We start from the raw sequence: 54,200 nt of genomic DNA on the forward strand, positions 1-54,200 counted from the left end.
TGCACGACGCCGTCTTCGAAAGCACCGACCGGCTGCGGATCAGGTTGTGGAACGGGCTGCTGCAGCGGCCGGCAGCGTGGCGGCGGCTGGCACGCGGCGGCGGCGCCCTGGAGCGGCTGGTCGGAGACGTGGACGAACTGCGGGACATCGCCCCTCGGGCGGTCTTCGCCCCGCTGGTCGGCCTGCTGGTGGCCGCCGCGTCCTGCGTGGCCACCGCGCTGCTGATGCCCGCGGCCCTTGGCTGGCAGCTGCTGCTCTCCGGGATCTGCATAGTGGGAGCCCCCGCGGTGACGCGCTGGGCGGACCGCCACGCCCAGGCAACCACCGTGTGGCTCAAGGGCAGGTCGCTGAACGCGTTCACGCGGCTGCTGGCGGCCGCACCGGACCTGGCCGCAAACACGGCTGCCGGGCCGCTGCTGCTGCGTGCCCGCCGCCTTGACCGGGAAGCGACCGCCGCCGTGCAGCGCAGCGCCTGGGCGCAGGGCCTGGGACACGCGCTGACGGTGCTGGCCTGTTCCCTCTCAGCCGTCGTGATGCTCGGCTCGGCGGGAGGCACGGTGCCGGGGGTGGTGGCCGTCGTCGTCCTGATGCAGTTGGCGCTGGCCGAACCTTTCATGGCGGTGAACACCGCGGTGCAGCAATGGGGCGCCTGGCGCGCCGCCGGGGCACGCGTCATTCCGGAGCTGGGCAGCGGCGGCGCGGCCCCGGCCCGCCAAGCACGGCGGGAAGCTCCGGTCGAGGCGCTGGAACTGCGCAACGCGTCCTACCGGTACCCGGGCGCGGACCACGACGCCTTCACCGGCGTGGACCTGCGGGTGGAGCGCGGTCAATGGCTGGCGGTCACCGGCCCGTCGGGAAGCGGGAAGTCCACGCTGCTCGGCGTACTGCTGGGGTTCCTGCCACTGGCCTCCGGCCGCTACCTGGTCAACGGGAGGTCCGGCGGGGCTCCGCGGTCGGCCATCGCGTGGATGCCCCAGGAAGCGCACCTGTTCAACTCGACGCTCCGCGCCAATCTGCTGCTGGCCCGGCCTGCCACCGACCCGCCGGCCGAAGAGCAGATGCGCTCGGCGCTCGCCGCCGTGGGGTTGGGCGGATTCCTGGCCGGACTGCCGCAGGGGCTGGGCACCCGGATCGGCCCGGGCGGGCACTTCCTCTCCGGCGGCCAGCGGCAGCGGCTCGCCGTGGCCCGGGCGCTGCTGGCCGACTCCGATGTGGTGCTGCTCGACGAACCTGCCGCGCACCTGGACCGCGAGGCCGGGGACGCGTTGCTGGCCGACCTGCGCCGCGGGCTCGCCGGCAAGGCAGTCGTCATGGTGACGCACGACGAACGGCAAGCCGCATGGTGCGGGCTTCGGCTGCAGCTGCCTACCGGCACATATGCCGCTGCCCTAAGCTGAGGCAATGACCAATTCCGACCTGCCGGTCGTTCCCGGCGGAGCCCTGCGCTGGCGTCCCATGTCCGCCTCGGACATCGAGGGTTGGCACCGGTTGATCCAGCGGATGGCCGCGGTGGACAAACCGGTCTGGACCGAGACGACGGCGGATCTGGCGGAGGCGTTCGACGACCCTGCCAACGACCCCGCTGAGTGCACCGCCCTCGGGCTGGATGCCGGCGGGACGGTGCGTGCCGTGGGCCGGGTCTACGCGAACGCCGGCTCACCGGTCGCCCACACCTGGGGCGGGGTGGATCCGGACTGGCGCCGCCGCGGCATCGGCAGGGCGCTCTACGAGTGGCAGGCCGACCGCCAGCGGCGCCGGTTCCGCGCGGCCGGCATCAGGGGCGGCGTCCTGCGGAGCAGCACCGAGGAACAAGATCCGGTGCACAACGCGCTGATGGAAGCGGTGGGCGCCAGGGTGGTCCGCTACTTCACCGAAATGACCCGGCCGCTGGTGGAGATTCCGGACGCGCCGCTGCCGCAGGGCTTCGTCTTTGTGGACCTGGATCCGGGCGACAGCGACGCCGTGCGGCTCGCCCACAACGAGGCGTTCGCGGACCACTGGGGCAGCGAGCCGAGGGACGAGCGCCGGTGGAAGAACCTGGTGCAGCACCCTGAGACCAGGCCGGAGTGGAGCATGTCGGTGGTGGAGGCCGCCTCTGGCGAGACGGTGGCGTACCAGGTGGCCAGCTTTGATCCTCAGTACAAGCTGCAGTCAGGGTATGACGAAGGGTTCACGAACCTCCTCGGCGTCCGCAGGCAATGGCGCGGCCGCGGGCTTGCCCAGTCGCTGCTGGCCGAAGCGATGCGCCGGTTCCGGGCCGGCGGGATGGCACACGCCGGGCTGGGCGTTGACACCGAGAACCCCAGCGGGGCGCTGGCCCTCTACACCCGGATGGGCTACGTGCCCACCAAGCGCTACCTGGACTATGAACTGCCCCTGACCTGAGCGGGCAAGGCAGCCCCGACGTCGTGCACCTACGACATCGTGCACCGCGGCCGGGCGGCGGCTACGCCCCGACGTCGTGCAGGTGATGCGTGACGTCGTGCAGGAAGTAGCTGCCGAGCGTGACGACGGTGAAAGCCGAACCGTTGCTGCGCCTGCCGCGCCGGTCCCACTCTGCCGGGGTCACCGCATTGAAGCCGGCGGCGACCTCCGCGGCTGCTGCCGCCAGCTCCTCGGCGACGGCGCGCGGGTCCTGGCCGGCGTAACGTCCCTCAACGGCCGCGGCGTTCTGGTCCCAGTCGGCAAACTCCGGGTTGTCCTGGCCGAGCATCAGCTGCAACCGGGCATCGAACACGCGGCAGACATCCCGGACGTGGGCGGCGTACTCGAGCACCGACCACGTCGAGTCGTCGGGGCGGACGTGGGCGCCGGGCTCCGCCAGGGCCGCCTGCCAGCGGGGCACCGTGGCCAGCACCTCAGGGCCGATCCGGTCCGGCGTGACGCCGGCCGGGTCGAAGCCGCATTCGGGGCAGGGCCGCCCGGTGACCCACGTCCAGTCCTTGGTATCGGGGATGATCGCCATGCAGCCAGCTTAGGAGTCTTGTGACCCCTGCTGCGATAGGGCGGGGCCGACGGCGTCCACCGGCTGGGACAACGGTATGCCGGAACCGTCGCGGCGGCCGTGTTCGGTGGGCAGCGCCCGGGAGGCGCCGTTGGACGAGCTGGCCTTCGCCGGCCCGTGCCCGGCCCACGCCAGCGAGAGCATGTCCTCGCCCTTCAGGAAGCGGTGCGCGCGCACGCCGCCGGTGGCGCGGCCCTTGGCCGGGTACTCCGTGAACGGGGTGACCTTAACCGAGCCGGGGGAGGTGCCCGGCAGGGCTTCCTGCGAGGAGGCGACGGTGACGACGACGGCGTCCGCATCCCCCGCGGCGACCGCACCAAAGAACGTCACGGTGTCTTCCGCGCCCAGCTTGATGCCCGTGACGCCGCCGGCAGTGCGGCCCTGGGCGCGCACCGTCGAGGCCGGGTAGTGAAGCAGTTGCGCCTGGCGGGTGATGAAGACCAGTTCATCGTCGTCGGCCGGGACGCTCAGGCCCACGATGTAGTCCTTGGGCTTGAGCGCGATGATCTCCCAGTCCTCCCGGTTGAGCGGGTAGTCCGGGGTCACGCGCTTGACGATGCCCTGCGCCGTGCCGAGGGCGAGGACCTTGTCCAGCGGCGCCAAGGCCACCAGCGATTCGCCCTTCGCCAGGGTCACGAACTCCTTGACCGGGACGCCCCCGGCCAGGTTGGGCGACCCGGCAGCGGCGGCGAGCACCGGCATGTCCAGGACCGGGAGCCGCAGCATCCGGCCCAGCGAGGTCACCGCTCCGATCTCGGCCCGTGCCGTGGTCCTGACGACGGACGCCAGGACGTCGTGCCGGATCCGCTGGCCGTCCGACAGGGGCTCCTGGTCCACCGTGCGGGCGAGCTGGCCGGAGGCCGAGAGCAGGACCCAGCACGGGTCGTCCGCGATCTGCAGCGGCAGGGCGGCCTTGGCGTTCTTGCCGGGGGCGGGAGCCGGCAGGGCGGTGCCGCGGAGCGGGGCGGCGGCCTCCGATTCGAGCAGCACGGTCCGCCGCGGCGTGGCGTAGAGCGCGGAAACCTCGCCCAGCTCGTCGGACACCAGCTGGCGCAGCATGGCCTCGTTGGCCAGGATTTCCTCCAGTGCGGCGATCTCGCGGCGCAGCTCGTCCTGTTCCTTCTCGAGCTCAATCCGCGAGTATTTGGTCAGCTGGCGCAGCCGCAGTTCGAGGATGTGGTTGGCCTGGATTTCGGACAGGTCGTAGATGGCCATCAGCCGTTCGCGGGCGGCGGCCACCTCGTCCGAGGAACGGATGATCTGGATGACCTCGTCGATGTCCACGATGGCGATCAGCAGGCCCTCGACCAGATGCAGCCGGTCCTTCTTCTTGCCCAACCGGAACGCGGTGCGCCGCCGGACGACGCCGATGCGGTGGCTGATGTAGACCTGCAGCAGTTCCATCAGGCCCAGCGTGCGCGGCTGCCCGTCGACCAGCGTCACGTTGTTGATGCCGAAGGAATCCTCCATCGGCGAATAGCGGTACAGCTGCGCCAGCACGGCGTTCGGATTGAAGCCGTTCTTCAGCTCGATGACCAGGCGCAGGCCGTGCTGCCGGTCGGTCAGGTCCACGATGTCGCTGATGCCCTGCAGCTTCTTGGACGTCACCGCGTCCTTGATCTTCTCGATCACCTTCTCCGGGCCCACGCCGTAGGGCAGCTCGGTGACCACCAGTCCGGTGCGGCGGGCGGTGAGCTTCTCCACCTCCACCTTGGCGCGGGTCTTGAAGGAGCCGCGGCCGGTGGCGTACGCGTCGCGGATTCCGTCCAGGCCCACGATCTTGCCGCCGGACGGCAGGTCCGGTCCGGGGACGAACCGCATGATGTCCTCGAGCGTGGCGTCCGGGTTGGCGATCAGGTGCTGGGCCGCGGCGATCACCTCGCCGAGGTTGTGCGGCGCCATGTTCGTGGCCATGCCCACCGCGATGCCGGAAGACCCGTTGACCAGCAGGTTGGGGAAAGCGGCCGGGAGTACCGCCGGCTGCATCAGCTGGTTGTCGTAGTTGGGCACGAAGTCCACAACGTCTTCGTCCAGGTGGTCGGTCAGCGCCAGGGCCGGTGGTGCGAGGCGGGCCTCGGTGTAGCGCGGAGCCGCGGGACCGTCGTCGAGCGATCCGAAGTTGCCGTGGCCGTCAATCAGCGGCATGCGCAGCGAGAAGGACTGCGCCATCCGCACCATCGCGTCGTAGATGGCGGCGTCGCCGTGCGGGTGCAGCTTGCCCATCACCTCGCCGACCACGCGGGCGGACTTCACGTGCCCCTTGTCCGGCCGCAGCCCCATCTGGGACATCATGTAGAGGATGCGGCGCTGCACCGGCTTCAACCCGTCGCGGGCATCGGGCAGTGCGCGCGAGTAGATGACCGAATAGGCGTATTCGAGGAAGGAGCCTTCCATCTCGGAGGTCACGTCGATATCGACGATGTTCTCCGTGTAGTCCTCTTCGGGGGCGGGAGTCTGGCGGCGGGGCATGGGTAGAGCTTCGGTCCTTAGCTAAAAGTTGCGGATACAGTGAGTTTATGGCGCAAGAGGCTGATTCCCCGGATTATCCGGATTATTGGGAGGCGGATGTCGTGCTGCGCGACGGCGGGACGGCGCACCTGCGCCCCATCGTCCCGGCCGATGCCGAGGCCCTGCAGGCCTTCCACGTGGGGCAATCGGAGAGCTCCATCTACCTTCGCTTCTTCACCTTCAAGTCCAAGCTCAGCCCGCGCGAACTGGCCCGCTTCACCAAGGTCGACTACGTCAGCCGGGTTGCCTTCGTCATCACCATCGGCGATGAAATCATCGGGATCGGCCGCTACGACCGGCTGGACGATCCCGCCGAAGCCGAGGTCGCCTTCAATATCGCCGATGCCCATCAGGGCCGGGGGCTGGGTTCCATCCTGCTGGAGCATCTGGCGGCGGCCGCCCGGGAAAACGGCATCAGCAAGTTCTCCGCCGAGGTGTTGCCGGAGAACCGGAAAATGATCACCGTCTTCAACGACGCGGGGTACGAGGTGCGGCGCCATTTCGACGACGGGGTGGTCGCCCTCGAGTTCGACATCGACCCGACCGAGCGCTCCCGCGCCGTCATGGCCTCCCGGGAACACCGGGCCGAGGCCAAGAGCGTGGCCGCCCTGCTGGCCCCCGGATCCGTGGCCGTGATCGGCGCCAGCCGGGATTGGGGCAGCGTGGGCTACTCGCTGCTGGAGAACATCATCGAAGCCGGCTTTACCGGTCCCGTCTACGCCATCAACCCGCAGGCCTTCGAACTGAACGGCATGATCTCCCATGCCGCCATCGCCGACGTCCCGGACCCCGTGGAACTCGCCGTCGTCGCCGTCCCTTACGGGGAAGTGCCCAAGGTGGCCCGCGAATGCGCCGCCGCCGGCGTCAAGGGCATCCTGGTGGCCAGCGACGGTTTCTCCCAGGCCGGGACCGAAGGCTTGCAGCGGCAGCGCGAGCTGGTGCGCCAGGCCCGCGCCCACGGGATGCGGGTGATCGGCCCGGGCTCCCTCGGGCTCCTGAACACCGACCCGGCGGTGTCGCTGAACGCCTCCATGGCGCCCGCCATGCCCCCGCGCGGAGCGCTCGGGCTGTTCAGCCAGTCTGCGGCCATCGGCGTCCTGCTCTACACCGCCGCCAGCCGGCGTGGGCTGGGCCTGTCCTCCACGGTGTCGGCGGGGAACCGGGCCGACGTCTCCGGCAACGATGTCATGCAGTACTGGGAAGACGACCCGGCCACCCTGGCGGTGGGGCTCTACTTGGAATCCATCGGCAACCCCCGGAAATTTTCCCGCATCGCGCGCCGGCTCTCGCGCAGCAAGCCGGTGATCGTCGCCAAGTCCGATGTGATGGGACTGCAGCTGCCGCCCGGCCATGCGGTGCGCACCACCCAGGCGCCGCCGGGCGCCCTCGACGCCATGTTCCGCCAATCCGGGGTGATCCGCGTGGAGACCAATGAAGAGCTGATGGACGTGGCGCAGGTCCTGGTCAGCCAGCCGCTTCCGGCCGGCGCCAACCTGGCCGTGTTCAGCAACTCCCTGGCGCTGGGCAACGTGGTGGCCGACGCCGCCAGGGCCCACCAGCTGGACGTGGTCCGGCGGGAGGTGGCGATGGACCTGGATACCGGGCAGTCCACCGCGCTCCCGATGCTTCGCCGGCAGGTGCGGCAGGCACTGTCCGCACCCGAGGTGCACGCCGCCGTCGTCACCCTCCTTCCCGCCACCGGTATCCCGACCTCCCGGCTGGCGGAAGTGCTGCGGGACTGCGCCGAAGAGGCCGGCAAGCCGGTGGTCGCCTCCTTCACCGGCGTGCTCGACCTGGCCGAACGGACCGACGGCCTGCTGGCCGCCGGAGGCCCGGATTCCGGCGGCGGCCTGCAGCGCGGCCTGCCCGCTTTTGCCAGCCCCGCCAGCGCCGTGAACGCGCTGGCGGCCGCGGTCCGCTACGCCGAATGGAAGGCCCGCGACCAGGGCGAGTTCCCCGAGGCGGCGGGAACGGATCCCGCCGAGGCGCAACGGCAGATCGACGCCCTGCTCGGCGGGGTCACCGGGACCGAACTGTTGACGCCGACCCCTGCGCAGACCGCCCGGCTGCTGGGCTGCTACGGCATCACGGTTCAGGAGTCCGCCGGCTTCACGCACGACGACGAGGCCGTGGCCGCCGCCGAACGGCTCGGCTGGCCCGTGGCCCTCAAAACCACCGACGCGCGGCTGCGGCAACGGCTGGACCTCGGCGGGGTCCGGCTGAACATCACGGACGAGGCGACCCTGCGCGCCAACATCGCCCACATGCGGGCCAGCCTGGCCCCGTTCGGCGACATCCCGTTGGAAGTCCAGTCTATGGTGCCCGCCGGCCAGGCCTGCACCATCCGCTCCATCGAGGATCCGCTCCTGGGCCCGGTCGTCTCCTTCGGGCTGGCCGGCGACGCCGTCAACCTGCTGGGGGACTGGTCCCACCGGATCCCCCCGCTGAGCACCGTGGATGTGGCGGACCTGGTCCGCGGGCCCCGCGCCGCGGAGAAGCTCTTCGGCTACCAGGGCCTGCCGGCCGTGGACGTTCCGGCGCTCGAAGACCTGATCGCCCGCGTGGCGCAACTCAAGGACGAACATCCCGAAGTGGCCCTGCTGGAGCTCAACCCGGTCCAGCTCTCCGACCGCGGCCTGGCCGTGCTGAACGCCGAACTCCGGCTCGGAAACCATGCGCACCGCACGGACAGCGCGCGGCGCGCCATGCGGGACTGAACCTGCCGGGTTGGCCATCCGGCGGCAGCGTAGGGGATTATGGAACCATGAGCCCCCTATCGACGGCCGAACGCCGCAGTCTCGACGACGCCCTCAACCGGGCCGGCTTTTACCCGCTGCTGGTTTCCGACGTGGTCCACGACGCCCTGGACGAGCGCGAGCCGCTGTCCCACCTGGTGCACCTGGAGACACACTTCGACCGCAACGAGGTGCACCGGCACATCACCGTGCTGGTGCTCACCGAGGACATGCTGGTCATCACGCACGTGGACGACCAGCAGCTGGACGACGAGGGCGAGCAGATGGTGGCGCAGATTTCCACCGAGTCAGTCCCGGTCAGCCAGATCCGCTCCGTGGTGCTCAGCTACGTCTACGCCCAGCCGCAGAACTACACCTCCGCCGACCAGGCCCGCGAACTGACTCTGGCCATCGCCTGGTCCGGCGGCCAGCGGCTGGACATGGGCCCGGCCGGTTGCGGCGATCCGCAGTGCGACGCCGACCACGGCTACACGGGCAATATCGTCCAGGAAGACATCGTGCTGCGGGTCAGCGCGGAGGCCGACGGGCTGCAGGCGGTCCAGAACGCCAAGGACTTTGCCCGCGCGCTGCGCAAGGTCAGCACCAGCCACCCGGAGCCCGCCGCCGCGCCGGGCCCGGTGCAGCAGCGCCCGCGCATCGGCAACCGCCTGGTCCGCGGCCACCACGGCCGCTGATCTGCGGGATCGACGCTGCGTGACGCCGATACAGGAACCGCTTCCGGCTGCCCCCGGCTACGGCCGCAACTCGCTCGCGGAGGTCATGACCAGTGCCGCGGCCGCGCTGGGCGCCGAGGGCTTCGATAATGAGCTGCAGTTGCCGCCGGCGCGGCGTGTGTGCGTGGTCATGGTGGACGGACTGGGCAAGGCGCTGCTGAAGCAGCGCGGCGGACATGCCCCCTTCCTGCGCCAGGCGATGGACAACTCGAGGACCCTCGGCAGCGCCCTTCCCTCGACGACGGCGGCGTCCCTTGCCAGCCTGGGGACCGGGCTGGCGCCCGGCCTGCACGGCATGGTCGGCTATGACGTCCTGGACCCGGGGCAGGACAAGGTGGTCAACCAACTCGGAGGCTGGGACCCCGGGGTGGACCCGCAGGTGTGGCAGCCGCATGCCACGGTGTTCGAACGGGTAGCCGGGCAGCTGCCGGTGACCACCGTCAGCCTGCCCCGGTTCGCGGAGTCGGGCATGACCCGGGCGGCGCTGCGCGGCGGCAGGTTCGTGCCCGGCGCCACCGGCCATGCCCGGACCCAGGCCACTGCGGAAGCCTTGGCGGCCACGGACCGGGCGTTGGTGTACCTCTATTTCAACGAACTGGACAAGGCGGGCCACCGGTTCGGCGCGGCCTCGGCCCAGTGGGGGCATGCACTGGAGGAACTTGACTCGGACATGCGCCGCCTGGCCCGGCAGCTTCCGGCCGATACGCTGCTGCTGCTGACCGCGGACCACGGCATGCTGGACGTGGCCGAGGAGTTCCGTTTCGACTACTCGGCGGACCCGGCCCTGGTGGCCGGGGTGCGGCACACCGGCGGCGAACCGCGGCTGGTCCACCTCTATTTCGAACCGGACGCCACGGCCGGGCAGCGCGAGCAGGTGGCCCGTGCCTGGCTGCAGCGGTATGGGAAGCAGGCCTGGGTGTTCACCCGGGAAGAGGCGGTCAGCCGCGGGTTCTTCGGTCGGGTGGACCCGCGGGTGTTGCCGCGCATCGGAGACCTGATGGTGGCTGCCCGGGAACCCGTGGCGTTCTACGACACCCGGCGCGTGCCGGAGACCGCGATGTCCGTGGTCGGTCAGCACGGCTCGCTGACGAAGGCGGAGCGGGAAGTGCCCCTGCTGACCCTGGCGGCTCCGGGCAAACGGCGCTAGTCCGCGCCCGCAGGCAGCGAGAGGTTGACGGGCCAGGCAGCCTGGCAGGCCGGACGCCCAGCCCGGGTCTTGGCTGCCGCCGGCGGCAGGTCAGTCGTGCTTGGTGCCGAAGACGATCTCGTCCCAACTGGGCACGCTGGAGCGCTTCGGCTTGATGGAGCGCTTGGGCGGTTCCGGGGCCGGATCCTCCCGCACCGTGTCTTTGGCCCCGGGTTCGGGATCGGCGGCGGTCTCCGCGCCGGCCTGCGCCGTCCGGGCCTTTTCCGCGGCCGCTCCGCTGCTGTTTTCCACGGTTTTCAGCGCTGCGGTGGAAGGACTGACAAACTCAATCCGGTCGTACGACGGGGCGCCCGTTTCCTGCGCGCCGCCGCCGGTCGCCGGCTCTGCGTCGGCCTCTTCCCCGGTGAGCTCGCCGTCCTGGTCGCGCACGCCGCTGCCGGTTGCCGCGGCCGGCTCGTCCCGCAGGAAACCGGGCGCGCCGGAGAGCGTGATTTCGTGCGTGTGGGTGCTGATCCCGTGCCCCAATTCCAGTGAAGAGACCGCGCCGTCGTCGTAGGCCGGGGCCAGCGTCAGCGGGAAGCCGGCGCGCGGCCGCGCGCCGGGATCGTCGCCGGAATCATCCGCGTCCTCGAACGAGTCGCGCGGGTGGGCCGCCGGAATCGGACCGTGGGTGAGCATCAAGGCCAGCGCGTCGTCGGCATCTTCGTCGACGCCCAGCCGCTGCCCCCGCCGGGAGCGCAGCACGTCCAGCAGCTCTTCCGACTCGGCGGACTGCCCGTCGTCCTGCCCGTCGTCCTGCCCGCCGTCCTCGTGCCCTGCCGGCTCGAGGTCCGGGTCCGCGCCGGTGTCGGCTTCGAAGTCGAAGACATGGTCGGTGACGGCCTTCAGCCGGCGCCCGGGGACCGGGCCGTCCACGGTTTCGAGCTCGCTCAGCTGCTGCGCCCACCGGTTGGCGTTCTGGATGGTGCGGCGGGCCGCATGGAAGACCCAGCGGGCGGGCGGTTCTTCCCCGATGGAGTCGGTGGCGGGAGCCGCCGGCGCGGTGAAGGACGCCACAACTTCCCACGTGCCGTCGCTGCGCCGCCAGGAATCCCAGTTCATCGACTCCGGGTCGATGCCGAAGGCGTGGATCCGGTGGTCCACCATTTCTCCCAGGGTGGCGGGCTCGTCGCCGAAGGCCGACCGGTAGCCGTCGTGGCCGGGCAGCGGGCCGGCGACTTCCACCTTGCGGGCCTGCTCGACGATGTAGTGGCGCTCGGCGAGGACCGGGCTTTCATAGCGCCGGATCCGCTGCAGGTCGAGGCCGGATTCGGCTGCGACCTCCTCGGCCGTGGCGCCCGCTCGGATGCGCGCCTGGATTTCGCGGGGGGACATACCGGCGTCCGACGGTTCGCCGGCACCGGGAGCGCGCGTTGTTGTCGGTCGGAAGACCGCTGTGCGCAGGGCTTCGTCTATGGCCAGACGGTAGTCGTCCCCACCTGCGCTCAACAGCAGATGTTCGCCATCCTCATGGACACCCACCAGCCGTAGATCCTGCATGAAAACCCTCCACCAGACGACACTTTATGCCTGAAACTCTGCCACCCATACCGGGCTTTTCCTATTGTTTTCGCGGGTGTGGCGCGGAGTTTGTGGCCAAGGTCGCCCCGGCCGGGCGCCGCGTCCGAAGGCGGCCGTGAACGCCCTGCGGCCCCCGGGTTTGGCAGGCGCACCGAAATCGGCAAGAATCTTCGCGTCACGGGCACAAAATCGACGGCGAACGCGTTGAGCCTGTGCACAGATCGTCAGGCACGGGCACGTGTCCCGGAACCGGGGGCCTGACGTGAAACTGGACCGGACCACCGGAGTGGGAGCAAAACAACAATGGCCACTGACTACGACGCCCCGCGGAAGCCTGACGAAGAGACCCACGAGGAGTCCATTGAAGAGCTGAAGTCGCACCGGCGGACCGACACGCAGTCGGCCGTCGTCGACGAGGACGAGGCCGAGGCCGCCGAGGGGTTCGAGTTGCCCGGCGCCGACCTCTCCGGCGAGGAACTGCTGGTCCGCGTACTCCCGGCCCAGCAGGACGAGTTCACCTGTGCTTCCTGCTTCCTGGTCCGCCACCGGTCGCAGGTGGCCAAGGAGAAAGACGGGCTGCTCTACTGCCGGGACTGCGAGGGGTAGCCGCCGGCAACCACGGGACCGGCCCCGCCGGGGGCCCGCCCCCCGGGGCCGCTAGGACGCGTCCGCGGCGGGGCGGTTCAGGGCCGCGGCGAGCTGCTGCGGCCGGCGCGTGGAGGCGATCCAGTAAGGGGTCAGATCCGTCTCGTCGGTGATTTCGATGGTGACCACCGGATCGATCCAGCCGCGCATGCACATGTACGCGGTGCCGTTCAGCTTGGGGCCGCGCTGCTCGGTGGCGGCCTCGCCGGTGAACGCTTCCACCCGCCCCACGTAGCGCCGCTCGATCTGGGCGCGGCCCACCTGCAGCATGGTGTCGGTGACCAGGATCCGCGGCGTGGAAGCGATCAGCAGGACGGCCAGCAGGATGGCCGCGACGACGGCGCCGATGATGCCCGCGGTCATGCTGATCGGTGCCAGCATGACGATGACCGCCGCGGCGGTGCCGGCGGCGATGAGCCAAACCCAGAAATTGGGCCACAGCCGCTCATCGAAGTGGGTCACGGAGGAAGGACCGCCGGCGGGACCGGAGCCGCCTGCAGGGGTCGCGGGTTGTGTCATGGACTCAGCTTTTCACCTTTTGACAGGCATTTCACCTTGCTCCCGGCGGGCCCCCGGATGCCCGCCCGCCCGCGGGCGCCACGGTTGAAAACGCGCTAGAGTGATGTGCGGAATATCTCAGCGGGCCCGGCCCTTGGCGGCCGCAGTCTTCCCGCCGCCACATCCGCAATCGCAAGGACAAACGATCACGAGTGCAGCAGACAACTGAAACGCTGACGGTCCAGCTGAAAATGCTCGACGACGGACTGGAACCGCCCGCCTACGCCCACCCGGGGGACGCCGGGGCCGACCTGCGGAGCCGAATCGATTTCCGGATCGCCCCGGGGGAGCGTGTCCTGGTGCCGACGGGCGTGGCGCTGGCGCTGCCGCACGGGTATGTTGCCCTGGTCCACCCACGCTCCGGGCTGGCCGCCAAGCACGGACTGACCATCGTCAACGCCCCCGGCACCGTGGACGCCGGTTACCGGGGCGAGATAGCGGTCACCTTGCTGAATACCGATGCCAGTGAAACGCTCACATTCAAGCGGGGGGACCGGATCGCGCAGCTGGTCATCCAGAAGGTGGAGACGGCCGCGTTCGAACGCGTCGCCGAGCTCCCGGATTCGACGCGGGGGGCCGGCGGATTCGGATCCACCGGAGGGTTCGGCGCCGGTTAGTTCCGCACGCGCGGTGCGGCGGGCACGCACCTGCGCGCCTGCCCGCCGCAGGCGGCATCCCCTCGGCGCAGACATTGAGCAACCCGGTGCAGGACCGGAGGAAGAGGAATCTCACGTTATGGCATTTGGGCGTTCCAAGAAGAGGAACCAGAACGACGGCGAAGGGCCGGAAGCCGCCGCGGCCGCACCTGGCGAGGATGCCACGCGGCCGGCGCCGGACAGCGGTCCCCGCCGGAACGGCCCCTACGACGACTCCGAGCAGGACACCGGTAACGGCTACCTGGATTTGGGCGCGCTGAAGGTCCGTCCCCGGGAGGGCCTGCAGCTGCGGCTGGAGGTCGAGGAAAAGTCCAAGCGGGTCGTTGCGGTGACCCTGGACCTGGCCGGTTCCAACTTGCAGCTCCAGGCATTTGCCGCGCCGAAATCCGAGGGGCTGTGGAAGGAAATCCGCACCCAGATCGCGAGTTCCGTGGGGTCACAGGGCGGCACGGTCCAAGAGATCGACGGACCGATGGGCACCGAGGTGGTGGCCAAGCTGCCGGCACAGACCGCCGACGGGAAGCAGGGCTTCCGGGTGGCCCGCTTCCTCGGCGTCGACGGGCCGCGCTGGTTCCTGCGCGGCGTGATCGGGGGACCCGCCGCGCTGGACCGGGCCAAGGCCGCGGACCTCGAGGAACTCTTCCGTTCCACCGTGGTGGTCCGGGGCTCGCAGCCGCTGCCGCCCAAGGACCTGCTGCAGCTCAAGATGCCCAAGGGCGTCCCGGGCCCGCCGCAACCCGAGGCGCCGCGCAACCCCGGACTGACCGCGCCCGAGCGGGGCCCGGAGATCACCGAGATTGGCTGACCGCTCCCGCGTCCATCGCGGCCCTGCGGACAGCCCCATCGCCCGGCTGCCAGAGCGCGGCCACGTCGCCGGAACCGGGTTGGTTGAGGCGATCACCATCGCGCCGCCGGGGCAGCCGCCGCGGTTTGCCGCCGTCGTCACCGACGCGGGCCAGCAGGAGCCGGGCAAGTCCCGTGACGGCGGGCACCCGCGGGTCCGGCTGGTCTGGCTGGGGCAGCGCCGCGTGCCCGGCATCGCGGCGGGCATCCGGTTGGCCTTCGAGGGAATGCTGTTCAGGGTGGAAGGAACCGCCACCATCTACAATCCGCGCTACGAGATCCTCAGCCCGTTGGAGAATTAACCCATGACAGATCAGCAGCCGGACTCCGGTCCGCACAGCGTGCCGCCGGCCGGGGACGGGCAGCCCTCCGGCGCGCGTCCGGAACCCGCGGGAGAACCGGGCAACAGGCGCCCGGACGCGGCCGAGGCGCTTGCCGGCGCCTACGCGGCGAGCGCCGCGGTCCACCGCACCGACGACGGACAGATCGACGTGCTGAAGACCGTGGGCGGCGTCCGCGGGCTGGCCGAGAGCATCCTGCCGGGCGTGATCTTCCTGGTGGTGTTCACCATCGGCCGGGAGCTCGGCCCGGCGCTGATCGGAGCGCTGGCGGCCGCCGCCGTCTTCACCGTGCTGCGCCTGGTGCAGCGGGGCACCGTGACGCAGGCCTTCTCCGGCCTCGTGGGGGTCGCCATCTGCGCCTTCGTCGCCAACAGCACGGGCCGGGCCGAGGACTTCTATGTCTGGGGCTTCATCACGAATGCCGCCTACATTCTGGTCATGCTGGTTTCGGTGGCCGTCAAGTGGCCGGTGCTGGGCCTGATCTTCGGGCTGATCCGCAGCGAGGGAACGGCATGGCGGCAGCAGCCGCAACGGCTGAAGGCGTACACCATGGCCACCTGGATCGTGATGGCGGTGCTCCTGCTGCGGCTTGTGGTGCAGCTTCCCCTCTACCTGATGGGCGAGGACGGCCTGGTGGCGCTGGGCACCACCCGCTTGCTCATGGGCGTGCCGCTGTACGCGCTGGGGCTGTGGCTGGCGTGGCTGGTCTCTCGCCCGGCGTCCGTCGAGGCCGCCCGGGCCGAGTGAGCCGGCCCGCCGCCGCCGCGGCCGGCCGGGCCGAGTGAGCTGGCCCGCCGCCGCCGCTGCCGGCCGGGCCGCGTGACCTAGTCGGCCGCCGCCGCGGCGGCGGGCCGGCCGGTCAGGACCGCACGCAGTTCGTCCTCGGCGGCGATGGTCGTGATGAAGAAGAGCTCGTCGCTGCCTTCCACCACGTCGTCAGGGCTCGGCGTGATCGGCGCGTCGTCGCGCAGGATGGCCACCACCGTGGCATCCTGCGGCCAGGCGATGGAGCCGAGCCGCTGACCGATCAGCGCCGAGTCCGCGGGAACCGTGAACTCGACCATGGACGCGACGCCGCTCTGCAAGGTCAGCAGCCGGACCAGGTCCCCGATCTCCACGGCTTCCTCCACCAGGGCGGTCATCAGGCGCGGGGTGTTCACGGCAACATCCACGCCCCAGGAGTCGTCGAACATCCAGTCGTTCTTGGGGTTGTTCACGCGTCCCACCGTGCGGCCGACGCCGAACTCGCTCTTGGCCAGCAGCGAGACCACCAGGTTGACCTTGTCGTCGCCGGTGGCCGAGACCACCACGTCGGCTTCTTCCAGCCGGGCTTCACGCAGGGTGGTGATCTCGCAGGCGTCGCCGATCAGCCAGCGCGCGCCCTTCAGCCCGCTGCGGCCGATCACCTCGGGCTTCGGATCGATCAGCAGGATGTCGTGGTTGTTCGAGAGCAACTCCCGAGCAATCGACGATCCGACGCTGCCGGCGCCGGCAATGACCACCCTCATTCGGACTCCTCCACGGGGGGCTTGGACAGGATCCTGTCGATTTCGAAGGTCGAATCCACCGCCATCATGGCGTGGACGATGTCGCCCTTTTGGTAGCGGGTGCCGCGGGCGGGCAGGATTCCCTCGCCGAAACGGGTCAGGTAGGCCACCCGGGCGCCGGAGGCGGCTTCAATCTCGGCCAGTTCCCGGCCCACCCAGCCGTCGTCCAGTTGCACCTCACCCAGGATCAGGCGGCCGGAGGCCTCACGGAAGTCGCCCTTGATGCCCTGTTCGGGCAGGATCCGCCGCAGCACCTGATCGGCGCTCCAGCGCACCGCGGCCACCGTGGGGATGCCGAGCCGCTGGTAGATCTCGGCGCGGCCGGGATCGTAGATGCGGGCCACCACATGCGGCACGTGGAAGGTTTCGCGGGCCACCCGGGTGGCGAGGATGTTGGAGTTATCGCCGCTGGAAACGGCAGCGAAGGCATAGGCGTTCTCGATGTCTGCGTGCCGCAGGGTGTCGCGGTCGAATCCGACGCCGGTGACCTTGCGGCCGGTGAACCCCGAGCGCAGCCGGCGGAATGCCCGGTCGTCCTGGTCGATAATGGCCACGCTGTGCCCCGAGTCCTCCAGGGTGTGGGCCAGCGTCACGCCTACGCGCCCGCAGCCCATGATCACAAAGTGCGCCATCCACGTCCTTCCGGCACCCGCTGCAACGCGGGAATCAAATGTACTGCAACCATAACGCTGAACCGGTCCATCGATGCCATGAGCCCGGGGTTCGAAACGGCGCCGGCGCCAGCGCGCCGGTCGGGACCGCCTACCCGGCCGCGGGCTCCTGCAGGGCGGCGAGCACGTGCATGTGCTCCCGGTTCGACGGGTACAGGTGGCTGTAGGTGGCGTAGAGCTTTTCATACAGCGGAGCCGTCGCTAAATCGGGACTCACGGTCGCCGCCGTGCGCGCCCAGTTCGTCCCGGCGGGCACGGCCCCGGTGCCGATGGCGGCGAGCAGCGCGTCCCCGTAGCTGGCGCCGATGGCCTGTTCCGGGACCAGCTGTTCGCGCCCGCTGATGTTGCTGACGATTTCCGTCCAGAGCCTGGCCTTGGTGCCGCCGCCGACGGCCACGACGCGCCGGATCGGTTCGCCCGCGTGCTCGAGGTACTCCAGGATCTGCCGGATGCCGAAGCCGATGCCCTCATAGGCGGCACGAAACAGATGGCCGCGCCCGTGGCGCAGCGACAGGCCGGTGATCAGCCCGCGGGCGTCCGGGTCGAAGACAGGGGTCCGTTCGCCGGCGAAGTAGGGCAGCAGCAGCAGACCGTCGGATCCCGGCGGCACCGCGGTGGCCTCAGTGACGAGCTGCTCGAACGGGACGTCGCCGAACAGCCGCTGCAACCACGTGGTCAGGCTCCCGGACGTGGACATCCCCGCGGCCAAGGTCAGCGACCCCGGCTCCACGCCGGCCGTCGTCCAGAGCTTGGGTTCGGACCGGAACTCCCCGAGGACCTGGACGAAGAACATCGTGGAGCCGTACATCAGCATGAGGTCGCCCGGCTGCCGCACGCCCGCGCTGAACGCCTCGGCCCAGGCGTCGACGGTGCCCGCGCAGACCGGCACGCCCTCCGGCAGCCCCGTGGCATCGGCCGCCCGGCGGTGGACCCGGCCGCCGACGTCCGACGGCCACGCCAGCCGGGGCTCCGGCAGGTGGCCGGCGACGGCGCCGTACCGGTCCGGATGCCACCGGTTGCCGCGAAGGTCGTAGAGCGGATCGCATTGGCTGGCGGTGTGGTGGTCCAACACCAGCTCGCCGGTCAGCTTGGCCAGGATGAAGGAGTTCAGGCTGTGCCAGTTCCGGGCGCGGGCGAAGACCTCCGGCTCCCGGTTGCGGAGCCAGCGGAGCTTCGGTCCCACGGCCTGGGAGGACAGGACCTTGCCCGCCTCGCGAAAGATTTCCTCGGCACCGAACTCCTCCGTCAATTCGCGGATTTCGACGACGGCGCGCGCGTCGATTCCGTACAGGATCGCCGGCCGCAACGGGACCAGGTTCTCGTCCGTGACCACCAGGGACGGACCCATCGCGCTGACACACACGCCGGCGACGGCCCCGGCGTCGTTCCGCGACAAGAGCTCCCGGCACAGCCGGACCACTTCCGCCCACGCCCCGCCCTCGGCGTCGAACTCGGCCCAGCCGGGCCGCGGGTAGCTGACCTCGTGCGCGACCGCGGCGCTGTCCAGCACCCCGCCCCCGGCGTCCGCCAGCACGGCCTTGCTGCTGCCCGTGCCGATGTCGATGCCCAGGAACATGTCGCTCCGGCGGCCGGCCACTAGGCGCGGCCGTGCGAGGTGCGGGACTTGCGGGAGACGGCGTCGAGGATCACGGCCAGCAGCAGCACCAGGCCGGTGATCATGTACCGGAAAGAGGACTCAAGGTTCAGCAGGGTGAGGCCGCTGGAGATGGACTGGATGACCAGGATGCCCAGGAGGGCCGAGAAGGCCGAGCCGCGGCCGCCGAACAGGCTGGTCCCGCCGATCACCGCGGCGGCGATGGCGTTCAGGTTCACGTCCCCGGTGCCGCTGCTCTGCGCCGAGGCGGCCAACCGGCCGGCCGCCAGCATGCCGCCGACGGCCGCGAACGTCGAGCACAGGACGAAGATGGACACGTAGACGCGGTTGACGGCGATGCCGGCCCGCCGCGCCGCTTCCCGGTTGCCGCCGACGGCGTAGACGGAGCGGCCCCACTGGGTCCGGGTGAAGGCGTAGTGCATCACCAGCACCAGGGCGGCGAAGAAGACGAACATCCAGCCGACGCCGCGGGCCTGGTTCAGGTACCAGACCGCGAACAGCAGGATCACGGCCAGCAGGATGGTCTGCATCACGACCAGCCGCATCGGGCGCCCGGACAGGCCCGCCTTGACCCGCTGGCGGGAGAGCGTGAGCTGGCTGAGGAAGAAGCCGGCCACGCCGACGACCGCCAGCACGTACGACAGCCAGCCCGGCACGAAGGCCTGCTGGCCGAACCAGACGAGGAAGGAATCGAACGGCAGGTTGATGGTGCCCTCGACCCCGAGCACGAACAGTTGCAGTCCGAGGAAACCGAGCAGGCCGGCCAGCGTGATCACGAAGGACGGGACCCCGAACCTGGTGTAGACCAGCGAATAGACCAGCCCGATCACGGCGCCGGCCGCCATCGCGGTCAGGATCGCCAGCCCGATGGGCCAGTCCTGCTTGATGAAGGTGACTCCCACGATCGCGGCCGACAGGCCGCTGACGGAGCCGACGGACAAATCGATTTCGCCGACCAGCAGGACGCAGACGATGCCCAGCGCGATGACCCCGACGGCGGCGCTTTCCAGCAGCAGGTTGACCAGGTTGGCGCTGGAGAGGAAGAACGGGTTGAGCACCTGGAAGATGGACCAGATGACCAGCAGCCCGACGACGATGGGCAGCACGCCCAGGTCGCCGCCGCGGACCCGGTTGATCCCGACCTTGACGGCGCCCTTGAAGCCCTCGGTCCGGATCAGCCGTTCGTCCTGCAGGTCGGTGGCCACCGGGATGACCGGGGCGGCTGGATTCGTTGTCATGGTACGGTCCCTTCTTCCGGTGCTCCTGCCCCCGACCCCTGTCGGCCCGCGCTTCCGGCGGCCTGGCCGGGCGGGAGCGAGCCTCCGCCCGGTCCGCCCAGCCCGGCCCCCTCGGCCCCGCCGTTCGTTCCTGCCGCGCCGCCCGCCGCCGCTGCCCCGGTCTGGGCGGCGCGCTGGGTCACGACGTTGTCCGTGGCTCCGGTGATGGCGGCGATCAGGTCGTCGGTCGAGACGTCCTTCATCCGGAACGTGCCGTTGTTCTTCCCCAGCCGCAGCACCGCGACACGGTCGGAGACGGCTTTGACGTCCTGCATGCTGTGGCTGATCATGATCACCGCGAGGCCGTTTTCGCGCAGCCGCTCCACCAGGTTCAGCACCTCGGCCGTCTGCGCCACGCCGAGGGCTGCGGTGGGCTCGTCGAGGATGATGAGCTTGGGGCTGCCGAGCAGCGACCGGGCGATGGCGACGGTCTGGCGCTGGCCGCCGGAGAGGGAGGCAACCGCGATGCGGACCGAGGGGATCTTCGCCGAGAGCTGGCGCAGCAGCTTCCACGACTGGACCTCCATCTCCACTTCGTTCAGCCGCCAGGCGCCCAGCTCCCGGCCGAGGAAGAGGTTGTCTACCACGCTGAGGTTGTCGCAGAGGGCGAGGTCCTGGAATACCGTGGCGATGCCCAGCTGAATGGAATCCACCGGCGTGTGGATCGTCACGTCCTGGCCGTCGAAGTTCACGGTACCGGCGTCCTGGGGATGCACGCCCGCGAGGATCTTGACCAGCGTCGACTTCCCGGCGCCGTTGTCGCCGACGAGGGCGACCACTTCGCCGGCGTGGACGTCCAGGTCGATGTCGGTCAAGGCGGCCACGGCACCGAAGTGCTTGCTCACGCCCCGCATGGACAGTACCGGGGCGGTAGCCTCCGGCCGTTCCGCTGACACAGTGGACACTGCTTCCCCTTCCCTTACGACGGCAGTGCCGCGGTGGGCGCGGCACCGCCGTTCGCGGCTGCGCTACTTGATGCCGAGTTCGTCGCAGCCCGCCTTGTACTCGCCGGTGCAGATTTCTTCAGGCTTGTAGATGCCGCCGTCGAAAATCACTTCCTTGACGTTCTCCTTGGTGACCACCGTCGGCACGAACAGCGCTGACGGGGTGTTAAAGAGCGTCGCGTCGGGTTCGGGGGTCTCGCCGTTGAGCAGCTGGACCGCCACCTCTGCCGACTTTTCGGCGACTATCTTGATGGGCTTGGAGATCGTGTTGTACTGGTCGCCCTTGATGATCCGCTGGATCGCGGCGACCTCCGCGTCGTTGCCGGTGACCGGCGGGAAGGGCGAGACACCGGCGGCCTTCAGGGCGGCGATGGAGCCGCCGGCCGTGCCGTCGTTGGCGGCCACGATGCCGGTGATGTCTTCACCGAACTGGGTGATCTGGCCGGCCACCCAGTCCTGGGCCTTCGACGGCTGCCACTCCGGGGTGTCATACGAGGCCAGGATTTTATGCTCGCTGGCCTCGACCGCTTCCGTCGCGCCCTCCTTGATCAGCTGCGCGGCCCGGTCCGTGGGGGAGCCGTTGACCATCAGCACCCCTCCGGTCTCTTCGCCGTCGGCGTCCAGCTTCTTGACCAGGTCCTCGGCGATGAGGCTGCCGATCTTCTTGTTGTCGAAGGAGACGTAGAAGTCCGCCGGCGTGTCCGGGACCGGCCGGTCGTAGGTGACAACCTTGATGCCCTGGCCCTTCGCGGTGTTGACCAGCGAGGCGGCAGCGGTGCTGTCCACCGGGTCCAGGACCAGGACCTCGACGCCCTGGGTGATCATGGCGTTGGCCTGCTGCTGCTGCTTGTTCGCGTCGCCGTCGGCGTTCTGGTACAGCACCTCGCAGCCGCCGCACAGTTCTTCGACCTTGGCCTTGAACAGCGGGCTGTCCTGCTGCTCGTAGCGGGTCGAAGCACGGTCCGGCATCAGGAACGCGATCTTGCCCTCGGCCTGGCCGCCGCCACCGCCTGCTGTCCCGCCGCCGCCGCCTCCGGCACCGCCGCCTTCACCGCCGCCGCCACCACCGCAAGCAGTCATGCCGGCTGCAAGAACGAGGGCCGTGGTGAGGCCCATGATTCCCCGTGTGTTCTTCTTGTTCATCGGAACTCCTCTTACTGGGGGCGTGCCGCGTTGCCGTTCGTGCGTTCCGGCGTCCGCGGTCAGAGCCGCTGGGGGTAGATCATCGCCTTGAGCGATTCGGGTTCGGTGGAGGTGTTTTCCAGGGCGGCCGCGGTCTGCGGCAGGGCAAAGCTGTGTGTTACCAGTCCCTCCAGGTTGATCCGGCCGGAGGACACCAGGTCAATGCCCAGCGGCCAGGTGTTGTTGTACCGGTTCACCATCGAGATGGTGATCTCCTTCCAATTGAGCGTGGACAGGGGCAGCGGCACCTCGTCGGCCTTGGCCAGGCCGATGACGGCTGCCCGCCCGGCCTCGCGCAACCGGCCGAGCCCGGAGGCGAGGACGCCGCCGGCGCCCGAGCATTCCAGCAGCACGTCAAAGGTTTGCGCCGCGGGCGCGTCGCTCTTCTCCACCGCGAAGCCGTGGTCGCGGGCCACGCCGAGCCGGTACTCGGAGATGTCCGTGACCGTGACGCTTCCCGCGCCGAGGGCCCGCGCCGCCTCGGCGGCAAGCAGGCCCACCGGTCCGGCGCCGGTGATCAGCACGTCGTCGCCGGCCTGGAGGTTCGCCCGCCGGCAGCCCCACAACCCCACGGACAGCGGCTCGAGCAGCGCGCCGTCTTCGTAGCTCATCGAATTTGGGATCGGGAAGTAGCAGCGGGCGTCCATGGCCAGGTACTGCAGCAGTGCGCCGTCGTAGGGCGGGGTGGCCAAAAATTCGAGGTTCGGGCAGAGGTGGTAGCGCCCCGCCCGGCACTCTTCGCAGCTGCGGTCCGGCGTGCCCGGCTCGACGGCCACCCGGTCGCCGACGCGCACGTTGCCGACGCCTTCGCCGACGGCGACCACCTCGCCGGAGACCTCGTGCCCCAGGATGAACGGGCCGTCAACGACGAAGGGGCCGATCTTCCCGTAGCGGTAATAGGCGACGTCGGAGCCGCAGACCCCCACGGCTTCCACCCGGATCACGGCCTGGCCCCGGCCCGGCTCGGGCATCGGGCGCTCCTGCATCTCGATGCTGCTCAGGCCGGTCATCACGGCGGCGGCATTGCCCATCTAAGACTCCTTAGCGAGCAGTCACTGGGTCAAACGGCCCCGGACCCCCGAATGTGATACAACGCACATTCATACGCATATGCTAACCCCGGCGGACGTGCCGCCGCTATGAAAGTGCGGGTCGGAGGCCCCCTGGCCCCGTAAATTCCGGCCGGCAGTCTAGACTCTAAGCCGTGAAGATCCGGACCCACTGGCTGCATGTGCCACCGAGGGAAACGTGCTGACATTCCTCGATGCCCTCAAGCGGGTCCTGGTGGGCAAGCCGTTCCGCAGCGAGCGGCTGAAGCAGGATGCGCTGCCGCGGCGCCTGGCGGTTCCGGTCTTCTCAGCGAACGCGCTCTCCTCGGTGGCCTACGCCCCGGACGAGATCCTGCTCACGCTGGCACTGGCGGGCGTCGCGGCGATCGCCCTGTCGCCCTGGGTCGGACTGGCGGTCATGGTGGTGCTGCTGGTCCTGGTGGCTTCCTACCGGCAAAGCATCCACGCGTATCCATCCGGCGGCGACTACGCGATCGCCACCAGGAACCTGGGCAAGCCGGCGGGCATCACGGTGGGCTCCGCGCTGATGTTGGACTACGTGCTCACCGTCGCGGTGTCCATGTCTTCGGCGGCCCACTACCTCGTGTCCGCCGTTCCGGCGCTCAAGGGCTGGCAGCCCGGAGCGGCCGTCGCCGGCATCGCGATCCTCGCCCTGCTCCATCTGCGCGGGCTGGGACGCGGGCGCCTGACCGTGGCGATCGCCACCTATGTCTTTGTGGGCACCGTGCTGCTGATGTGCCTGGCCGGATTTGTCCTTGACCTCACCGGAAACCTGGGCGAGGCACCCAGCGCTGCGTTCGACGTCGTGCCGGAACCCGGCCTGGAGGCGGGCCTGACCGGGCTGGCCGGCGCACTGCTGGTACTGCGGGCCTTCTCCACGGGCGCCGCGGCACTCACCGGCTTGGAGACACCGGCCAGCAATGTGCCGGCCTTCGAGAAGCCGCGCGCCAGGAACGCCGGCTTTGCGCTGCTGATGCTGGGCATCTCCGCAACCGTGATCACCATGGCGGTGATGTACCTGGCCCGGGCCACGGAGGTGCGGGTGGTGCAGGTCCCGGCCGACCAGCTGCGGCTGGACGGAGGGCCGCTGCCGGCGGGCTATTTCCAGTCCCCGGTGCTCAGCCAGCTGGCGGAGACGGTTTTCGGCGGCGGCGCCCCGCTCTTCTACCTGACGGTCGCGGCCACCGCAGCAATCCTGGTGCTGGCCAGCCATTCGGCGTTCAACGCCTTCCCGCAGCTGGCATCGATCCTCGCCACCGACGGCTTCCTGCCCCGCCAGCTGCGAACCCGCGGGGACCGGCTCAGCTACAGCAACGGTGTGCTCGCACTGGCGGCCGCGGCCGTGGTGCTGGTGCTGATGTTCAACGCGGACGTCACCCGGCTGATCCCGCTCTACGTCATCGGCGTGATCGTTTCCTTCACCTGCAGCCAGCTGGGCATGATCCGGCACTGGTCCCGCGAAATACGGGCCACGCCGCACCGCCCGGTGCGGCGCCGGATGCTGCGCTCGCGGTTCATTAACATGGTCGGTTTCATCCTGACCGTGACCGTGCTGGTGGTGGTACTGGTCAGCAAGTTCGTTTTCGGAGCCTGGCTGGCCGTGCTCGGCATCATCCTGCTCGGGCTGGTCATGCACAGCATCAACCGCCATTACGTCCAGGTCGCCCGCGAGCTCGCGATCGACCCGGACCAACCGACCACCGCGCTGCCGTCCCGGGTACACGCAGTCATCCTGGTCTCGCACGTACGCAAACCGACGCTCCGGGCGCTTGCCTTCGCCCGGGCCTCGCGGCCGTCCCGGCTCGACGCCGTGGTGGTGGACCTGGACCGGGAACAGACCGAGCAGACCCTGCGCGACTGGGAGAAGCTCAACATCCCGGTTCCGATCACGGTGCTCGCTTCCCCGTACCGCGAGACCACCACGCCGATCATCGACTACATCAAGAGCATCCGCCGGGACTCGCCCCGCGAACTGGTGGTGGTCTACATCCCCGAATACGTGGTGGGACGCTGGTGGGAGCAGCTGGTGCACAACCAGACCGCGCTGCGCATCAAGACCCGCCTGCACTTCGAGCCCGGCGTCATGGTGGCCAGCGTGCCGTGGCAACTGGCCTCCTCCGATTCCGTCCGCCGCTACCAGGAGCTTTCATGACCGACCCCGCACCGCAACTGATCGAGCTGACCGTCGGCGCTCCGGCGCACGGAGGCCACTTCGTCGCGCGGCACGACGGCCGGGTGGTGTTCGTCCGGCACGCTCTGCCCGGGGAGCGGGTCCTGGCACGCGTCACCGAGGGCGGACCGGACGCGGGATTCTGGCGGGCGGACACCGTCCAGGTGCTGGAAGCGTCTCCGGACCGGGTGGAGCATCCCTGGGCGCCGGCGGACGCGTTGGCCGCGGCCGAAGCCGGCCGGCCGGCCGTGGGCGGCGCCGAGTTCGGCCACATCGGGCTGGACGCCCAGCGCCGGCTGAAGGGCCTGATCTTCGCCGAACAGCTGCAACGTCTGGCCAAGCTGGAACGGCAGGTCACCGTGGAAGCCCCCGCGGGGGAGTACGACGACGGGCTCGGCTGGCGCACGCGCGCCGCGTTCGGCGTGGGGTCCGACGGGCGCCTCGCCATGCACGCGCACCGGTCCGATGAGCTGATACCCGTCGAGGCGATGCCGCTGGCCGCGGACGGGGTCAACGACCTGCGGTTGTGGGAGTTGGATCTTTCGGGGCTGGAGCGGGTGGAGGTGGCCGCGCCCGCCGACGGGAGCACGCCGCTGGTGCTGTTGGTGCCCGGCGCGGGGACAACGCCCAAACGGTTGGCGAAGATCGCCGACCGGATCGAACCCGGCGTGTCGGTTGCCGCGTGGGAGCCCGTGCCCGGGCGGCTCACCCGGTTGCGGGGACGCATTTGGGTTTCCGAAACCAACGGGCGGCACCAGTACCGCGTGACGGGAGACGGCTTCTGGCAGATTCACCGGCTGGCGCCGGCCACGTTGACTGCCGCCGTCCTGGACGGTGTTGCGCCCCGGGCGGGGGAGAGGGTGGCCGACCTCTATGCGGGTGCCGGACTTTTCACGGCGCCCTTGGCGGATGCCGTCGGGGTGACCGGCAACGTTCTCTCCGTCGAGGGCTCGCCGGCCGCCAGCAAAGACGCCCGCAAGAACCTGCACGGTTTCGGGCAGGTCGAGATCCTCCAGGGCAAGGTCGAGCGGGTGCTGCGCTCGCAGCCCGAAGAGATGGACGCCGTCGTCCTTGACCCGCCCCGCGCGGGCGCCGGAAAAGCCGTGGTGCAGGCGGTGGCCGCCCGAAACCCGCGGGCGGTCGGCTACGTGTCCTGTGACCCGGCGTCCTTCGCCCGGGACCTGGGCTACTTCCTGCAGCTGGGCTGGAACCTCGACTCGCTGCACGTGTTCGACCTGTACCCGCATACCCACCACATGGAGTCCTTTGCCGTGCTCACACCGGGGCGCCGCTGAGCGGGAGTGCGCGAATCCCGGCTGTGAGGCAGGCCACGGGCGCCGCTCCGGTTCCTGCCAACCGGCTACCCGATAGGATGGGGGCAGCGGTTCCGGACGAAGCATATTGTCTCTGGCTTGTAAATTCTGCGGGCTGCGGCGCGTCAAAAAGGCCAGAGGCCGAGCCCACAGCTGTCCCTTCACACTTAGGGATGCCTAACTAGCGGGTGGTTGCCGCCCGGACAAAGATAAAGTGTGGCGAGAGGAGTCCTGTCATGAGTAATGTGGACAGCTTCGGTTCCAAAGGCGTCTTGAACGTCGCCGGGACCGAGTATGAGATATTCCGGCTGAGTGCCGTTGAAGGTGCCGAGAGCCTTCCGTTCAGCCTCAAGGTCCTGCTGGAGAACCTGCTTCGCACCGAAGATGGTGCGAACATCACGGCGGACCACGTCCGCGCCCTGGCCGGCTGGAACCCCGACGCGCAGCCGGACACCGAGATCCAGTTCACCCCCGCCCGCGTCATCATGCAGGACTTCACCGGTGTTCCGTGTGTCGTCGACCTGGCCACCATGCGCGAGGCCGTCAAGGAGCTCGGCGGCGACCCGAAGCGCGTGAACCCGCTGGCCCCGGCCGAACTGGTGATCGACCACTCGGTCCAGATCGATGTCTTCGGCAACGCCGGCGCGCTCGAGCGCAACATGGAGATCGAGTACCAGCGCAACGGCGAACGCTACCAGTTCCTGCGCTGGGGACAGACCGCCTTCGAAGACTTCAAGGTGGTCCCGCCGGGAACCGGCATCGTGCACCAGGTCAACATCGAATACCTGGCCCGCACCGTGATGACCCGCGAGGTCGACGGCAAGCTGCGCGCCTACCCGGACACCCTGGTCGGCACCGACTCGCACACCACCATGGTCAACGGCCTGGGCGTGCTCGGCTGGGGCGTCGGCGGCATCGAGGCCGAGGCCGCCATGCTCGGCCAGCCCGTCTCGATGCTGATTCCGCGCGTCGTCGGCTTCAAGCTCACCGGCTCCATCCCCGCCGGCGCCACCGCCACCGACGTCGTGCTGACGATCACCGAGATGCTGCGCAAGCACGGCGTGGTGGGCAAGTTCGTGGAGTTCTACGGCGAAGGCGTGGCAGCGGTGCCGCTGGCCAACCGCGCCACCATCGGCAACATGAGCCCGGAGTTCGGCTCGACCGCCGCCATGTTCCCGATCGACGACGTCACCCTGGACTACCTGCGCCTGACCGGCCGCTCCGAGGAGAACATCGCCCTGGTCGAGGCGTACACCAAGGAACAGGGCCTCTGGCACGATCCGTCGCACGAACTGAAGTTCTCCGAATACCTTGAGCTGGACCTGTCCACCGTTGTTCCGTCCATCGCCGGTCCCAAGCGGCCGCAGGACCGCATCGCCCTGACGTCCGCCAAGAACCAGTTCCGCAAGGACCTGCAGAGCTACGTCGGCACCGGCAACGAGGACGCCCTGGACGAGGCCCTGGAAGAGTCCTTCCCGGCGTCGGATGCCCCGGCCATGACCTCCACGGTCCGTCACGCTGCCGCTGCGGAGGCCGGCGGCGTGAAGTCCGGCACCGCGCAGGCCGACGATCGTCCCTCCGGCGGTTCGGCCGCCCAGGGACGCCACGTCGCCCTGCCCGGCGACGGCCGCGCCTCCAAGCGCGTCCACGTCACCATGGAAGACGGGCGCGAGTTCGAACTGGACCACGGTGCGGTGTCCATCGCCTCGATCACCTCCTGCACCAACACGTCGAACCCGTCGGTCATGCTGGCCGCGGCCGTGCTGGCCCGCAATGCGGTGGAGAAGGGCCTGGCGTCCAAGCCGTGGGTCAAGACCTCCATCGCCCCGGGCTCCAAGGTCGTCACCGATTACTACGAAGAGTCCGGCCTGATCCCGTACCTGGAGAAGCTCGGCTTCTTCGTGGTCGGTTATGGCTGTGCCACCTGCATCGGAAACTCCGGCCCGCTGGAGCCCGAAATCTCGCAGGCGGTCCAGGACAACGACCTGTCGATCACGTCGGTGCTGTCGGGTAACCGCAACTTCGAAGGCCGCATCAACCCGGACGTCAAGATGAACTACCTGGCGTCCCCGCCGCTGGTCGTCGCCTACGCCCTGGCCGGCACCATGGACTTCGACTTCGAGAAGCAGCCGCTGGGCCAGGACCCGGAGGGCAACGACGTGTTCCTGAAGGACATCTGGCCGAACCCGGTCGAGGTCCAGCAGGTGATCGACTCCTCGATCAACAAGGAGATGTTCGCCAAGGGCTACGAGGGCGTGTTCGAGGGCGACGACCGTTGGAAGGCGCTCGAGACCCCGGCAGGCGATACCTTCGCCTGGGATCCGAACTCCACGTACGTGCGGAAGCCACCGTACTTCGAAGGCATGAGCGCCACGCCGGAGCCGGTGCAGGACATCAGCGGCGCGCGGGTGCTCGCCAAGCTGGGCGACTCGGTCACCACCGACCACATCTCCCCGGCCGGTTCGTTCAAGTCCGACAGCCCCGCCGGCCGTTACCTGCTGGAAAACGGCGTGGAGCGCAAGGACTTCAACTCCTACGGTTCCCGCCGCGGCAACCATGAGGTGATGATCCGCGGCACCTTCGCCAACATCCGGCTGCGCAACCAGCTGCTGGACAACGTGGAGGGCGGCTTCACCCGCGACTTCACCCAGCCCGGCGGTCCGCAGGCCTACATCTACGACGCCGCCATGAACTACCAGGCCGCCGGCACCCCGCTGGTGGTGCTGGCCGGCAAGGAGTACGGCTCCGGCTCGTCCCGCGACTGGGCTGCCAAGGGCACCGCGCTGCTGGGTGTCAAGGCCGTCATCGCCGAAAGCTTCGAGCGGATCCACCGTTCGAACCTGATCGGCATGGGTGTGCTGCCGCTGCAGTTCCCGGCCGGCGAGTCCGCTGCGTCGCTGGGCCTGTCCGGCACGGAGACCTTCTCCATCGAGGGCGTGACCGCGCTGAACGAGGGCACCACCCCGAAGACGCTGAAGGTCACCGCCACCGGCGAGGACGGCGGCACCAAGAGCTTCGACGCGGTGGTGCGGATCGACACCCCGGGTGAAGCCGACTACTACCGCAACGGCGGCATCCTGCAGTACGTGCTGCGCCAGATCTCGGCGAACTAGCCCCCGGTCCGGCACACACCGCACAGCGGCCCAACGCAGGGCGGGCGTCCGATGGACGTCCGCCCTGCGGCGTCTGGCCAGGGCACCAGCGTGCTGTAGGGCTCGGTCCCCGGCCACGCGTCGGCCGCGTTGTGTGCACCCTCGCACCAGGGGAACGCAGAGTGGCGGAGGGATGGCGGTAGGATTAACCGACGCTTTGTGAAGGAAAGGACCTGCTCTGTGGGATTGCTCGAGACCATCCGCGAGCCGCGCGACCTGCGCCGGATCGACATGGTCCAGTTGCAGGACCTGGCCCGGGAAATCCGCCAGTTCCTGATCACGAACGTCGCACAGACCGGCGGACATCTCGGCCCGAACCTTGGGGTCGTCGAGCTGACCCTCGGCATCCACCGCGTGTTCGACTCCCCGCACGACAGCATCGTCTTTGACACCGGCCACCAGTCCTACGTGCACAAACTGGTCACCGGGCGGCAGGACTTCGGCACGCTGCGGCAGCAGGGCGGGCTGGCCGGCTATCCGGACCGCGCCGAATCGGTGCACGACATCGTCGAAAGCTCGCACGCGTCGTCGTCGTTGTCCTGGGCCGACGGCATCTCCCGCGCCCGCCGGCTGACCGGCGAAGGCGACCGCTACGTCGTCGCGGTGGTGGGCGACGGCGCCCTCACCGGCGGCATGGCATGGGAAGCCGTGAACAACATCGCCGCGGACCGAGCACGGCGCGTGGTGATCGTGGTCAACGACAACGGGCGCTCCTACGCCCCGACGATCGGCGGGCTGGCCGACCAGCTGGCCGCGCTGCGCCGGACCACCATCGACAAGGTCCGCACCCACCAGGCCTACGAAGGCACCCTGGACTGGTGGAAAAGGAAGCTGCAGTCGGGCGGGTCGCTGGGCCAGTTCGCCTACCGGAGCCTGCACGCGACCAAGAAGGGCATCAAGGACTGGTGGGCGCCGCAGGGCCTGTTCGAGGACCTGGGCATGAAGTACATCGGCCCGATCGACGGGCACGACCTGGAGGCCGTCGAGGCCGCGCTGACGCAGGCCAAGAACTACCGGGGCCCGGTCATTGTCCACACCATGACCGAAAAGGGCCGCGGCTACGCGCCCGCCCGCGCCCACGAGGCGGACCAGTTCCACGCCGTGGGCGTCATCGACCCGGAGACCGGCGAACCCGTAGAGTCCGGCGGCCGGCAGTCCTGGACCTCCGTGTTCGCCGACGAGATCGCCGAGATCGCCGACGAGCGCCAGGACATCGTCGGTATCACCGGCGCCATGCTGATCCCGGTGGGCCTGCAAAAATTCGCCAGTAAGCATCCGGACCGTGTCTTCGACGTCGGCATTGCGGAGCAGCACGCGCTGGCCAGCGCCGCCGGCATGGCCTACGGCGGACTCCACCCGGTGGTGGCCCTCTACGCAACGTTCCTGAACCGCGCGTTCGACCAGCTCCTGATGGACGTCGCGCTGCACAAGGCCGGCGTCACCGTTGTACTCGACCGGGCGGGGGTGACCGGCCCGGACGGGCCCAGCCACCACGGCATGTGGGACATGTCGCTGCTGCAGATCGTGCCGGGGCTACACCTGGCCGCCCCCCGCGACGCCACCCGGTTGAGGGAAGAGCTGCGCGAGGCGGTGTCCGTCGACGATGCCCCCACCGTGGTCCGTTTCTCGAAGGGCTCGGTGGGGCCAGAGGTTGAGGCCCTGGAACGGCTTAAGGACGGCGTCGACGTGCTGGCGCGCCGGCCGTCCGGCTCCACCGAAAACGACGTGCTGATCGTCAGCATCGGCGCCATGAGCGAACTGGCGCTGGATGTCTCGAACCGGCTCGGCGCCCAGGGCATCAGCTCCACCGTTGTCGACCCGCGCTGGGTGCTGCCGGTGCCCCGCTCGATCATCGGCCTTGCGGCCCGGCACCGGATCGTCGTCGTGATCGAAGACGGCGTGCGCGCCGGCGGCGTCGGATCCCGGATCCGCCAGGAGATGCGTGCCGCCGGTGTGGACACGGCGCTGAACGAGGTCGGCCTCCCGGTCGAGTTCCTGGTCCACGGCACCCGCGCCGAGGTCCTGGAGCGCGTGGGCCTCACCGCGCAGCAGGTGGCCCAGGACACCGTCGCGCAGGTGCTGGGCACCAAGGTCCCGTTCGCGCGCCCGCTGCCCGGCCAGGAACTGCCGACCGGCCAGATTCCCAAGATCCAGTGACCGGCCGCATCCCCGCCGAGGCCCGGCCCGGCGAGATGGTGGTGTTCCGCAACTGGAAGTACGACGGCGCTGCCCACTGGCTGGTGCCCGGCACCTACCTCGGCTCCGACGGTTTCGGCGACTGGATCTTCCAGCCGGCCGGCTCGCTGGTCGCCCGGCCCGGCATCGCCTTCTTCGCGGCCTCCGACGCGGTGCAGTTACTGCCACGGGAAGGCGACTACGTGGCGACGTTCTACGACGACACCTACCCGGGCGACTTTCGCATCTACATCGACCTGGCCACCGGCATCCGGGTGGACCCGCTGCTTCCGGCCGGCTGGGAAGTCCAGCTCACGGACATGGACCTGGACGTGGTCCGCTCCGTCAGCGGCGGCGTGTACATCGACGACGAGGACGAATTCGCCGAACACCGGGTCACCATGGACTATCCGCCGGCGCTGGCCGAACGGATCCAGGCCAGCTGCCGGGCGCTCTACGGGCAGGTGGCGGCTGAGGCCGCGCCGTTCGACGGAACGGCCCTGACATGGTTGAACAAAGGACGGACATGAGTTTCCTTCGGGTGTACAAGAAGAACGACGACGGCGGGCTGGTGTTCCGCGAGGCGTGGTTCGACGAAGACTACGGCCAGTTCGTGGTCAACCACGGAACGGTGGGCCACCAGAGCACCACGCAGGAGAGCCGGGACGTCAACGCCGAGGCCGCCGAGTCGCTGATGGACGCGTTCGCTGCCCAGTGCGCCGAAGACGGCTACGCGGAGCTCGCGCCGGGGGAGCAGCACTGGGTGATTGCCCAGTATGCGCTGAAGACGGCGGACGGCAGCGACCGGGACCGTTACCTCGAGGACAAAGCCAAACGCACCATCACCGAGTACTTCGCCTGGCGCGGGCTCGGGACCGTGGAGAAGACCGAATTCGTCCCGCACAAGCTCAACATCTATGTTCTGGCGCCGGATGCGGCCAGGGCGGTGGCCGGCCTGAAGGTCTGCCTCCGCGAAGCCAAACTCGACTTCACCAAGCTGAGCATCGGCGTCGCGCCGCACGGGGACCTCGCCGCGGTCAAGCAAAAGCATCCGCTGCCGGCCAAGACGGCGTTCAGCCTGTAGGCCCGGCGGCCGTCGGGGACGGCGCTAGCCGCCCTCGGGCACGTCCAGGCCCGCGGCGCGCGCCGCCTCCCGGTAGGCGGCCGCCAGCGTGGCAACGCTGTGGTGGGCGTTGAGGCCGCTGGGATTCGGCACCACCCAGACCTCGGCGCCGCCGAGCGTCTCCGGTTGCCGGCCCAGCTGCGCCTTCGGCCGCTCAAAACCCACCCGGTAGGCGGTCACTCCCGCGACCGCCACCACCCGGGCCCCCAGGGTCTCGACCCGGGCCGCCAGGCGCCGGGCACCGGTCCGCAGTTCCTCGGCACCCAGCTCGTCCGCCCTGGCGGTAGCCCGCGGGACAATGTTGGTGATGCCCACGCCGCGGTCGATCAGGTGGTTGCGGTCGGCAGCCGCCATGCCGTTCCCGGCGTAGATCTGATGGTCGGTGATGCCGGCCGCCGCCAGGGCCGGATAGAACCGGTTGCCGGGCCGGGCGAAGTGCGAGCCGGTGGCAGCCGACCAGAGGCCGGGATTGATGCCGACGAACAGGAGGCGCAGGCCCGGGCCCAGCAGATCGGGGACCAGCGCGTCCCGGTAGGCGAGCAGTTCAGCACGGGTAAAGGCCACAAAACCACTCTTTCACACGGCGTGCCGTCCCGGCCGCGAAACCGGCCGCATGCTCAGCCTCACGGCCCCAGCTCCGGACAGAAGAAGGCACGGCGCCCCCGAAGGGGCGCCGTGCCCGTGCAGCGGCCCGCCAAGGCGGGCCGGCGAATCAGTCGGTGCCGGCGTCGAACGCCGCGCGGTCCAGCGCCTCGTCGGCCGCGCGGTCGGCCGGGTCGAGCTGGGCGGTGTCGGCGATTTCGCTCGCGCCGCCGGCTTCCAGCGCGCCCACGAGCTCGGCGGTGGGACCGCCCACCAGGCCCTGGGCCGCGTACTGCTCCAAGCGGGCGCGGGAGTCGGCGATGTCCAGGTTGCGCATGGTCAGCTGGCCGATGCGGTCCAGCGGACCGAAGGCAGCATCGCCCACGCGCTCCATGGACAACTTGTCCGGGTGGTAGCTGAGCGACGGGCCGGTGGTGTCCAGGATGGTGTAGTCCTCGCCGCGGCGCAGCCGCAGGGTGACCTCGCCGGTGACAGCGGAGCCAACCCACTTCTGCAGCGATTCGCGCAGCATGAGCGCCTGCGGGTCCAGCCAGCGGCCTTCGTACATCAGGCGGCCCAGGCGGCGGCCCTCGGCGTGGTAGCTGGCCACGGTGTCTTCATTATGGATCGCGTTGAGCAGCCGCTCGTAGGCGATGTGCAGCAGGGCCATGCCCGGGGCCTCGTAGATCCCGCGCGACTTGGCCTCGATGATGCGGTTCTCGATCTGGTCGGACATGCCCAGCCCGTGGCGGCCGCCAATGGCATTGGCCTCCTGCACCAAAGCGACGGCGTCGGCAAACTCCGTGCCGTTGATCGCCACCGGGCGGCCCGCCTCGAAGCGCACCGACACGTCCTCGGTGGGAATGTCCACGTCCTCGCGCCAGAAGGCCACGCCCATGATCGGCTCGACGGCCTCCAGGCTGGTGCCCAAATGCTCCAGCGTCTTGGCCTCATGCGTGGCGCCCCAGATGTTGGCGTCGGTGCTGTACGCCTTCTCCGCGGAGTCGCGGTAGGGGAAGTTGTGCGCGGTCAGCCATTCGGACATCTCCTGGCGGCCGCCGAGCTCGGAGACGAAGCGCGGGTCGAGCCACGGCTTGTAGATGCGCAGCCGGGGGTGGGCCAGCAGCCCGTAGCGGTAGAACCGCTCGATGTCGTTGCCCTTGTAGGTGGAACCGTCGCCCCAGATGTCCACGCCGTCTTCCCGCATGGCGCGCACCAGCAAGGTGCCGGTCACGGCGCGGCCCAACGGGGTTGTGTTGTAGTAGGAACGGCCGCCGCTGCGGATATGGAAGGCGCCGCAGGCCAGCGCGGCCAGGCCTTCCTCCACGAGCGCGGGCTTGCAGTCCACCAGGCGGGAGATATCCGCGCCGTACTCGGTGGCGCGGCCGGGCACCGCGTCGATGTCCGGCTCGTCGTACTGGCCGAGGTCGGCGGTGTAGGTGCAGGGCACGGCTCCGCCGTCGCGCATCCATGCAACGGCAACGGACGTATCGAGTCCACCGGAGAAGGCGATGCCGACGCGTTCGCCGACGGGAAGGGAAGTCAGAACTTTGGCCATGGTTTCGATCATATGTGCAGCGGCACCCAAAGACAGAAGCGGCAACGCCGCGGCCGCCTGCGTGACGTGTCCGAACTCACTTGCGCGTCCGGGACGGGGGCCGGAGCCGGGATAGGATGCGAGGCGAACGGCAAAACCCCCAGTGACAAGGATGTAGCGATGGAATACCGGCGTCTCGGCAAATCCGGCCTCACCGTCTCGACGGTGGGACTCGGCTGCAACAATCTTGGCCGGTCCAACACCCCGACGGAAACGCAGGAAGGCACGGACGCGGTGGTCAAGGCCGCACTCGACGCCGGCGTGACCTTTTTCGACGTCGCCGACAGCTACGGGAAGACTCCGGGGCTGAGCGAGGAGTTCCTGGGCAGGGCGCTGGGATCGCGGCGCGACGACGTGGTGGTGGCTACGAAGTTCGGCATGGACATGCGGGGCGCCAACGGCGAAGACTTCGGCGCCCGCGGCTCGCGGCGGTACATTGTCAGGGCGGCCGAGGCGTCGTTGCGGCGGCTGGGCACCGATTGGATTGACCTCTACCAGTTCCACACGCCCGACCCGCTGACTCCGGTCGAGGAAACCCTGTCCGCGCTGGACGACCTGGTCCGCGCCGGCAAGGTCCGCTACATCGGCCACTCCAACCGGGCCGGCTGGCAGATTGCCGAGGCGGAATTCACGGCGCGGATGGGCGGCTACACCCCGTTCATTTCCAGCCAGAACCACTACAACCTGCTGGACCGCCGGGCGGAGCTGGAAGTCGCCCCTGCTGCCGAGGCCTACGGGCTGGGCCTGCTGCCGTACTTCCCGCTGGCCAACGGCCTGCTCACGGGCAAGTACAAGAACGGCAAGGCGCCGGAAGGCAGCCGGCTGACACACTCGCGCACCAACTTGCTCAAGGACGCCGACTGGGAGCAGTTGGGCGCCTTCTCCCGCTTCGCCGCCGACCGCGGACTAACGGAAATCGAGGTGGCCTTTTCCTGGCTTGCCACCCGTCCCGCAGTCGCGTCGGTCATCGCCGGTGCCACGAAGCCGGAACAGATCCGGCAGAACGCCCAGTCAGCGGGCTGGCACCCGACTGCCGAGGACCTGGCCGAGCTGGAAGGCATCTTCCCCGCGGTGCCGAAAGTGGCCCTGTTCTGAGACCTCCGAGGGGGCCGCGGCGGGAGCCGATGGAACGTTGGGAAGCCTTTTACGTTGAGGGCGCCAAGCAAGGCTGCCTCTACCGCCGGTGGGCGGATCACGTCCTCACCACGCGAATGGCCTTCCGGAGCGGGCCGGACGGGTACCGCGCGGAATCCGTCATCCGGTTCGAGCCCGGGACGCGGCGGTGGGAGTCCTCTTCTTACCGGCAGGGGCCGGGCCGCACCGAGGCATTGGCCCGTCGGGAAGACTTCGGGCTGCCCGGGACGAGCCTGCCCAGCTACGGGGAGTACCTGCTGTTGGTGGACATGCTCGACTCCGGCGCCCAGGCCGTGGAGTTTTTCCGGCTGGACGACGCCGCGCCGGCCGAACCCGACAGCGGCGCATGGACGAAGATGTCGCTGTCCGGCGCCGAGGACGTCCTGCTGACGGACGGCCGCCGGACGCTGTGCGACCGCTATGAAGTGGTGCAGAGTGCGCGAATGAGGGAAACAGTCGCCGGCCTCCCCGGCCGGAAGGACTATGCATTGGACGCCGGGGCCGAACTGGTCGGCGTTCACTGGGCGTCGGGCGGCCGTGTGGTCAAGAGCGACTGGCGAGGAGCCGAGTCCTTCCTCGCTCCGGATCGTGCAACGGCAACCGCGGGCCTCGACCGGGCACTGATTGACTTCCTGGACACCGGATATGGTGACCGGCCGGCTGGGGCCGATTAGGACGCCTGCCCCGAGGGCTTCCCGCCGCCGGGAACGGGAAGCCCCGCGCTCTACTCGTAGTTCTTCACCGTCCGGCGCAGCGTGTCTGCGTAGTCGTAGATCTCATCCAGTGAATCGATGGGGTGCCGAGTCTCCTGCTTTCCGTCGTCGAAGACCCCCAGGTATTTTTGCGACCTGTTGAAATGGAGTCTGGCAATCGGCTTCCTGTTGTTGTCATCCAGGAGTACGGCGAAGTAGGACTTTGCGTCCCGGTGGGTAACGCGTGTCGGTTTGACCTCGCTGCACACAATCGCCCGAACGATCTGGAAGCCCTCCACTTCCTCAAGAGTTGTTTCGATGCCGTCATCCCGGTTCAGATCTTGCTCGACGATCTCTTCGCTGGTGACGGAGTCGGCCAAGGACGCCTGGGCAGCCTGAATGACAGGTGACTCGCCCAAGGCAGCCTTCAGTCTCTCGTTGACTTGGTCGTTGAGGAATTGCCGGGTTGCTTTGGCTACCAGACCCGTAAACTGCTCGCGGACCTTCTGCGTGAATGCGCCGTCGTAGACCTTAGCCGTCAAAAACTTTACCCAGTCATCTTCAGGGGACTGGAAGAGAGTGGAAATAGTGCGTTTGATTTGCCCGATGTACTTGAGCTCTTCAGCTGCACTGATGATCGAATCCAGATCGAAGACATCCTTGGAAAGCTTTACGAGTTCCGGGATTAAGGTCTCGTCGATGTCGTTCATGTCAAGAATAAGGAACGGCTTGACGTCCATGCGGTTCGGAGCATCAAGGTCCGTGTAGAACTGGTAGACCTCGCCATTCGTCAAAATCGCGATCCGCGCATTAGTAACGGCAAAGTAGCGGTAAAGCTGCGAGGCATGTTCGACGCGGAGGTCGCCGAGCGACTTCTTGCATTCGATCAGCATTTGCACTTCGCCATCACGAACGATGGCGTAGTCGATTTTCTCGCCCTTCTTGATGCCGACATCGGCAGTAAACTCGGGGACCACTTCCAACGGGTTGAAAACGTCATATCCGAGGATCGTTGATATGAACGGCATGACGAACGCGTTTTTAGTGGCTTCTTCCGTCTCGATGATCTCGCGCTGCTGCTGTATTTTTGCGGCCAGTGCGGCCAGTCTTTCTGCAAACTGCAATGCTTCCCCCTGCTCGATTCGGACCGTTTCGCTAAACCTAGAGGACGGTACTGACATTGTTAACTATCGTCCAAGGCGGGGGGTTTGTGAGGGATATAGGTGCTGTGAGTTCAAACCACGGAAAAGCTTTTTAGCGGGCTGCCTGGGTGGATGGCAGGATCGGTCCAATTCAGACGGTGACGGTGATCCACTCGCCGTCGATAGCCGCCGCGAAACGCGGAAGCGGGGCGGGCGCCGGACCCCCGGTCACCGTGCCGTCGGCGAGCGCGAAGGTCGAATTGTGGCAAGGGCACACGAATTCGGCCTTCGTCGGGGTCACCCCACACCCTTGGTGCGTACAAACGGCGCTGTAGGCCAAGACGGTGGTTTCGTCGGGGCGGTGGATGAGAATCTTCTCCCCGCCTGCCTCGCCGCTAGCGCTGCCACCAACCGGCACGTCGCTGAGCTTCCCGACCCGGACCGGCGTGCCGTCGCTGGCAATCGGGGAAGCGGAGGCACCTTGTGCTCCTGTGTAGTCCTGCAGCGGGGAACATGCGGTGAGCGCGCCCATCGAACCGACGGCGGTGGTGGCGGTCAGGATGGCGCGGCGCGAAGGCAGAGACGAACTCATGTCCGCTATTCTCCCGGACGGTGCCGGTTAATTTCCAAACGGAGCGGCGATCGCTCATCGCCCAGCGTGTCAGCGATCAAGCCACTACGGTGATCCATTCGCCGTCAATGACCGCGGCAAAGCGCTGCAGCGGTTCCAACGCCGGCCCGTCGAGCACCGAGCCGTCTGCAGCGCTGAAGACGGAGCCGTGGCACGGGCAACGGAACTCCGCGCCCGCCGGCGCCACGGTGCATCCCTGGTGCGTGCAAACTGCGCTGTAGGCCCGGACCGTAGTCTCGTCGGCGCGGTGGAGGAGGATTTCCTGCCCGCCGGCTTCGCCGGTGGCGCTGCCGCCCACCGGCACGTCGGCGAGCTTCAGGACCTGTGCGGCAGCGCCTCCGGAGGTGGCCGGGGCAGGTTTTCCGCCGGCCTCGCCGCCGCCGTTCCCCGCCGGCGCACAGGCGGCCAGTACACACGCCGAGCAGGCCGTTGCGGAGGCGGCCATGACCGAGCGTCGCGAGGGACCGGCATCGGGATTCATCCGCTGACCTTCCCCGTGGGCAGTATGGGTGCTTCGCAAAGGTAGACGTCCGGGCCCATGGGTTGGTTCAGCCGGCTCGTGAAAGGGTTTTCGCGCAGGAACCTGCAGTAAATGGCCACCGTTGCCAAAGCCTGGCCGGATGCAATCCGGTTGGCTGTGTCCGGCGTTTGTCCTAGGACGGAACAGGAGGATCGGATGAGCGTGTGGAGGGATGGTGGAGTCTTGTCGATTCAGGAAAGCGAACGCGTTCAGCGGGCGTCGCTGAAGCCTGCAAAGGGTTCTGCTGGGATTCCTTGACGTCGGAACGAACCGCGAGGGGTGCAGGGCTTCATTCTGCGGTTGTCCCCATTCCGGCAACCACCCATAATGACGGTGTGGCTATGTCGCTGCTGTTCGGCATCGTGACTTCCAGCGCCCTGATGCTGGGTGGATTTATCGGTGTGCGTTTCGAACTGCCGAAACGCGTCCTGGCGATCATCCTGTCCTTCGCAGCGGGCGCCCTGGTCACCGCCCTGACTTTCGAACTCTTCGAGGACGCCTACCAGCGCGGCGGCATCTGGCGCGCAGCGGTCGGCCTGTTTGTCGGCGCGGTGGTGTTCACGACCTTGAGCGCGCTGCTCGACCGCTGGGCGCAGGCCGGGTCGAACCCGGTTGCGGCGGACGAGTACCGGGGCAGCCCCAAGCTCGATACCGACGCCGCCGCCACCGGGCGTGCGCCGGGGCCGGCATCCACCCGGGGTGCGGCCGGTCTGGCCCTGCTGGCCGCCGCCACGCTCGACGGCATACCGGAGAACCTGGCGCTGGGCGTCTCCCTGGGGGAGGGGACCGGCGGGCTGGCGCTCCTGGCCGCGATCTTCGTCTCCAACCTGCCCGAGGCCCTGGTCGGGGCAGCCTCGATGCGCAGCCAGGGCATGTCCAGGCCCGCCATCATCGGACTGTGGGGTGTGTGCTCAGTGCTGCTGGTCATCGCCGTCGTGGTCGGTGCCGGGCCGCTGTCCGGTACCGACCCCGAGACGATCTCGCTGCCATTGGCCTTCGCGGCCGGCGCGGTGATCGCCGCACTGGCCGACACCCTGATGCCGGAGGCATACGAACACGGCGGACCGGCGGTCGCCCTGAGCACCGCGGCCGGGTTCGTGCTCTCGTTCCTGCTGTCCCTCGCGTGAGATCCGGCGCCGCTAACGACCCTCCGTGCCCCCGCATCGACCCGCGCCGTTATCTGGGGTTCCGAGTTAGTCCGCAAGGTTTGTTCGATCTGGAGATGGGCACCGGCGGCTCGTTCAACAACTGCGCCCGGTTCACGCCCAGCGCGAACGATATTCCGGAACGGTCGCTGGCCTCGCTCGCGGCCACCAACCGTGACTTCCCCACCGGCGGTTCCCCCTGGCAGACCGCTGGCGAGCCGGGCGAAAACCGCACCTACCGCGGAACCTGGCGCTTCGATACCACCGGCATGTCGCAGGTCGAGATCAACGCCCTGCAGGGCGCCCGGGTCCATGTCGACCTGGTCTGGGAGCTGCAGTCGGATGAATCGCCCACGCAGCCGTAAGCCGGTTCCGTCAGTTCCGTGACCCGCCGGCTGCCCGGCAGCGCCTTGCGTCCTCTCTTCTCCCGCGACGGCTGGCTGCTGTACATCGCGTCCACGCTCTCGCGGTTGTATCTGGGCATCGCCCTGAGCCTGGTGCTGATCGGCCTGCTGCCTGCGCTGTTCGGCTGGCATACCAGCGTGATCCAGAGCGGTTCCATGGAACCGCACGTCGGCGCAGGGGACGCGGTGGTGTCCGCGCCCTTAGGCAGTGGTGACCCGGTTTCGCCGCTTCCACTGATTTTCGCGCGGCAAGGCCCCTAGCTGAGCAAGTGGGATAGGGCGGTTACGACGCCATGTTCCTCATTCGTTGGCGCGGTGTAACGGGCGCGGGAACGCAGGATCGGGTGGGCGTTGTCCATGGCGAACGACAGGTCGGCGCGGTCGAACATTTCGAGGTCGTTCAGGAAGTCGCCGAACACGACGGTTTGAGCGGCATTCACGCCCAAGGTCCGTTGCAGTTCCTGCACGGCTCGTCCTTTATTGGTGCCCGGGGCCATGATGTCGATCCACTGCTTACCGGAGACGGCCATCTGGTGGCTGGATGCCAGTGGAGCGACGATGCTTCTCGCGCTGGACTCAACGTCGGTGGAGTCGTAGATCGCGAGCTTGAGGATGTCATCGGTGACAGTGGTGAGATCCTCGACCGTGGTGAGTTCGGCGTAGTAGGTTTCCGCCTCCCGGATGAATCCAGCATCGCGTCGCTCGATGTAGGCACTGCGGCGGCCGCATACGACCAGGCCGAGGCTGTTCGCGGTTTCCGTTGCGTGGCGAACCGCGTGAATGACGTGCGTGACAGTGGGCTCGTCCATGTAGGTGGCGGAGAGTACTGCGCCGTCACGGACAACAAGGGAGCCGTTCTCGGCGATGAAGGTGGCACCTGCTGGTGCACTGGGGAACATGCGGGCCAAAGTGGCGTATTGCCTGCCGCTGGCGGGTACAAATGTGATGACACGGGCACGCATCCGCTCCAGCAACGGCCAGAACCCGGCAGGAACGTTACCGTCCCCGTCCAGCAGGGTGCCATCCATATCGGAGACCACCAGACGCACGTCGTGAAACCCGCTCGGGATCGAGGACCAAGGCTCAGCGCTTCGAGCAACACCACTCATCGTGCCTCGTTGTCTTGACCATGATCGCCGCTGCCGCGGAATCCTAAGCTAAACATGGTTCTTAACGCTACAGACAGGGGATTGGTAAAGCGACTTCAGAACGACTTCCCGGAGGGTAGGACTCGCGGGGGCGCTTTCTGTGGACGAGTTGTTCACTCTCAGGCGTGCCGTTGCATCTATACCAGGCAGTCGGTGTGGACTCCCTGTGGAGGGGTGGCGAAGTGCGGGAGCATCCGCGGCGCCCCTCGCCTTGGCAAGCCTTGGATTGGTCTTCCCCAACGAGAGGAGACGTTCATGTCCTTGGACCAAGACCGCCGCAACAAGTCATACCGACTGCAGGTCGCCGGAGTCTTGGATCGGCGCTGCCGGGCTTGTCGTTGCACTGTTCCGAGCCGTCTTTGACGACCTTTGGAACGTCGCTGGACGTTGAACATGGATGCCTTTCCCTGATAAACCTCAGACGTAAGCGCTGTTATCGGCTCAACGGGTGGAGGCCCGACAGCTGAATGTAGTCCAGCTGATTGAACTCAGCGCCTCTTTCGATCACTTCGCGGGAATTGCTTGCGCTCCGTCCCTGCATGCCTGACGGGGTTCATTGGCCGGGTGCACGCCCTGAAGTGCGGCGTTGACTACTTGGTGCGTAACCCTGCATTCAGCGGAAACTGGCGCAGTACGGCCCCGGTCCAGAGGCCGCCCGCGATCATGTCCATGAGCAGCATGGAGATCGGCCTCGGGATTGAGCTCTCCGCGGGCCTTTGCCTTGTCGAAGACCTGTGCCTCGTTAACCAGCCGATCCGTGAAGAAGCCCTAAATCCGGGCGGCCAGGTCCTCGTTCACGACGGCCGCGGACAGGACGGCGACCACGACGTTGGAGGCGGGAGGCACGGTCAGCAGTGCCGCAATCCGGTCGGCCAAAACCTGCAGGTCGACTCGGAGGGTCCCGGTTTCAGGGACGGCGAGGGTCAGCATCGGGGGCATCAATGAAGGCGGCGCCCAGGAGTTCTGCCTTGGACTTCCACCACCGGTAGATCGTCGTCTTGTTAACGCCGGCGGCCTCGGCCACCCCTTTAATGCTGAACCGCTCGTATCCCCGCTTCTGGAATGAAGCTCTGTACTGCCCTGAGCGCTGATCAAACCAAGGTGCTGAAGGCCTCAGCCTTGTCTTTTGTCCCTTGGACTATTATTTGATCGTCGTCGTAGAGCACAGTTTGTTGGGTGGTGTGCTCCCACTGCCCACCCTTGCGCTTGACAGCGACTACTGTGATGTCGAACTTTGAGCGCAGCTGCAGCAGGCCCAGCGGACGGTCCTGGGCTAGCCCGGGCGGGATGGTTCGGATCATGACGAAGTTATCTTCGAATTCGACGTAGTCCAGCATTGCCCCGCGGACCAAGTGCGCCACCCGGCGGCCCATGTCGTGCTCGGGCCGGATCACGTGGTGCACGCCCAACTGTTCGAGGATCTCGGCGTGCGGCTCACTGATGGCTTTGGCCCAAATCGCGGGCCTGGCGAACTTGAGGAGCCGCGAGGTGGTGAGAATGCTAGCTTCCACGTCTGTTCCGATGCCCACCACAGCGCGGTCGAACTCGTGTACAGAGAGCTGTCGCAGCACCTCGTCTTTGGTGGAGTCGGCACGGACTACGTGGGTCAGCAGCCCGTTGAAGGACTGAACGGTCTCTTCGTCGGCGTCGATGCCCAGGACCTGGGTGCCCAGGGACTCGAGCTCCAGCGCCAATGCTCCGCCAAAACGGCCGAGGCCGATAACAACGACGGACCCCGCCTCGGCGATCCGGTCGAAGGAGCGTGAGGGGAAGGGGATTCTAGCCAATGAGCGGCCTTTCTTTCGGGAACTCGTACAGGATCGGTCGCGCGCGAAGCGCCAGCGCGGAGGCCAGCGTGACCGGTCCCAGACGGCCGACGAACATGAGGATGATCAAAATCGACTGTCCGGCAGGTGGCAGCGAGGCAGTGATGCCGGTGGAAAGGCCGACGGTGGCGAAGGCGGAGATAGCTTCGAAGAGCAGTTTTTCCATGCCCGCGTCGGAGAGGAACATCAGGGCCATGGTGGCTGTGACTACCAAGGCGATGGCCAGCAGCACAACGGTCATGGCTTGGCGGTGTACAGAACGGGACAGTCGCTTGCCGAAGATGTTTACGGCGGCGCCGCCGCGGATTTCTGTGTAGAGGATGAAGTAGAGCACTGCGAAAGTAGTGATCTTCAGGCCACCGGCGGTGCCTGCAGGGCCGCCGCCGATGAACATCAGTATGTCCATGCCTAGCCAAGACACCGGGTTCATCTGGCCGATGTCGATACTGTTGAATCCAGCGGTGCGGGTGATGACGGACTGGAAGAACCCGGCCAGCACCCGTGCGGCGGGGTCCAGCGAGCCGAGCGTCGCCCGGTTGGTCCACTCCACCGCGGTGATGAAGACGGTACCTGCCCCCAGCAGCACGGCCGTGCCGGCCAGCACGAGTTTGGTGTTCATGGACCAGTGGATCGGACGCCGGTAGTGCCGGCCGAGCTCGAACAGCACCGGGAAGCCAAGCCCGCCGATGATCACCGCGCTGGCGATCGGCAGGCAGATCCATGGGTCCGCGACGAAGCCCATCAGGTTGTCTGAGAACAGGGCGAAGCCGGCGTTGTTGAAGGAGGAAACGGAGTGGAAGACTCCCAGCCAGAGGGCTTCCCCGGCAGAGTGTCCGTATCCGGTCATGAAGCGTGCCGTAAGGGCCAACGCCAGCACGGCTTCGGTAATGAGGCTGATCCTCAGGACGCCGAACAGCACGCGCCGCACGTCGCCAAACCCGGTGCTTTTGGTTTCGGCGGCCGCGGAGATGCGGGAGCGAAGTCCAAGCCGTCCTGCCAACAGCACACCCAGCAGAGCTCCGAAGGACATTACGCCGAACCCGCCGAGCTGGATGAGGACCATGATCACCGCTTGCCCGAATGGGCTCCAGTAGACGGAAGTATCAACGATGATCAGCCCGGTCACGCACACCGAGGACGTCGCCGTGAACAGCGCCTCCAGGAAGGTGGCACCGCCAGGGCCCTGCTTCGACATCGGCAGCATCAGAATGGCCGTGCCGGCCAAGATCGCTGCGATAAAGCCAAGGACTATCACCTGGGACGGATGCCGCGGGCGTACTCGTTGCAGGAGGACGGCACCCGTGGGAGCCTGAAACTTTCGTAGGTCGCTGGTCCGGCGGAAGGCTGCGCCGATGCGACGGGCGGAGGATGCCTTCTCGGGCCAGGGACGTCGCGGTTCAGCCAACGTGAATCCGGGGACGGCGCTGCGGGTCGGGTTCGTTCTGGCGGATGATTTCCCGGACCACGGGGGCAGTGTCACCTTGGCCGAGGAGCAGGTAGCGCATCAGATGGGTCAGCGGATTGCCCTCGGACCATTCAAAGTAGGCCTGCGGCATGACACCGGTCGCATCGCGTAGTGCCAGCAGGACGGCGGCCAGCGCGTTGGGCGCGGCGGGGCTCTGAGCGCGCAGAATCCTGTACCCGCCGATCTCAACTCCGTGGACGTGGAGGGTGTCGCTGAAGCCGGAGGGGTCTTTGATTTCTACTTCGAGGAAGATGACGTCGGCGCTGCCGGGGACTGGGTTTATGCCGCGTTGAAGGACTTCCTTGCTGGAGTATTCCGCGATACCGGTGGCCGGGGGTTTGTGCGCAATCAGGTCCAGCCGTCCATCGAATTCCAGGGACTCGCGGATGAAGCGGCGGGCTTCGTCGTCGAACACTATGCGGTCTGCGCGCAACTCGGTGGTTCGGGAGACCCGGGAAACCAGGGAGATGACCACGATGCCGGCGATGAACAAGAGCGAAATTGCCAACCCTTCGGGTTTTGCGAGGATGTTGGCTGTCAGGGCGTAGACCAGCACCAGCGTCAGCCCGGTGAACGCGGCGGCAGCGGACCGGCGCCGATTCCGGTACGTGGCAATTGCGACGGCCACCGAGGCAGAGACCATCATGGCCAGGATGCCGGTGGCATAGGCCCCGGCCTGGGCGTTGACATCGGCCCTGAACGCGATGGTGATCATGATACTTACGCCGGTGTAGACCAGGACCACCGGGCGGACAGCGCGGCTCCATTCCGGAGCCATACCGTACGAGGGCAGGTAGCGGGGCACGATGTTGATCAGCCCGGCCATGGCCGAGGCGCCGGCGAACCACAGGATGAGGATGCTGGCCAGGTCGTAGGCGGTGCCGAATCCTTCGCCGAAGCGCTCGTGCGCAAGGTAGGCCAGCGCACGGCCGTTGGCCTCGCCGCCCTCGGCGAAGGCATCGGCAGGGATCAGCAAGGTCGTGACGAAACTGCTGCCCAGCAAATACACGCTCATGATCACGGCCGCGGCGGTGAGCAGCTTGCGGGTATTGCGGATCCGGCACGCGAGCCGCTCCTTGGGAGTCCGGCCTTGCGCTGCGACGAGAGGCATCATGCTGACGCCGGTTTCAAAACCGGAGAGCCCTAAGACAAGCAGCGGAAAGGCCAGCAGTGCCGGAAGAACCATCCCGCCTAAGCCCCCCGACGTGGTGGTGAGGAGATCTGTCCAGTCCGCGACGATGCCTGGCCTGCTTAGGATGTCGAGCAGACTGGTGCCGATGACGACTGCATTGAGGACGAGGAAGATTGCCACCAGCGGGACCGCGACTGCGACCGCCTCGGTGAAGCCGAGCAGGAAGACTCCGCCGAGGATGAGCAGCAGCACGATGGTCACCGGTACGGCGTGGCCGTGGAGGAACGCGGGAGTGTGGGGGTTCTCCAGCAGATGTACCGTGGCGTCCGCCGAGGAGAGCGTGATCGTGATGATCCAGGAGGTTGCCACGAAGCCCAAAAGGATGAGGACAAAAACTTTCCCACGCCAGAAGGGCAGCAGATGCTCCAGCATGGCCACCGACCCCTGGCCATGCGGGCTGGTCTGCGCCACCCGGCGGTACATGGGCAGCATTCCGCCCAAGGTCAGAATGACGATCAGCAGTGTCGCGAGCGGCGAGAAGGCGCCGGCGGCCAGCGCCGCGATGGCCGGCAGGTATGACAGGGTGGAGAAGTAGTCCACACCCGTCAGGCACATGACCTTCCACCAGGGCTGCTGAATGTCATTGGTTCCCGGGCTTGCCGGTCCGACGGGTTGAACAACGTGGGCGGTAAGCCAACGGGCCACGCCATGGGACGGCTTTTGACGGCCGGTAGGGCGGGGCACGCTCTCCGGAATGAAGTACTGGGTAGACGCACCCACAGTCGTCTTCTCTCTTATACGGTTCCTGACGCGATTGATCACACTACTCCGGCAGAGGCGGCCAGAGAGCGAAAAACAGCAGCCGACGGCGTTAAGAAATCATCAAAATGTCCGGGTAGCTGGGCGGGGCAGGTGAGCGGGGCGGGGAGGGCCCTCGGCTTGCAGTGGCGGTGAGAATGGTCTTTATGGGCAGAGGAATACTGCGGATTTTTCTTGGCGCGGCGCCGGGCGCCGGGACCACTTACGCGATGCTGACCGAAGGGCTGCGGCTGACCGGAGATGGCGCCGATGTGGTCATCGGCGCGGCCCTGCACCGGGGCCGGCCGGAAACGGCTGCCCTGTTCGCGGACATGGAAGCAGTTTCGGATGCCGGCCCGGAGGGCGTTCAGGAGCTGGACCTGCAGGCCGTTTTGTCCCGTGCTCCGGAAACGGTGCTTGTGGATGACCTGGCTCAGGCCCACGGAGTGAACGGTGGGCGCAGGCTGGTATGGGAGGACGTCGATGGCCTGCTCGACGCAGGCATCAATGTCATGGCGACCCTTGAGATTGCGCGACTGGAGTCGTTGGGTGACGTGGTTGAAGCCATTACCGGCGTCCGGCCTGACGAGACGGTGCCGGACGCCTTTGTCCGTGGTGCCGGACAGATTGAACTTGTGGATGTGGATCCCGGACTGCTCCTTGAACGGGTGGCAGCAGGCAAGGTGGTTCCGGCGGAAAACGTGGATGCGGCCCTGGCGGGATATTTCCGCTTGGGGAACCTGACGGCATTGCGGGAGCTGGCCCTGCTGTGGCTGGCGGACCGCGTGGAGGAGGGCCTGAGTGATTACCGGGCGCGCAAGGGGATCGAGGCGGTCTGGAACACTCGGGAGCGGATCGTCGTCGGCCTTTCCGGCGGGCCGGGAGGGCAGTTGCTCGTGCGACGGGCGTTCCGAATGCTCGCCGGCAAGCTTGGCGCCGAGTTGCACGCCGTGCATGTGCGCTCCTCGGTAAGCTCCCGGGAATCACCGGGGGAACTGGACGCCCAGCGTGTTCTTGTGTTGGGGCTGGGGGGAACGTACCACTCGATCGGAGGCGATGATCCTGCCCAGGCGCTCGTTGCTTTCGCGCGCAGGACCGATGCAACACAGATCGTCGTCGGCGCCCCCGGACGGAAGCTGCGGTTGCGCCGCAGCGTCGGCCAGCGCCTTCTGCGCCTTGCAGGGGACGTCGACGTTCATCTGGTCGGTCACGGACGCAAAGGTGCGGCCAGTTCCGTCAGGACGGGCCCGTCATCGCTGGGCAGAGGCCGGATGATGGCCGGCGCCGCTATGGCGTTGCTGCTGCCGTTCATCCTCCAGGCGGGACTTAGTCTCTGGCCGCACAGCCACTTCGCCACCGATATGCTCGTGCAGCTGACCGGGACCATCGCCGTAGCGCTGGTCGGCGGGCTCTGGCCGGCCGTGGCGGCGGCAGTGCTCAGCAGTGCGATCGTGAATTTTTCCGCTCTGCACCCCATCGGCACCATGGGCATCAGCGATCCTGAGAATGTTCTGGCCCTGCTGATCTTCCTGGCCGTCGCGATCGCGGTTTCGCTCGTCGTTGGGCTCTCGGCAAAACGCAGCCGGGCGGCAGCCGCAGCCGGGGCCGAAGCTGCGGCTCTGGCGGAGCTGAGCCGCAGCACCCTTGCCGTCCACTACACCATCGGCGAATTTTTGGACCGGATCCGCGAACACTTCCGCAGCAGCGGTGCCGCGTTGTATGCGCGGGATGAACGCCAAGGCAAAATCCGGGCATGGCAGCTGGTGGCCAGCACCGGCAGAGTCGATGAAGACCTGAACGGCAATGAGAACGTCGAGCAACTTGACCCATCGCATGCCCTGGCGCTCTCCGGCCGCCCCCTCAGCCAGCAGGAACGGCACCTGCTCACTGCCTTCGGCGCCCACCTCATGGCCCTCCTGCAACGGGACCAGCTCCGGGCCAGCCGCCGCGACATCCTGCGGCTATCCGAAGGCAACCAGATGCGCACCTCGATCCTGCGTGCGGTCTCGCACGACCTGCGCACGCCGCTGGCAGGGATCAAACTGGCCGTCAGCAGCTTGCGCCAAGACGCCGTGGAATTCGACCCGGAGGACGAGGCCGAGCTACTGGCTACCATCGAGGACTACGCCGACCGCCTGGGCCTGCTGGTAGGAAATTTATTGGACATGTCGAGACTGACGGCGGACTCGGTCACGCCTTTGATCCGGCCCGTCTACTGGGCCGACGCCGTCGCAGACGCCCTACGCGGAATTCCCGAGGAAGCCGTGCGGGTGGACTTGCCGGACAGCCTGCCCCCGGTTAACGCTGATCCGGGCATGCTGGAACGCGTGATTGCCAATGTCGTTGAAAACGCCGTGAAGTACGCCGGCGGGTCCGATATCTTCATCACTGCGGTCACCGGTACGGGCAAAACCTCGGTGAACGGGAAACCTGCCGGCCAACTGCGCATCATCGACCATGGCCGCGGCATCCCGGCCACTGAGCTGATCAATATGTTCCAGCCATTCCAGCGCCTCGACGACACGCCGGCGGGGACCGGGGTCGGCTTGGGACTGGCTGTCGCGAAGGGCTTTACCGAAGTTATGGACGGGCATCTGGACGCCGAGGAAACCCCAGGTGGAGGGCTAACCATCGTCATCACGATGCCGCTCTCAGCGCGGGCCTGAAGTACATTCGCGGAAGGCCGCTGTCCGGCGTAGGAGACGCGTTAAGATTTGGGCCGTCCGCGTGAAGAAACCGTTAAGAACGGCGCCCGGGGTCCGGTCTTGGGTTTTGCTGGGCGTTGGGAGGGCCAGCCGGGCCTTCTACACCGAAAGTTGGAATACGCATGGACGTGGACCTTTGGTGGGAGATTCTGCCGGTTCTGGCCGCCGGCGGCACCGTGCTGGTGCTGCTGATCCGTTCTCTGGTGCGCATGAAGAAGGGCAGCAATTGGTGGTGAGGAGGTGCCTGTCCGCGGACCCAGGAGACACAATAGAGCTCAACCGACGGGCGACGGTCGGCTTCCGGTGGCGTGCGAGGAGGAGACGGGACAGGCATGACCAACGTCTTGATCGTCGACGACGAGCCACAGATCCTGCGTGCGATGCAGATTAACCTCCGGGCGAGAGGCTACCGTACCTACATTGCAGCTACCGGAAGCGAAGCGCTGACGGAAGCAGCCAAAGAGCCTATCGACTTGGTGATCCTGGATCTGGGGTTGCCTGACATGGATGGGGTGGACGTGATCCGCGGCCTACGCGGGTGGACGGATATACCCATCATCGTGCTGTCCGCCCGGCATGCCTCAGACGACAAGGTTGAGGCCCTGGATGCGGGTGCTGACGACTACGTCACCAAGCCCTTCGACCTGAATGAACTCTTAGCCCGGCTTCGTGCTGCAGACCGGCGGAACGACAGCAGTCTCCAAGGCGCGTCGATTGGCACCGCTGACTTTGAGATCAACCTTAGCGACAAGCGGGTTGTTCGGGACGGACAGGCGGTCCGGCTGACCCCGAACGAGTGGAACATCCTGGAAATTTTGGCCAGAAACCCCGGCCGGCTCGTATCGCAGCAGCAGATCCTGACCCACGTGTGGGGGCCCGCTTATCTAAAGGAAACCCAGTATCTGCGCGTCTACATCGCTCAGCTCAGACGCAAGCTTGAACCTGACGCGTCCAGACCGCGCTATCTCCTCACCGAAGCAGGGATGGGCTACCGCTTTGAACCAGGGGCGCCCCCTTGAAACGGCTGTGCCGTCTCGAGACCGTCCGCCCCTCTTAGGTTTTATGACCGGAGGCCCTTTGCCCCCTGATCGGGCAGCCCTATTTGTCGAACCGTGAACGTGAAGGATGCCGCCGGAACCCGCGCTCAACCCTGTTTTATGCTCAGCGGTGCGGCCACTCCGACCGAGCCGCAACCAGAGTGGCGTCGAGCGAAATTTTGTCCCGGCTAGTCTCCGCGTCCCTCTTCGGTACTGATGCACAGCCGGTTCCCTTGGGCATCAGTGGCCACTACCCACACGGGCGCATGTTCATCATCGAGTGTTGCACCAACGGATACCAGAGCATCCAGATTCGAGGCGCTTTCGCTGAAGGGGACAGTGATGTCCAGGTGAAAACGATTCACATTCGGGCTCTGGGACTCCTGAAACCAGATGGCCGGGCCCCTGCCATAGGGATCGGTCAGGGTTCCGTCTTCCTGCATCTTGTAGCCCAGTGCAGTTCGCCAAACTTCCGAAATGGCTTCCGGGGTTCTCAATGTCTTCGTGCCCAAGGGCACGCCGCCGGCCATCCTCGGGCTGGGGCGGACGGGTCGCGGCGGTGATTACCATTCCCCATAGATCCGGATCAGCGCACGTTTTGCCGCGGTGTACGGCTCAGCCGAACCGGTGAGGAGCGAACGCGCATTGGCCGCCTCAAGAAATGCCGTCGTCTCGAACACCAGTTGATTCACGTCTACTTCAAGGAGTTCCCCGATGTCGGCCGCAGCCTGGATTTCCGAGGCCAGCAAGGAGCGCCATTCACGAACCGCCTCCGCCACCGCTTCCCTCACCGGACCAGATTTGGAATCGAACTCCGTGCTGGCGGCCGCAAAGAAACATCCGCCGACAAAGACCCTATTGCGGCTGTAGGAAAGCCAAGCGTCAAGAAGCGCGCGAAGTCTTTCGAGCCCGGGTGCGGCGTTGAGGGAGGGAGCTACGACCGCCGCGATGAAAACTTGTCTCGCTGCCTCAACCGTCGCGATTTGCAGCTGCTCTTTAGAACCGAAGAGGGCAGCTACTCCACTCTTGCTCAGAGTCGAACGAGATGCCAGGCCGCCGATCGAAAGGCCCGCAAGCCCCTCAACCGAGGCCATGTTCACAGCTTCCTCTAAAACAGTTTGTCGCGATTTCAGACCTCTGGCCGCTCTGCCATCCATATTTACCTCTCTTCTCCCAAGAAAATCATAGTGTACGATCGTTCGTATTGTTACCGGCTCGCGTATAGCCCCCCGGATTTCCGCCATTGGTAGACCTGCGCGGGGCTGCCAAAAGTCGGCCCGTTGATACTCAAGATTCGAAGGACGACCCCATGCAGACAACCCTGACGCATATCGGCACCGCAACGATGCTTGTCGAATTCGGCGGCCTCACGTTCCTCACAGATCCGGTGTTCAACCCCGCCCCTACTGAGTACAAGTTCGGGCCCCTAATCCTGCGGAGCACTAACAAACCGGCCATGTCCGCTAGCGAACTTCCACCAATTGATGCCGTGCTGCTCAGTCACGACGAACACCCGGACAATCTAGATGACGCCGGCAGGAGGTTGCTGGAGGGGAAACCCGTCTTGACCACCCAGAGCGGGGCGGGACGGCTGGGTGGCCAAGCAGTTGGTGTGGCGCCTTGGGCCAGTCACACGGTCGCCGTGGGAGAGAAATCCGTGATCATTACAGCGACGCCTGCCCATCATGGCCCCGTTGGTGACGTCATTGGATTCATCCTCCGGGTTCCGGGGGAAGAAAAGGTCCTTTACATCTCCGGCGATACCACCTATGAAAGCGACCTTGACCAAATCGGCGACCTATTCTCGATCGGAGTAGCAGTGCTGCACCTTGGCGCGGCGAAGTTCGCCATACTTGGGGACCAGATGGTCAGTATGGACAGTTCGAGCGCAGCCAAGTTTACTGCCGTCCTCGCCGCCGACGCCGTAGTGCCGATCCATTTCTCCTCTTGGGAACACTTTACTGAAACGGAAGATGAGATCGCGGCTTCATTTGCGGAAGCAGGCCTGACTGACCGCCTTGAATGGCTCACCCCCGGGGTGCCACGGATCCTTGAGGTCTGATTCCGCGAGGCAGCCCCTTCCGGCCAAACAGAGACTATAGCCACCGGTGAACTCCAAGTCGCTGGAATGAAGCACTGCGATCTTGACTCCGCCAACTTTGGGCGGCGACATAGGGAGTCAAGATGCAGGAAGCCTCTGAAAACCTTCAAACGACGGCGTGCCGGGCCTGTCAATAGCGCAGTTATTCGAGTCTGCGGCAAGCCAAGATTTCAAGGCTTCCCAGCTCAGCAACCGCGATGCCGGAAAATGGAAACGGATCATGATCGCTTCGGCAATAGGAGCCGCGCTTTTCAGCCTGCAAGCTGTCATCTCCGCACTGCTCGGCGGTTTCTACGTGACGGTAGTTGTGGTTCCGCTTGCCGTTTTCTTTCTTGCCATGAGTGCTGCAATTTGGTTGATGCTGAGGGCGCGGACGAAGTCACTGGGGAAAGACCGCTAGCCGAACTCAGCCACGAGGCCCCCGTTACTCCGAGTGGAGCCTAAATAATCGCTTCTGACTCACCACGCGCGTGCATAAGCTCTAGCTCATTTTTGTTGCAATGGGTGACCGGCTGATGCGACTGGCGGGCGGGCAACTCCCGACCTTGAGAAGCGAAGGTCTTGTTGCCTCCGGAACGAACGCCACTAACCCCGTTAAGCCAACGGCCCCGCCTCAGCGGCGGGTGGGGAGGACCGTCGTCGTGACGGCCACGGCCTGCGGGGTGCGGGGGAAGGGACTGAATCCGAAGCGCACGGGCGGATCCACCGGCGCGAGGGGCCCGAGGCCGGCCCCGTTCCAGCTCGCCACGGCGCGCTCAACGCTACGGATGGAGCGCACGCCATAGTACTCCCGACGTCCGCCTCCGGCGGAGCCGGCGGTGGCCACCCCCGGGAGCAGGATCCCCGCGGCGCGGTTCACGGCTGTCAGCCACGCCGGGTGGACGGCGATTCGGACGGGGACCAGTTGCAGCATCCAGCCCAGCGCTGTCACGGGGCCCAGGTCGGCGCGCAGTTCCAGCGGGCCGCCGGAAACGCGGAGGACCAGTACGGCGGTCCCGGGTTCGTTCCCCGGTTCCGCGCTCCGCTCCCCGGCGGGGCTCAGGCTGGCGTCCAGCGGCGCCACCACCACCTCATCGAAGCGGTAGGTCGCGGACACATAGTCGGCGACCGCCCGGTTGGGGGCCAGCAGCGTCCGCAGCCCGTCGCGGTCCTCGGTCATGACGTCCGTGAA

At 67.6% G+C, this 54,200-nt stretch carries 50 protein-coding genes (1 of these 50 cut by a window edge); 25 read left to right on the forward strand and 25 right to left on the reverse strand.

The window, feature by feature from the left end; all coding sequences use genetic code 11:
- A protein-coding gene (cydD, locus tag AC5RW2_RS24280) for a thiol reductant ABC exporter subunit CydD (RefSeq protein ID WP_494025823.1) crosses the window boundary here: on the forward strand, positions 1–1,397 show its 3' portion. It extends 2,023 nt beyond the left edge of the window; 1,397 of the gene's 3,420 nt are visible here — the last part of the coding sequence; the start codon falls outside the window, past its left edge; the stop codon is at positions 1,395–1,397.
- A gap of 4 nt (positions 1,398–1,401) precedes the next feature.
- Positions 1,402–2,385, forward strand: coding sequence for a GNAT family N-acetyltransferase (locus tag AC5RW2_RS24285; RefSeq protein ID WP_494013839.1), 984 nt, complete (start codon positions 1,402–1,404; stop codon positions 2,383–2,385).
- 61 nt (positions 2,386–2,446) lie between these two features.
- Here AC5RW2_RS24285 and AC5RW2_RS24290 read toward each other — a convergent pair whose 3' ends face one another.
- Both AC5RW2_RS24290 and AC5RW2_RS24295 read right to left on the reverse strand, forming a co-directional pair.
- A complete protein-coding gene (locus AC5RW2_RS24290; protein ID WP_493999509.1) occupies positions 2,447–2,965 on the reverse strand; it encodes a DinB family protein in 519 nt (172 codons plus the stop codon).
- Between the two features lie 9 nt (positions 2,966–2,974).
- Entirely contained in the window at positions 2,975–5,473 is a 2,499-nt protein-coding gene (locus AC5RW2_RS24295) for a DNA gyrase/topoisomerase IV subunit A (RefSeq protein WP_494013840.1), read from the reverse strand.
- Between the two features lie 47 nt (positions 5,474–5,520).
- Between AC5RW2_RS24295 and AC5RW2_RS24300 the strand changes: the two genes are divergently transcribed.
- From AC5RW2_RS24300 to AC5RW2_RS24310, 3 genes are all read left to right on the forward strand, one after another.
- Positions 5,521–8,229 carry a bifunctional acetate--CoA ligase family protein/GNAT family N-acetyltransferase gene (locus tag AC5RW2_RS24300; protein WP_494013841.1) on the forward strand — a complete coding sequence of 903 codons (2,709 nt, stop codon included), beginning with the start codon at positions 5,521–5,523 and terminating at the stop codon, positions 8,227–8,229.
- A gap of 47 nt (positions 8,230–8,276) precedes the next feature.
- Positions 8,277–8,942 (forward strand): DUF5998 family protein, encoded by a 666-nt coding sequence (locus AC5RW2_RS24305; RefSeq protein WP_493977911.1) that lies wholly within the window; start codon positions 8,277–8,279, stop codon positions 8,940–8,942.
- 85 nt (positions 8,943–9,027) lie between these two features.
- Entirely contained in the window at positions 9,028–10,128 is a 1,101-nt protein-coding gene (locus AC5RW2_RS24310) for an alkaline phosphatase family protein (protein ID WP_494014121.1), read from the forward strand.
- Between the two features lie 90 nt (positions 10,129–10,218).
- Here AC5RW2_RS24310 and sepH read toward each other — a convergent pair whose 3' ends face one another.
- Positions 10,219–11,667 carry a septation protein SepH gene (gene sepH, locus AC5RW2_RS24315; RefSeq protein ID WP_493999512.1) on the reverse strand — a complete coding sequence of 483 codons (1,449 nt, stop codon included), beginning with the start codon at positions 11,665–11,667 and terminating at the stop codon, positions 10,219–10,221.
- 324 nt (positions 11,668–11,991) lie between these two features.
- Here sepH and AC5RW2_RS24320 point away from each other — a divergent pair, with 324 nt between their 5' ends.
- Positions 11,992–12,294: a DUF4193 domain-containing protein gene (locus tag AC5RW2_RS24320; protein WP_493987423.1), complete on the forward strand. Its 303-nt coding sequence runs from the start codon at positions 11,992–11,994 to the stop codon at positions 12,292–12,294.
- Positions 12,295–12,345: 51 nt separating this feature from the next.
- Here AC5RW2_RS24320 and AC5RW2_RS24325 read toward each other — a convergent pair whose 3' ends face one another.
- On the reverse strand, positions 12,346–12,852 hold the full coding sequence (locus AC5RW2_RS24325; RefSeq protein ID WP_493999513.1) for a DUF3093 domain-containing protein: 507 nt from the start codon (positions 12,850–12,852) through the stop codon (positions 12,346–12,348).
- Between the two features lie 191 nt (positions 12,853–13,043).
- Between AC5RW2_RS24325 and dut the strand changes: the two genes are divergently transcribed.
- From dut to AC5RW2_RS24345, 4 genes are all read left to right on the forward strand, one after another.
- Positions 13,044–13,508 (forward strand): dUTP diphosphatase, encoded by a 465-nt coding sequence (gene dut / locus AC5RW2_RS24330; protein WP_493999514.1) that lies wholly within the window; start codon positions 13,044–13,046, stop codon positions 13,506–13,508.
- Positions 13,509–13,626: 118 nt separating this feature from the next.
- Positions 13,627–14,352 carry a DUF3710 domain-containing protein gene (locus AC5RW2_RS24335; protein WP_493999515.1) on the forward strand — a complete coding sequence of 242 codons (726 nt, stop codon included), beginning with the start codon at positions 13,627–13,629 and terminating at the stop codon, positions 14,350–14,352.
- The gene (locus AC5RW2_RS24340; protein ID WP_493999516.1) at positions 14,345–14,692 is read left to right on the forward strand and encodes a hypothetical protein; all 348 of its coding nucleotides are present in this window, start codon (positions 14,345–14,347) and stop codon (positions 14,690–14,692) included. Before AC5RW2_RS24335 ends, AC5RW2_RS24340 begins: the two co-directional genes overlap by 8 nt.
- Before the next feature lie 3 nt (positions 14,693–14,695).
- Positions 14,696–15,478 (forward strand): DUF3159 domain-containing protein, encoded by a 783-nt coding sequence (locus AC5RW2_RS24345; RefSeq protein ID WP_493999517.1) that lies wholly within the window; start codon positions 14,696–14,698, stop codon positions 15,476–15,478.
- Positions 15,479–15,555: 77 nt separating this feature from the next.
- Here AC5RW2_RS24345 and AC5RW2_RS24350 read toward each other — a convergent pair whose 3' ends face one another.
- From AC5RW2_RS24350 to AC5RW2_RS24380, 7 genes are all read right to left on the reverse strand, one after another.
- Positions 15,556–16,239, reverse strand: coding sequence for a potassium channel family protein (locus AC5RW2_RS24350; RefSeq protein ID WP_493999518.1), 684 nt, complete (start codon positions 16,237–16,239; stop codon positions 15,556–15,558).
- Positions 16,236–16,910, reverse strand: coding sequence for a potassium channel family protein (locus AC5RW2_RS24355; protein WP_493977903.1), 675 nt, complete (start codon positions 16,908–16,910; stop codon positions 16,236–16,238). The genes AC5RW2_RS24350 and AC5RW2_RS24355 overlap by 4 nt, the downstream gene beginning before the upstream one ends.
- A gap of 130 nt (positions 16,911–17,040) precedes the next feature.
- The gene (locus AC5RW2_RS24360; protein ID WP_494074718.1) at positions 17,041–18,525 is read right to left on the reverse strand and encodes an FGGY-family carbohydrate kinase; all 1,485 of its coding nucleotides are present in this window, start codon (positions 18,523–18,525) and stop codon (positions 17,041–17,043) included.
- 20 nt (positions 18,526–18,545) lie between these two features.
- Positions 18,546–19,802 (reverse strand): sugar ABC transporter permease, encoded by a 1,257-nt coding sequence (locus tag AC5RW2_RS24365; protein WP_493999520.1) that lies wholly within the window; start codon positions 19,800–19,802, stop codon positions 18,546–18,548.
- A complete protein-coding gene (locus tag AC5RW2_RS24370; protein WP_494001244.1) occupies positions 19,799–20,695 on the reverse strand; it encodes an ATP-binding cassette domain-containing protein in 897 nt (298 codons plus the stop codon). The genes AC5RW2_RS24365 and AC5RW2_RS24370 overlap by 4 nt, the downstream gene beginning before the upstream one ends.
- 114 nt (positions 20,696–20,809) lie before the next feature.
- The gene (locus tag AC5RW2_RS24375; protein ID WP_493999521.1) at positions 20,810–21,928 is read right to left on the reverse strand and encodes an ABC transporter substrate-binding protein; all 1,119 of its coding nucleotides are present in this window, start codon (positions 21,926–21,928) and stop codon (positions 20,810–20,812) included.
- 59 nt (positions 21,929–21,987) lie between these two features.
- Positions 21,988–22,998 (reverse strand): NAD(P)-dependent alcohol dehydrogenase, encoded by a 1,011-nt coding sequence (locus AC5RW2_RS24380; protein ID WP_494074719.1) that lies wholly within the window; start codon positions 22,996–22,998, stop codon positions 21,988–21,990.
- Positions 22,999–23,215: 217 nt separating this feature from the next.
- On the opposite strand from AC5RW2_RS24380, the gene AC5RW2_RS24385 reads away from it, so the two are divergent.
- The 6 genes from AC5RW2_RS24385 (at position 23,216) to AC5RW2_RS24410 (ending at position 32,931) form a co-directional block, all read left to right on the forward strand.
- Positions 23,216–25,189 carry an APC family permease gene (locus tag AC5RW2_RS24385; RefSeq protein ID WP_493999523.1) on the forward strand — a complete coding sequence of 658 codons (1,974 nt, stop codon included), beginning with the start codon at positions 23,216–23,218 and terminating at the stop codon, positions 25,187–25,189.
- Positions 25,186–26,502 (forward strand): class I SAM-dependent RNA methyltransferase, encoded by a 1,317-nt coding sequence (locus tag AC5RW2_RS24390; protein ID WP_493999524.1) that lies wholly within the window; start codon positions 25,186–25,188, stop codon positions 26,500–26,502. Before AC5RW2_RS24385 ends, AC5RW2_RS24390 begins: the two co-directional genes overlap by 4 nt.
- A 254-nt stretch (positions 26,503–26,756) precedes the next feature.
- A complete protein-coding gene (locus tag AC5RW2_RS24395; protein WP_493999525.1) occupies positions 26,757–29,633 on the forward strand; it encodes an aconitate hydratase in 2,877 nt (958 codons plus the stop codon).
- Between the two features lie 219 nt (positions 29,634–29,852).
- On the forward strand, positions 29,853–31,829 hold the full coding sequence (dxs, locus tag AC5RW2_RS24400) for a 1-deoxy-D-xylulose-5-phosphate synthase (protein WP_493999526.1): 1,977 nt from the start codon (positions 29,853–29,855) through the stop codon (positions 31,827–31,829).
- On the forward strand, positions 31,826–32,377 hold the full coding sequence (locus AC5RW2_RS24405) for a DUF402 domain-containing protein (protein ID WP_493999527.1): 552 nt from the start codon (positions 31,826–31,828) through the stop codon (positions 32,375–32,377). Before dxs ends, AC5RW2_RS24405 begins: the two co-directional genes overlap by 4 nt.
- Entirely contained in the window at positions 32,374–32,931 is a 558-nt protein-coding gene (locus tag AC5RW2_RS24410) for a hypothetical protein (protein WP_493999528.1), read from the forward strand. The genes AC5RW2_RS24405 and AC5RW2_RS24410 overlap by 4 nt, the downstream gene beginning before the upstream one ends.
- Before the next feature lie 24 nt (positions 32,932–32,955).
- On the opposite strand, the gene mug is transcribed toward AC5RW2_RS24410, so the two are convergent.
- Both mug and argG read right to left on the reverse strand, forming a co-directional pair.
- Positions 32,956–33,534, reverse strand: coding sequence for a G/U mismatch-specific DNA glycosylase (gene mug, locus AC5RW2_RS24415; protein WP_493999529.1), 579 nt, complete (start codon positions 33,532–33,534; stop codon positions 32,956–32,958).
- Positions 33,535–33,682: 148 nt separating this feature from the next.
- Positions 33,683–35,110, reverse strand: coding sequence for an argininosuccinate synthase (gene argG, locus AC5RW2_RS24420; protein WP_493999530.1), 1,428 nt, complete (start codon positions 35,108–35,110; stop codon positions 33,683–33,685).
- A 159-nt stretch (positions 35,111–35,269) separates the two neighbouring features.
- Between argG and AC5RW2_RS24425 the strand changes: the two genes are divergently transcribed.
- On the forward strand, positions 35,270–36,244 hold the full coding sequence (locus AC5RW2_RS24425; RefSeq protein ID WP_493999531.1) for an aldo/keto reductase: 975 nt from the start codon (positions 35,270–35,272) through the stop codon (positions 36,242–36,244).
- A 29-nt stretch (positions 36,245–36,273) separates the two neighbouring features.
- Positions 36,274–36,957: a hypothetical protein gene (locus tag AC5RW2_RS24430; RefSeq protein WP_493999532.1), complete on the forward strand. Its 684-nt coding sequence runs from the start codon at positions 36,274–36,276 to the stop codon at positions 36,955–36,957.
- A 50-nt stretch (positions 36,958–37,007) separates the two neighbouring features.
- Here the strand turns inward: AC5RW2_RS24430 and AC5RW2_RS24435 are convergent, their stop codons facing one another.
- The 3 genes from AC5RW2_RS24435 to AC5RW2_RS24445 form a co-directional block, all read right to left on the reverse strand.
- Positions 37,008–38,099 carry a type I restriction endonuclease gene (locus tag AC5RW2_RS24435; RefSeq protein WP_494074720.1) on the reverse strand — a complete coding sequence of 364 codons (1,092 nt, stop codon included), beginning with the start codon at positions 38,097–38,099 and terminating at the stop codon, positions 37,008–37,010.
- Positions 38,100–38,268: 169 nt separating this feature from the next.
- Positions 38,269–38,709 carry a Rieske (2Fe-2S) protein gene (locus AC5RW2_RS24440; protein ID WP_493999534.1) on the reverse strand — a complete coding sequence of 147 codons (441 nt, stop codon included), beginning with the start codon at positions 38,707–38,709 and terminating at the stop codon, positions 38,269–38,271.
- A 76-nt stretch (positions 38,710–38,785) separates the two neighbouring features.
- On the reverse strand, positions 38,786–39,229 hold the full coding sequence (locus AC5RW2_RS24445; RefSeq protein WP_493999535.1) for a Rieske (2Fe-2S) protein: 444 nt from the start codon (positions 39,227–39,229) through the stop codon (positions 38,786–38,788).
- 374 nt (positions 39,230–39,603) lie between these two features.
- Between AC5RW2_RS24445 and AC5RW2_RS24450 the strand changes: the two genes are divergently transcribed.
- The 3 genes from AC5RW2_RS24450 to AC5RW2_RS24460 all read left to right on the forward strand — a co-directional run bounded on the left by AC5RW2_RS24450 (position 39,604) and on the right by AC5RW2_RS24460 (position 41,078).
- Positions 39,604–40,395: a ZIP family metal transporter gene (locus AC5RW2_RS24450; protein WP_494013846.1), complete on the forward strand. Its 792-nt coding sequence runs from the start codon at positions 39,604–39,606 to the stop codon at positions 40,393–40,395.
- A gap of 80 nt (positions 40,396–40,475) precedes the next feature.
- Entirely contained in the window at positions 40,476–40,778 is a 303-nt protein-coding gene (locus AC5RW2_RS24455) for a hypothetical protein (RefSeq protein ID WP_493999537.1), read from the forward strand.
- A gap of 18 nt (positions 40,779–40,796) precedes the next feature.
- On the forward strand, positions 40,797–41,078 hold the full coding sequence (locus tag AC5RW2_RS24460) for a hypothetical protein (protein WP_493999538.1): 282 nt from the start codon (positions 40,797–40,799) through the stop codon (positions 41,076–41,078).
- Here the strand turns inward: AC5RW2_RS24460 and AC5RW2_RS24465 are convergent.
- The 6 genes from AC5RW2_RS24465 to AC5RW2_RS24490 all read right to left on the reverse strand — a co-directional run bounded on the left by AC5RW2_RS24465 (position 41,075) and on the right by AC5RW2_RS24490 (position 47,003).
- Positions 41,075–41,926 carry a Cof-type HAD-IIB family hydrolase gene (locus AC5RW2_RS24465; RefSeq protein ID WP_494074721.1) on the reverse strand — a complete coding sequence of 284 codons (852 nt, stop codon included), beginning with the start codon at positions 41,924–41,926 and terminating at the stop codon, positions 41,075–41,077. The genes AC5RW2_RS24460 and AC5RW2_RS24465 overlap by 4 nt on opposite strands.
- An 807-nt stretch (positions 41,927–42,733) precedes the next feature.
- Positions 42,734–42,895 (reverse strand): hypothetical protein, encoded by a 162-nt coding sequence (locus tag AC5RW2_RS24470; RefSeq protein ID WP_494074722.1) that lies wholly within the window; start codon positions 42,893–42,895, stop codon positions 42,734–42,736.
- Positions 42,873–43,082, reverse strand: a complete 210-nt coding sequence (locus AC5RW2_RS24475) for a helix-turn-helix domain-containing protein (RefSeq protein WP_494001245.1) — start codon at positions 43,080–43,082, stop codon at positions 42,873–42,875. Before AC5RW2_RS24475 ends, AC5RW2_RS24470 begins: the two co-directional genes overlap by 23 nt.
- On the reverse strand, positions 43,057–43,752 hold the full coding sequence (locus AC5RW2_RS24480) for a potassium channel family protein (protein ID WP_493999541.1): 696 nt from the start codon (positions 43,750–43,752) through the stop codon (positions 43,057–43,059). The genes AC5RW2_RS24475 and AC5RW2_RS24480 overlap by 26 nt, the downstream gene beginning before the upstream one ends.
- Complete coding sequence (locus AC5RW2_RS24485; RefSeq protein ID WP_494001246.1) at positions 43,745–45,079, reverse strand: TrkH family potassium uptake protein; 1,335 nt, start codon at positions 45,077–45,079, stop codon at positions 43,745–43,747. The genes AC5RW2_RS24480 and AC5RW2_RS24485 overlap by 8 nt, the downstream gene beginning before the upstream one ends.
- 109 nt (positions 45,080–45,188) lie before the next feature.
- Positions 45,189–47,003 (reverse strand): APC family permease, encoded by a 1,815-nt coding sequence (locus AC5RW2_RS24490; RefSeq protein WP_493999542.1) that lies wholly within the window; start codon positions 47,001–47,003, stop codon positions 45,189–45,191.
- A gap of 350 nt (positions 47,004–47,353) precedes the next feature.
- Between AC5RW2_RS24490 and AC5RW2_RS24495 the strand changes: the two genes are divergently transcribed.
- Together AC5RW2_RS24495 and AC5RW2_RS24500 are read left to right on the forward strand one after the other, a co-directional pair.
- Complete coding sequence (locus tag AC5RW2_RS24495; protein ID WP_493999543.1) at positions 47,354–49,852, forward strand: ATP-binding protein; 2,499 nt, start codon at positions 47,354–47,356, stop codon at positions 49,850–49,852.
- A gap of 371 nt (positions 49,853–50,223) precedes the next feature.
- Entirely contained in the window at positions 50,224–50,910 is a 687-nt protein-coding gene (locus AC5RW2_RS24500) for a response regulator (protein WP_493999544.1), read from the forward strand.
- Positions 50,911–51,116: 206 nt separating this feature from the next.
- Here AC5RW2_RS24500 and AC5RW2_RS24505 read toward each other — a convergent pair whose 3' ends face one another.
- Together AC5RW2_RS24505 and AC5RW2_RS24510 are read right to left on the reverse strand one after the other, a co-directional pair.
- Entirely contained in the window at positions 51,117–51,446 is a 330-nt protein-coding gene (locus AC5RW2_RS24505; protein WP_494014840.1) for a VOC family protein, read from the reverse strand.
- A gap of 45 nt (positions 51,447–51,491) precedes the next feature.
- A complete protein-coding gene (locus AC5RW2_RS24510; protein WP_493999546.1) occupies positions 51,492–52,022 on the reverse strand; it encodes a TetR/AcrR family transcriptional regulator in 531 nt (176 codons plus the stop codon).
- Positions 52,023–52,237: 215 nt separating this feature from the next.
- On the opposite strand from AC5RW2_RS24510, the gene AC5RW2_RS24515 reads away from it, so the two are divergent.
- Positions 52,238–52,990, forward strand: a complete 753-nt coding sequence (locus AC5RW2_RS24515; RefSeq protein WP_494074723.1) for an MBL fold metallo-hydrolase — start codon at positions 52,238–52,240, stop codon at positions 52,988–52,990.
- 157 nt (positions 52,991–53,147) lie between these two features.
- On the forward strand, positions 53,148–53,429 hold the full coding sequence (locus tag AC5RW2_RS24520) for a hypothetical protein (RefSeq protein ID WP_493999548.1): 282 nt from the start codon (positions 53,148–53,150) through the stop codon (positions 53,427–53,429).
- Positions 53,430–53,642: 213 nt separating this feature from the next.
- Here the strand turns inward: AC5RW2_RS24520 and AC5RW2_RS24525 are convergent.
- On the reverse strand, positions 53,643–54,200 hold a 558-nt coding region (locus AC5RW2_RS24525), incomplete at its 5' end, for a hypothetical protein (RefSeq protein ID WP_494074724.1).

Source organism: Arthrobacter sp. B0316-1-20 (genome assembly GCF_059091865.1).

Coding starts and splice junctions, on each gene's coding strand:
- AC5RW2_RS24305 (WP_493977911.1), top strand. CDS start 8,277: ATGAGCCCCCTATCGACGGCCGAACGCCGCAGTCTCGACGACGCCCTC.
- AC5RW2_RS24465 (WP_494074721.1), bottom strand. CDS start 41,926: ATGAGTGGTGTTGCTCGAAGCGCTGAGCCTTGGTCCTCGATCCCGAGC.
- sepH (WP_493999512.1), bottom strand. CDS start 11,667: ATGCAGGATCTACGGCTGGTGGGTGTCCATGAGGATGGCGAACATCTG.
- AC5RW2_RS24360 (WP_494074718.1), bottom strand. CDS start 18,525: ATGTTCCTGGGCATCGACATCGGCACGGGCAGCAGCAAGGCCGTGCTG.
- AC5RW2_RS24425 (WP_493999531.1), top strand. CDS start 35,270: ATGGAATACCGGCGTCTCGGCAAATCCGGCCTCACCGTCTCGACGGTG.
- AC5RW2_RS24390 (WP_493999524.1), top strand. CDS start 25,186: ATGACCGACCCCGCACCGCAACTGATCGAGCTGACCGTCGGCGCTCCG.
- AC5RW2_RS24310 (WP_494014121.1), top strand. CDS start 9,028: ATGACCAGTGCCGCGGCCGCGCTGGGCGCCGAGGGCTTCGATAATGAG.
- AC5RW2_RS24295 (WP_494013840.1), bottom strand. CDS start 5,473: ATGCCCCGCCGCCAGACTCCCGCCCCCGAAGAGGACTACACGGAGAAC.
- AC5RW2_RS24515 (WP_494074723.1), top strand. CDS start 52,238: ATGCAGACAACCCTGACGCATATCGGCACCGCAACGATGCTTGTCGAA.
- AC5RW2_RS24345 (WP_493999517.1), top strand. CDS start 14,696: ATGACAGATCAGCAGCCGGACTCCGGTCCGCACAGCGTGCCGCCGGCC.
- argG (WP_493999530.1), bottom strand. CDS start 35,110: ATGGCCAAAGTTCTGACTTCCCTTCCCGTCGGCGAACGCGTCGGCATC.
- AC5RW2_RS24440 (WP_493999534.1), bottom strand. CDS start 38,709: ATGAGTTCGTCTCTGCCTTCGCGCCGCGCCATCCTGACCGCCACCACC.
- AC5RW2_RS24510 (WP_493999546.1), bottom strand. CDS start 52,022: ATGGCCTCGGTTGAGGGGCTTGCGGGCCTTTCGATCGGCGGCCTGGCA.
- AC5RW2_RS24395 (WP_493999525.1), top strand. CDS start 26,757: ATGAGTAATGTGGACAGCTTCGGTTCCAAAGGCGTCTTGAACGTCGCC.
- AC5RW2_RS24490 (WP_493999542.1), bottom strand. CDS start 47,003: ATGTGCCTGACGGGTGTGGACTACTTCTCCACCCTGTCATACCTGCCG.
- AC5RW2_RS24350 (WP_493999518.1), bottom strand. CDS start 16,239: ATGAGGGTGGTCATTGCCGGCGCCGGCAGCGTCGGATCGTCGATTGCT.
- AC5RW2_RS24470 (WP_494074722.1), bottom strand. CDS start 42,895: ATGCTGACCCTCGCCGTCCCTGAAACCGGGACCCTCCGAGTCGACCTG.
- AC5RW2_RS24430 (WP_493999532.1), top strand. CDS start 36,274: ATGGAACGTTGGGAAGCCTTTTACGTTGAGGGCGCCAAGCAAGGCTGC.
- AC5RW2_RS24285 (WP_494013839.1), top strand. CDS start 1,402: ATGACCAATTCCGACCTGCCGGTCGTTCCCGGCGGAGCCCTGCGCTGG.
- AC5RW2_RS24375 (WP_493999521.1), bottom strand. CDS start 21,928: ATGAACAAGAAGAACACACGGGGAATCATGGGCCTCACCACGGCCCTC.
- AC5RW2_RS24320 (WP_493987423.1), top strand. CDS start 11,992: ATGGCCACTGACTACGACGCCCCGCGGAAGCCTGACGAAGAGACCCAC.
- AC5RW2_RS24370 (WP_494001244.1), bottom strand. CDS start 20,695: ATGCGGGGCGTGAGCAAGCACTTCGGTGCCGTGGCCGCCTTGACCGAC.
- AC5RW2_RS24495 (WP_493999543.1), top strand. CDS start 47,354: ATGGGCAGAGGAATACTGCGGATTTTTCTTGGCGCGGCGCCGGGCGCC.
- AC5RW2_RS24365 (WP_493999520.1), bottom strand. CDS start 19,802: ATGACAACGAATCCAGCCGCCCCGGTCATCCCGGTGGCCACCGACCTG.
- AC5RW2_RS24445 (WP_493999535.1), bottom strand. CDS start 39,229: ATGAATCCCGATGCCGGTCCCTCGCGACGCTCGGTCATGGCCGCCTCC.
- AC5RW2_RS24500 (WP_493999544.1), top strand. CDS start 50,224: ATGACCAACGTCTTGATCGTCGACGACGAGCCACAGATCCTGCGTGCG.
- AC5RW2_RS24325 (WP_493999513.1), bottom strand. CDS start 12,852: ATGACACAACCCGCGACCCCTGCAGGCGGCTCCGGTCCCGCCGGCGGT.
- AC5RW2_RS24355 (WP_493977903.1), bottom strand. CDS start 16,910: ATGGCGCACTTTGTGATCATGGGCTGCGGGCGCGTAGGCGTGACGCTG.
- AC5RW2_RS24300 (WP_494013841.1), top strand. CDS start 5,521: ATGGCGCAAGAGGCTGATTCCCCGGATTATCCGGATTATTGGGAGGCG.
- AC5RW2_RS24380 (WP_494074719.1), bottom strand. CDS start 22,998: ATGGGCAATGCCGCCGCCGTGATGACCGGCCTGAGCAGCATCGAGATG.
- AC5RW2_RS24335 (WP_493999515.1), top strand. CDS start 13,627: ATGGCATTTGGGCGTTCCAAGAAGAGGAACCAGAACGACGGCGAAGGG.
- AC5RW2_RS24410 (WP_493999528.1), top strand. CDS start 32,374: ATGAGTTTCCTTCGGGTGTACAAGAAGAACGACGACGGCGGGCTGGTG.
- AC5RW2_RS24290 (WP_493999509.1), bottom strand. CDS start 2,965: ATGGCGATCATCCCCGATACCAAGGACTGGACGTGGGTCACCGGGCGG.